This window comes from Spongiibacter sp. IMCC21906 (assembly GCF_001010805.1).
Classification (GTDB): domain Bacteria; phylum Pseudomonadota; class Gammaproteobacteria; order Pseudomonadales; family Spongiibacteraceae; genus Spongiibacter.
On sequence record NZ_CP011477.1, the window covers coordinates 2322535 to 2378306 of the forward strand.

A 55772-nucleotide genomic window follows, 5' to 3' on the forward strand; every position below is an offset into this window, starting at 1 on the left:
TTGCTAAAAAAGTCAATTCAGTACCTGAGCAACAAGCAGAACGCTCAGCCGAAACCGCTACCCCAGCTGAAGCCGAACCAAAAGCATCAGAACCGGCAAAAGAACCCGCTGCGACTGAAGAGGCGCCGGTTACCGCACCGAAAGTCACTACTGAAGAATCAGCAACGCTTACTGAAGCCGAAACGCCAACCCAAGAGGCTGAACCAGCAACAGTAGATGCCGTTGCTGAAGAGCCCTCTACGACCGAAGAAACCCCAGCTGTAGAGAAAGCACCGGAAGCGCCTGCCTTGCAAGATCGTGAAGCAGCAAATACCGAGGCGAATAAGCCAGAACCGGCCATCACGCCCGCCCCTTCAGAAAATGCCCCGCAGGTTCAGCCTGTTAGCGTTGAAGAGAGCACGACTCCCGAGGTGGCCACAACGCCAGCGGCACCGCGCGCAGAGGAAGCCGCTGCAACCACGAGCACAGAACAGCTTCGCCCTATGGGCCGCGCTGCAAATGATCCGCGGGTGAGCCCAAAACCTATGACTGAACTGCAGATCACCACTGACCGTCCACAGCCCCCGGCTCTAGACCGTAATATTGTGGCGCAGCCAGACCCCAATCGGCCTGCCTTGCCGCGTGCAGCTAACGATCCTCGCAATTAATCAATCGCGTTGAATACCCAAGCCCGGCACATGCCGGGCTTTTTTGTATCTGCTGGTTAAAAAACATACACCGAAAATAGGCATATCACTGCCATCAACCTGATTTTTAAGTTCTTTTTTCAACGATGCTTGTTTCCAAATACAAGCTCTGTATAATTCGCCCTGCTGCGGAGGGGTGGCAGAGTGGTCGAATGCACCGGTCTTGAAAACCGGCGTTGGTTTATCCCAACCCAGGGTTCAAATCCCTGCCCCTCCGCCACTTCTTATCCCTCCGGTTTTACTTTGCATTCCCCCCTTTAGCCAGTATCATTTAACTCTACTGTTTCTGTGACTGCTTTGGAGTCAACAAATGCAAGAGAAAACCCTGTATCACGCTCAGAGCCAAGCAACGTCGGCACTGGACACCAGTAAGGTACTTCGCAATACCTATTTGTTACTCGGCATGACTTTGCTGAATAGCGCGGTATTTACCGGTATTGCCATGGCTCTGAACATCGGCCACGGCACCGCATTGGTCCTGTCTTTGGTTGGTCTTGGCATGTTATTTGTGGTTCATAAAACCGCAGAGTCCAGCAAAGGCCTCATTGCTGTTTTTGCCTTTACTGGATTATTGGGCGCAGCACTAGGCCCCATGCTTCAAGCTTATTTATCACTGCCAAATGGCACCGAGCTAGTAATGCAAGCTCTTGGTGGAACCGCACTGGTGTTCTTCGGTTTGTCGGCGTATGCCTTAACCACACGTAAGGATTTTTCCTTCCTCGGCGGCTTTCTGATGGTTGGCCTGCTGGTCATTGTGGTTGCCAGCATCGCTAATATCTTCTTCCAAATGCCTGCAGCGTCTCTGGCTATATCTGCAGCAGCCGTTTTCATTATGTCTGGTTTGATTTTGTTTGATACCAGCCGAATCATCCATGGCGGCGAAACCAACTATATTCGTGCCACGGTTGCGCTATATTTAGACATCTACAATCTATTTATTCACCTCTTGCACTTGCTAGGCGTGTTTAGCGGCGACGATTAAGGCACTCAACTTTGCTCCGGCCTAGCAAGGCCGGAGCGCTCTTCTCTCTGCTCAAAGATCCCCTCGGCACCAAATGACGCTTACATACGCGATCCTGATCACCAGCGCCCCCTCAGATCCTTGCAGCATGACGGCATACCACTTTGCTCAGACCTTGCTGGATAAAGGTCATCAATTGTCGATGATATTTTTCTTCAATGATGGCGTTCATCATGCCAACGCGTTCACCACCCCCCCGCAAGATGAGCCGTCCCCAGTTCAGCAATGGCACAAGCTTCATGAAGAGCGCGGTGTCGCGCTGAAAGCCTGTATTTCAAGTGCCTTACGCCGAGGAATTTGCGACCCAGCAGAGCAAGCTCGATACGAACTACCTGGCAACAACCTCGATACAGCCTTTGAAATTGCTGGACTGGGGCAGTGGGTAGAAGCGTGCATTGAAGCTGACCGCGTTATTCGCTTTGGGGCGATATCGTGAAGTTTTTATATATTTTCAGCCAACCGCCCTATTCCAGCCCTATCGCCAAAGCAGCGTTAGATATGGCCTTAGCCAGCGCCGCATTCGACCAAGACGTTAGCTTGGCTTTTGTCGGCGAAGGCCTTCTACAATTAATCCAGCATCAACAGCCATCCGGCCCCCATAAGAAATCCCAGCTCGGTGCCATTAATGCCCTGCCTTTATACGACATCTCGCAGGTGTATTATCTGCAGAAGGACTTAGCGCAGTTAGGCCTACACGCTGATACCCTCGTTAAACATGCATCTGGCCTAGACCAGGCCGGGTTGCAACGGCTAATCGCCCAAAGTGAGCGGGTACAAAGCTTTTGAGAAAGACGAGACTGAACGGGCTGATATCAAGAGCATCACAATGACATTACATATTTTGCAAACTCGCCAAAGCTTACAACGAGCATTGCCTGCGATTGCTGCCGAAGACTGCCTTCTCCTCTTGGCGGATGCCTGTTATTTGGCATTAAGCGATACCTTACCAAAATCACACAGCGTTTATGCGCTGACTGATGACGCGATATTGCGAGGCATTACGCTCCCTGACACAATTTCGGGAATCGATATGGCTGAATTTGTCGAGCTGAGCGGCCAGCACACCCACAGCGCAAGTTGGTAACATGACCGTCCTTGTCGTAGGCCAACGTAGCGTTGCACTGGATAAAGATGGCTTTTTAAAACAGCTCTCAGACTGGGACAGAACTGTCGCCACGGTCCTGGCCGAATCAGAAGGTATTTCCTTAACACCAGCTCACTGGCAATTGATTGAGCTGGTACAGCGTTATTACCACGAGTTCGGTCTTTCTCCAGCAATGCGCCCACTGGTAAAATACGCCCGCATTAACCTTGATGAAGATAAAGGTACAAGCCTTTATTTTCTCAGCCTTTTTCCCGGCAGCCCGGCTAAAATATTAAGCAAGCTTGCCGGCCTCCCACGACCGGATAACTGCCTGTAATGTCTATGACGATTGAACACCCATTTGCCCAGTACGTTCGCATTCTTGGCAAAGGCAAAACCGGCTCCCGCTCCTTAAACCGCGACGAAGCCAAAACAGCCATGACCATGATACTGAATGGCGACGTTGAGGATGTGCAGCTCGGCGCTTTTTTGATGCTGTTACGAGTCAAAGAAGAAAGTCCTGAAGAACTCGCTGGGTTTGTTGATGCTGTAAGAGCAAACATTCAGGCTCCAACGATGACCGTCGACCTGGACTGGGCCAGCTACGCAGGCAAGCGCCGCCAACAAGCTTGGTATCTGTTGGCGGCGCTTGCACTAGCCGATAGCGGTCTGAATGTGGTTATGCATGGCGCCGCTGGCCACACCGCCGAACGCGTTTACAGCGAGCTACTGTTAAAGGAACTTGGCGAAACCATCGCTCACGATTGGTCGTCTGCACAAGCGGCACTGAACTCACGGAAATTTGTATATCTACCCTTATCCTTCCTCTGCCCCCGGCTCCATCACATGATGGAGATGCGCCAATTATTTGGCTTGCGCTCCCCGGTACACACCTTATCAAGACTGATAAACCCCTTAGCCGCCAGCTATTCAATGCAAAGCATCTTTCACCCGGCTTATGCCGATAGCCATCAGCAAGCTGCGGCACTGCTCGGTCAAAAAAATGCGGTGGTGTTTAAAGGCGAAGCCGGTGAAGTAGAGCGTAAACCAGAGGGCTTATGCAAAGTGAAAACCATCCGCAATGGCGAACTGGGTGAAGAAAGCTGGCCAAAGATGCTAGAAGGTCGGCAGGAATGGCAAAGCAACTTGAGCGCAGACACCCTCCGCCGTGCATGGTGCGGCGAATCCGTTCCCGAATACGGCCAGCTGGCAATCTGGGGCACCATGGCTATTGCACTGCAAATGCGTGCCCCCTCCCTCGATCAGTCCAGTGCGCTCAGTCTAGCCAAAGATATTTGGCAGCAACGCAATCAAAACAGACTGAGCTAGTCTCTTACCTTTCGACATAGCGAATAACAATGCATTTTACTTCTTTGCCCGTCGACCAATACGACGCAATCTTAGATAAAAAAGTCAGCGGAGTAATGTCATCTTTTGGTGGACTGGCCCTGCCTTCACCTGCTATTTACCCCTCTGCCCCTGAGCATTATCGAATGCGAGCAGAGTTCAGGCTCTGGCACGAAGACGACGATCTTTATTACGCCATGTTTGATCCGGCCGACCCCAAAATACCTATCCGCATAGACCATTTTCCGGTGGCAGGCCGTGCCATCGCCCAACTAATGCCCCGTCTTATTGAGTCCATTAAGGGCATAACGGCCCTACGCCAACGGCTGTTTCAAATTGAGTTTTTGAGCACCTTAGCTGGCGACATGCTGGTGACATTAATTTATCACCGCAAACTAGATGCACAGTGGGAAGACGCTGCAAAAACACTATCAGAAGCATTGTCCATCAGCATGATTGGCCGCAGCCGTAAGCAACGCATTGTGTTAGACAAAAACTATGTACTGGAAACATTAAATATCGACGGCCAAGATTATCAATACCGTCAGTACGAAGGGGGCTTTACCCAGCCCAATGCCGAGCTGAATCAGAAAATGATTGCGTGGGCGGGCCAGCATTTGGGCCAGCGGCCCGAAGAAGATTTGCTGGAGCTTTATTGCGGCAACGGCAACTTCACCGCGCCGCTGTCTAAACGTTTCCGTAAAGTGCTTGCCACTGAAATTTCAAAAACCTCGGTTAGAGCCGCCAAAGAGAACTTTGCACTTAATCGTATTGAAAACGTCAGCATTGCCAGAATGTCCAGCGAAGACTTTACCAGTGCCTTAAACGGTGAACGTGAATTCAGACGCCTGGCAGGCATTAATCTTAAAGAAGATTATCGTTTCAGCGCCATTTTTATCGACCCACCACGGGCAGGCCTGGACGACAACACCCGGCAGTTGGTCAGCCGTTTTGACAATATTCTTTATATTTCCTGCAATCCGGAAACGTTGCGCCGAGATTTGCAACTATTAACAAAATCCCACACCGTTGAGGCCTTCGCCCTGTTTGACCAGTTCCCGTACACTAATCACATGGAATGCGGCGCTTTTTTGCAGCGAATTTGAAGCGGAGAAACAGCATGACGGTTAAATTGACTAATCAAGAAATTGAACAAGCGGTGGCATCACTTACAGATTGGCGGCTAGTAGACGGAAAATTGTATCGTAAATTTGAATTTGACAATTTTGTCAGCGCCTTTGGATTTATGTCCAAGGTTGCCATTCGCGCAGAAAAAATTGATCACCATCCAGAGTGGTCCAATGTCTACAACACCGTGGAAATCTATCTCACCACCCACGAGGTAAGCGGTCTCTCAGCCAGGGACCTCGCTTTAGCCGATGCCATCAACAAAGAAGCGGCCTGCCAATAACAACGGCGCTAGTAAAACTCGACAGATAACTCCTGTAAACGTCGGCTGAGATACTCATCCAAATACGGCAAATCCTCGGGATGAATATCGAGCACCGGCGCCCCCAAGTTTTTATACACTTCCATCCGTCGCATACGCTTTGCGAGCTGGTCTGCATGTTCACCCGAGGCCCAATACTCCAGATATACCCCCGCATCGGCTAAATAAAAATCCGCCAGCAAGGGTTCTTCTACCGGTAAATCTCGCTGCCAGGCGTAACGAAGGCCAGCAAGGTATAACCATTGCGCTATATGCCAATGCGGCCAACTCTCAACCTGCTTGCCATCCAATGTTAGCGGTGGGGGCACATCGTTAAAAAGATCATCGCTATCGCTCCCCTTTTGCTCGACTCGGCAGCAACGTGCAAGCAGACGCTGAAAGGCAGGATGGGATGCAATATCTTCGGGCCACAACACATAGCTCAAACCGATCTGCTGATTATCAAAACTCTGGCCCCCTAATGCTCGCCCCGCTTCGGTTAACTGCCAACCTCGTTTACTGGCACTTAGCCATGCCAGCTCGGCAAATAAGCGATTAAGCTGCTGGGCACTGAGCTCTAAACTTTTACCGATGTCAGCAGCAGAAATAAGGCGACTGTCCTCCAGGTTTTTTAGCAGTGGATGCTCCAGCAGTGACACCGGCCAAACAATATAGCGGCCATAGCGCTTACTGGTTTGATAACTGCCGCCTTCAAACTCACCTTTACCGGTGAGCGCCCAGCCATCTTCCAGTTTTTTAATCCAGCCGTGGTCCTTTAGCGCCGCAAAAACTTGCTGCACTGGCAGTTCCAGCCGACGGGCCAACGCCGAACTGGATAAGGTTTCGTCACTCATGGTTTAGCGGCCATTTTGTATAGTGATTTTACAGAGCACGTGCCAGAGACTAAAAACAACGGACGAAATATCATGCCGTAGGGTATCGCTGCTGTAGCGCTTGATACACTTGTCCGGCAAAGTCCTCTGAGGCCATATCCAACTCAGACATGATTTCAGACAAATGCTCATTGTCTTCTTGCCCTGCCCACACCTTAATATAGCTACCATCTTTGTAGCCGTGATCTTGACGGAAAAAATTTAATACATTTTTACCAACATACTGTTTATATAGCTGGTTAAAATCCAACCCCGCAGACTCCAGCAAATCCCAAAACAATGCCACTGAAAAACCCTTGGTCGCTAAGCAGTTTGCCGCTAGTGCTTCGGTGGCCGTTAAGACATCGCTGGGGTTTGGCTGACGACTGGACAGCTCGGCTACAATATCGTCGGCAAGGTTTTCTATATCCGCGCCGGGAGTAAACTTGGCGCTCATGCCAAAATGCCAGATATCAATGACCTCTAGCTGTACTTGCTCGACATCGGCTTGTTGTTTTTTCCACCACTTATAACCTTGGTGATCCATCAATTCCGCGCATTCAATCCAAGCAGCGCGATACCATGCATAGCCCTGATTTATCCAGTCTGGATGGACTTTAGTATTCATTTTATTTTGCAAACCAAGCATGGTCACAATGGCTTGCCGGTGCAGGCTGTCAAACACAGATGGGCTCCTATCCTATAAGCGTGGCGCTACATCATAAACAGCCGCAACGTCGCTGGAAAGCACCGTATTACATGGATAGAAGATAAAGGATTTATAATGGAGATCGGCGCTGGGCCAAATCGATAAAATAGCGCATTTCTTTATTGCCTAAGCCACAACGCTCATCCGCATTTACCGATGGCAGCATCGATGAAGGTATCTGGGTGAGAAAATTGGCACCGTAACTCAACTGCTTGGGATGAAGCTGAATCGATACGCTGGCATTGGGGCCGCACACGGTATAATGCAGTGCTCGTTGCGTTTGATTAAATGCCATATCTTTGCCCTCCAGGCGATGACCACCGTCTTGAAAAATTAACGCTGTCTCATAAAATCGATTCTAATTTTAAGGGGCATCAGCATTGCGCTGCACCCACACACTGATTTCGTTCATAGAGGCTAATTCAAGAACAGCCAGGTTTTGGTCTTGCTCACAGAACCACACCACTTTATTAGGAAGCGCAGGCAAACAAAGAACGGCTTCTGCGGGGTTAGCTGAAGCAATAACAAGATCAAAAACCGGTGGCGACAAACTGTGGTCGTGAAGTAATAACTCCGCCGTAAGCTCAAGCCGTCCAGCAAAGGGCAACTTGTCTACCACCAGATGGCAAAACTGACCGTTTGCATCGTACCCCACCAGATAAGCGGCAATAATCACCCTAACGCCCAACTTTTTAGCCGCTATTCACCTTAGTTTGGGCAAAACACATCGCCTGTAAATATCCGGTGAATTACCTAGCTAATCCAAAAATGCGAAAAAGATCACATTAGCCTAGGGCCTATTCACACTAATCCAATTGTCACTGCCGGAAGTCATTTTTGCCCCCGGCTAGGCGCCAGACGCGCCGTTTAGTCACTCTAAACAAGTGGCTGGCAACAACGCTGGGGGCAAAAATGGCCCCAGCCCTACGGGTTGTGGCTAAAAAAGCACCACTCGTCGTTGCTTATCGCTTATTTGGAATAAGCAAACTACGCTCTTCGCGCCTAGATTGATGCTTTTTTAGCCACAACAGTAATAATCGGATTAGTGTGAACAGGCCCTTATACCATCGCGCAATAACGAGGTTTTATTGTCGCAAAAGGCGGTGATTGGGCAGTATCAATGAGGGATCACTGCTTCGCCAAGGGTTGATGTCCAGGCCTCCTCTTCGCAAATAGCGCGCCGATACGGTCAAGCTGTCGGGGCGGCAATGCTGGCTCAGATCATGGAAAATTCGCTCGACACAGTGCTCGTGGAAATCATCGTGCTCACGAAAAGAGATGAGATATAGCAGCAGCGCCTTTTCATCGATTTTCGGCCCTGAATAATCAATGATAATACTGGCCCAGTCTGGCTGACTGGTCACCGGGCAGCGTGAACGCAGCAAATGGCTGTAAAGCTGCTCTGACGCCTTCTGGGTATCATCACACCGTAGCAGCTCAGCCGAAGGATGATATTGCTGTGGCGCGACATCCAGGCCGTCCAAGCACCGGCCAAGAGGCTCGCCATTAATCGACAGCGCATGCCACTCATCGGGAGTAAAAAGCTGAACCGCTACCCTGCAGCCGGTGCAGGCACTCAGGTCACTTATCAGCAGGGCCTCCAGCTCGGCCTTACTTTCTAGGCGGTGCTGATTAAAAGAATTGAGGTACAGCTTAAACGATTTGGACTCGACGATACTGTCTGAACTGGCAGCTATCACAAATTTGCCACAGGCTACCTGGGGCTTACCTTTTAAGTCTAACCACGATATTTCGTAGGCAGTCCAGACATCGGCACCGTAAAAGGTAAATTGAGCATCAAGAGCATCCCTGCCGGATTGCCGGGCAATGGCAAACAATACATCCGGGCGATAGCTGTCAGGGTAAACAACACTCTCCCCTAACGGGCCATGACCTGTAGACACACTCACAAGACTTCTCCGGGATTATTGACGCAAACGGGTGCCACGACTCAGCAAATACATGCACAGGCCGTAGGCAACCACAGTAAAGCCTCCCACCATGACGAAGGCCGTACTCACATTAACATCGGATACACCCAGCACACCGTAGCGAAACGCATTTACGATATACAACATGGGATTTAGCCGGGAGACATTCGCCCAAAACTCGGGAAGCAGGTCGATGGAATAAAACACCCCACCTAAATACGTCAGCGGCGTTAAGATGAAAGTCGGGACAATAGAAACATCGTCAAAATTATTGGCAAAGACCGCATTAATAAATCCGGCCAGCGAAAACAAGATTGAGGTCATCACCACAATCGCCACCGTGATAAAAGGGTGGGTAATATCCAAGTCCGTGAAAAACAGTGACAACAAGGTCACAATCAATCCCACTCCCAATCCCCGAGCAACCCCACCTAACACAAAGCCCCATAAAATGGTGGCATTACTCATGGGAGAAACCAGTATTTCTTCGACAAAACGCTGAAATTTAGCGCCAAAAAATGAAGACACCACATTGGAATAAGCGTTGGTGATCACCGACATCATAATCAGCCCCGGCACCACAAACTCCATATAGGTGAAGCCACCCATTTGGCCGATACGGGAACCAATCAGCGTTCCAAAAATAACAAAATACAGCGACATAGTGATGGCTGGTGGCAATAAGGTTTGCATCCAGATCCGCAAAAACCGCCTAATTTCCTTGCGGACGATGGTGCTAAATGCAATCCACTGCTCAGAATACGTCATCTTTTACCTCAAACCCCGGCGATTATTTGTTCGCCAGAAGAGACACAAACAGCTCTTCCAAACGATTCGCTTTATTACGCATGCTCGTTACCACGATGTTCTGTGCGGCAAGGGCGTCAAATACTTCATTGAGAGAGCGGCCTTTTTCTAATACCACCTCCAGCATTTGTTCATCAGTACGTCGAACCTCAAAGCCATCCAAACTAATTTCTGCAGGCACGGGTTCTTTCACATCCAAAATAAAAACTTCTCTTTGCAGCTGCTTCAACAAGCTCTTCATATTGGTGTTTTCGACAATATTGCCATCATCAATAATGGCGATATTCCGGCAGAGACTCTCGGCCTCTTCCAGATAATGGGTGGTAAGAATAATCGTGGTGCCCTCGCGATTAATATCTGTCAGAAACTGCCACATAGACCGCCGCAGCTCGATATCCACCCCAGCCGTAGGCTCGTCCAAAATAAGTAACCGTGGTTCATGAACCAGCGCCCGTGCAATCATCAAGCGGCGTTTCATGCCGCCAGACAACATCCGTGAAGCCGAATGACGCTTATCCCACAAACCCAGCTTGCGTAGATATTTTTCAGCTCGCTCCCCCGCCATCGACCGGGGCAAGCCGTAATATCCCGCCTGATTGACGACGATATCCCACACCGATTCAAAGTTTGAGAAATTAAACTCTTGGGGAACCACACCAATCTCACGTTTGGCCGCGGCCAGATCGCTGTCAATGGAATGGCCAAATACCGCTACATCACCGCTGGTTTTTCTAACCAATGAGCAAATAATGCCGATAGTGGTCGACTTTCCGGCCCCATTGGGGCCTAGCAGGGCAAAGAAATCCCCTTCGGCCACCTTAAGGTCAATGCCTTTAAGCGCTTCAAAGCCATTGCCGTACACTTTACGTAAACCCGAAATTTCCAAGGCTGGAAGCATAATTGCCCATCCAATTAAAACAGATATAAAAACCGACTATTTTGCCACGGCAGCTACTTCGAATACACTGCAGCGGCTTTTTCACTAAAGGGGGCCACGTGCAAAGTCGTAACGAATATTTTTACCAGTTGTTTTCCGAATTGCAGAAGCAATGCAAAGACAAGGTCGCTGGCCATCTCGGCCACAGCGAAGAAAGCAACGAACAGTTGCTAAATGACCTGGACACGCTACTGAAGCAGTTTGGTCAAAAAACCGACTACGTGGATCTTGGTGGCGACATCCTACAACGAATCATAAGTCATTACCCGGATATCACCCCATTGATGCACCGCGACCTACTGTGGTTTTGCGGTGGCCAATGCCTGCATTATCTCGGCGATGAAGAGCTTGAACGTTACCAACTGATTGAAGAGCGCTATTTTCAAGCCGAGGCCGCCAACTACCGGGAGATTCGCGCCCAGGCTTTTGGCATGCACTGAAAATCGGGCAGATTCCAAAGCGGTTTAACGCCGCTTACCCCCCCATTTCATCACAATATGGGACAAAATAACGGGCATAAAAAAAGCGAACCATGAAGGTTCGCTTTTTAATTGGAGCGGGATATCGGGCTCGAACCGACGACCTGTACCTTGGCAAGGTACCGCTCTACCAACTGAGCTAATCCCGCATATTCCATAGAGCTTAAGACTAATATCTAAACGCTCTCATTCTGATAGTGCGATTAACACCAGCAGAACTTGCACTCGAAAGTGCGAATAAATGGCGTCCCCTAGGGGACTCGAACCCCTGTTACTGCCGTGAAAGGGCAGTGTCCTAGGCCACTAGACGAAGGGGACGCCGCAAGTCTTTCAGTGTGTACTAATACTGCGCACTCTAAAAGAGGCGGCAATTTTAGTGACACTCCTCCACTTCGTCAAGACCGATATCCATCTAATCTACTAGTGAAGCTGAACCTAATAAAGAAGCCAAAGCTTCTATTCACGCTCGTTGCCAAGTCGAACGTAACCAAATCGAAAACCGCTCTCGATTCAGTGAAATTTAATGGCGTCCCCTAGGGGACTCGAACCCCTGTTACTGCCGTGAAAGGGCAGTGTCCTAGGCCACTAGACGAAGGGGACGCCGCAAACCTTTCAAGCTACGAGCCGTTGATGCTTGAAAGTGGCGCGAATTTTAGGGAGCCAGCACCGCCTCGTCAAGCAGCTTTTGCAATATCGGGGTAAAAAATGCAATTTGGCAAATTTTCCTCGCAAATGAAGACCTTAGTCTTCCTGCTTATCCAAGTTAAGCGATAGAGAGTTAATACAGTAACGCAAACCGGTTGGCGCGGGACCGTCGTTAAAAACATGCCCAAGATGGGCGTCGCAACGAGCACAGACCACTTCTTCTCGAACCATGCCGTGACTGACATCCCGGTTAACTTCTACCGCCTCTGCCGTGGCCGGTGCGTAAAAGCTTGGCCAGCCAGAACCGGAATCGTATTTAGCGTCAGAGGCAAATAAAGGCTCACCACAACACCGGCAGCGATAGACTCCTACCGCTTTTTCATCATTATATTTGCCGGTAAAGGGTCGCTCAGTCCCCTGCTCTCTGCACACGGCATACACTTCGTCGGGGAGCTCACTGCGCCACTCGGCGTCGCTTTTCACGATTTTTTCCATTAAAAGTCCTCCACTTAGCCCTATTCAAGCCCGTATAATCAGCAACAGCATACGTGCTGGCCGCAGCCGGTCAAGCACGCCCAAGATTCCCAATAATCTGGCGAGCCGCCAGATAAGATGAGCAGCATGGACCGTTATTACAAATCCAAAAAATTAAGCAATGTGTGCTACGACATTCGCGGCCCCGTTCTCCAGCGCGCCAACGAGCTGGAGGAAGAAGGCTACCGCATTCTTAAGCTGAATATCGGCAACCCTGCGCCTTTTGGTTTTAATGCGCCAGATGAAATTATTCAGGACGTTATTCGGATGTTGCCAGAGAGCGAAGGCTACAGCGACTCCAAGGGCCTCTACTCAGCACGCAAAGCGGTAATGCAAGAATGCCAAAAAATCGGCATTCCCAATGTCGAAGTTGGCGATATTTACTTAGGCAATGGTGCCAGTGAGTTAATCACCATGGCGACCCAGGCACTGTTAAATATTGGCGATGAAGTACTCATCCCCGCCCCCGACTACCCGTTATGGACAGCGGTAGTGTCACTCTCTGGCGCGAAGCCGGTGCACTACCTCTGTGACGAAGACAATGGCTGGCAGCCGTCCATTGATGACATTGAGTCCAAAATTACCCAAAACACACGGGCCATTGTCATCATTAACCCCAACAACCCCACCGGCGCGGTTTATAGCCGTGAAATGCTGGAACAGTTGGTCGCCATTGCTGAGAAACACAAGCTGGTGATTTTTGCCGACGAAATTTACAGCAAAATCCTCTTTGACGAAGCGGTCCATATTCCACTGGGCAGCTTGTCAGAAAACGTATTATGCCTAACCTTTAACGGCCTCTCTAAAGCCTATCGGCTGGCAGGCTTTCGCAGCGGCTGGATGATTGTTTCCGGCGCCAAAGACGAAGCAAAAGACTATATCGAGGGCTTAAATATTCTGTCCTCCATGCGCCTGTGCGCCAACGTTCCCGCCCAGCACGCGATACAAACCGCACTGGGGGGCTACCAAAGCATCAATGAGCTAATTCTGCCCGGCGGCCGCCTTTTAGAGCAACGGGATATTGCCTATAACATGCTTAACGATATTCCGGGGGTAAGCTGCACCAAACCCGCGGGGGCGATCTACATGTTTCCGCGTCTAGACCCCGAGGTTTACCCCATCGTCGACGACGAGCAACTGGTGTTGGATTTATTGAATCAGGAAAGAATCTTACTGGTTCAAGGACGGGGTTTTAACTGGCACAAACCCGATCATTTACGCATCGTATTTTTGCCCAACAAGGTGGACTTAAGCGATGCCATCTTCCGTTTTGGGCGCTTTCTTGAAGGTTACCGCAAGCAACTACACCGTCGTATCGCAGCACAGTAGTCCGTCCAGGCCGGTTAAACACGCTCTCTCGACAAGCGATTGCGCTTTTAACCCGGCCAACAATAGTGCAAGACCTTGAGCGCCCGCTCCGGGTCTTTTTCTGGAAAATCCGTCCGCCCCGGTAACCGGGACTGAAACTCTGCCCCTGGAAAATGCTCGGCCATCAAATCCTGTAAAAAAGCATCGGGGAGATACGGCGCATTTAAACACATCAATAAATCCGCCCCCGGCGCCAACAAATCCGGTAAACGACGAATTAACTTAGCGTAGTCTTTTTCGGCATCAAAGCTACCAGCCTGACGTGACGGCGGGTCACAAATAATCACATCAAAAGGACCGGCCTTACGCAGTCGCCCCCATGACCGCATCACATCCCAGGCCCCAAAACGCAGCTTACAATCTCCACTATCCAGGCCATTTAAACCATGATTGACCTGCCCTTGGCGCAGCGCCGATTTGCTCATATCAACGTTCAGAACCTCGCTGGCACCGGCTTGCGCCGCCGCCACCGAAAAAGCACAGGTATATGCAAATAAGTTTAGCACTCGACGTCCGTCAATCCGCTCGCCAAGCCATTGTCGCTGGGGCGCCATGTCCATGAAGTAGCCGATATTTTGCCGACCTTCAAGCTGAACTTTAAATTTAGCCCCCGCTTCTACAACAATATTTTCCGGAGGAATTTCTCCCCATAAGCAATAACTTACTGCAGGTTTATCATAACGATTCTGAACAACAGCGGCACTGCAAACTCCCTCAAACCTTGCTTTTAGCAACGCCGATAAAGCCTGCCACTGTTCTGGTTCCGGCGGCCGATAACAGACAATCCACAGTAGAGGTTTAAAGTAATCAATCGTTAATCATTCCCAACCGGGGTAGCATTGTCCCCGGCCGTGAAACAGGCGCATGGGCTCGTCACTCGACTCAATTCGACTTAACCAGTGCGGCGCTTCGTTTTCTAATTCAAACGCCTCACCGGCTATTAGCGCCTCACTCATGGCTGTGCTCACTCCTTAGTTCATGGCCTAAGCCCACCGGGTAAAGAATCGTATCGCGATAGCCTGTGATTACCGGAATAAAACCCTCCCATTCTTTATCCAGTTTTGGATCGTTACTATCGACCAACAAGGGGCGAGCTGCCAGCGCGCTTATCTTGCCTTTGCTGGCAACAATCATAAAGTTATCGCGACCAATACGCCGGATCAGCGCTGGCGTTAATTGTTGGTTGCCCCGGCCTAAAATATGGCCCTGACCACCGATCAAGGTTATCACCACTTTTACCGGTCCGTGGTGTTGGTCCACTATGTTGGCAATAGCTGCCGCATCAACATCACTGTCCAGTAGCTCCCCCGCCAAAACTGCATCAAACCCCAGCAGCGTATTCCTCAGGCCCATCCTGTCCATAATAGCTTCGGTGGTACTACCGGGGCCGATAAGATAAAGGCAGTCGCCCGTCATTTCTTCCAACAGATAATCGGCGATATCCGTCAACACCAACTCTTCCGACTCCCTGCCAGCAATTTTGACGTTTTGTAGAAATCCACCCAGCGCAGGCACTAGCATCTCGGCAAAATAGCGTGACCGGACCGCGCCGCTGGTAAAGGCCGCTTCATCAATATCTCTGACTTCCCGCTGGGCAAGCTCCACCAGCTCGCCGTTAATCAGTCCCAAAATGATTTCTGTCGCAGACTCGGGGCTAATGGCGTAGACCCCCGAGTGCATTTTGACACCTGCGGGCAAGCCCAACACCGGAAAATGTTCACCAACGCCACGACATACATCTCTTGCCGTGCCATCACCGCCTATAAATAAAATTAAATCTACGGGCTCAGCCTTTAAACGTGCTGCAGCATTCTCGGTATCCTCAGGATAACTGCGAAGCGTGTTTTGTGGCCTGCCAACTGACTGAAATGGCAGCCCGGCTTCCTTTGCCAGCGCGCCCGCCATGAGACCGTCAAAGCCCAACACCTCAATCGCCAAACCACTTTCTGCCAACATTTTTAAGCAGCGCAGCCCTCGAGCGGCAGCACGATTATCGTCGCGGGCATCCGTCTTAGACGCCAATAAGTCGCTGCCTTTCTGGCCTAGAGGCCCGCCCATGCCCGCATAGGGGTTAACAATCAAACCAAGTTTAAAACTGCGCTGAATACTCATATTCCAATTCCGCCCACAAGGCTTTGACCGCTCAACGCCGCAAATAAGTGGGTATCGCTAGCATTCCTAGTCTGCTTGTCCACCAAACTGGCGGTTTTTAATTCCCGGCGTAATGGATAGTTTTTACGCAACAAATCAAACCCAGCAGCGGGATTATCACTCTTCAAGGTTTGCCGAAAGCAGCGATCATCGTCACGAATATCGTAGATGGCTCTCACCGCATGGCGAATTTGATCTTCTTGACAGCCCTGCCCCAGTGCGATTTTTGGCGTCTCAAGCATGTCTGCTGGCAGGGTAAAATCCATCACCGGTCTGCCTAAAAAATCAGCCAGCACTTTCGCGACCTGCCCCACGCCATTAATTTTACCGTCCGCGCTGTAGCCCGCTATATGGGGCGTCGCGAAAACACATTGTTCAGCCAGCTGTCGATTGACCGAGGGCTCCCCCTCCCACACATCCAGCACCAGATTAATATCGTTACGCTGCTGTTTAAGCGCCAACAACACATCGGTATCGAGTGCTGCCCCTCTTCCTGCGTTAATGAGCGTTGCGCCTTGGGGCAAGGCTTGCAACCACTGCAACGACAACATATGCCGACTAGGATAAGGACCACTGATGGTTAAAGGGGTGTGCATGCAAATCACATGGCAACGCTGCAAAGTCTCCAGGTTTTGCAGAAAATCGTATTGCTCTGGGTTTACAAAAGGATCATAACCATCACAGGCAATGCCCAGCGCGCGCAGCCGGGCGGCCACCCGGCCACCCACATTGCCCAAACCAATAATTCCCGCCCGTTCGCCATTGAGCAACCGCGTCAACAGGCCCGGTAGCGCCACCATGGCACTGAGCACATAATCAACAACAGAGTCGGCATTAGACCCCGGCGCATTGCAGTAGGCAATGCCGTGTTCCTGTAAGTAATCCAGGTCCATATGGTCTGTGCCAATAGTGCAGGAACCCACGAATTTAACCTGACTGCCCTTTAACAGATCCGCGTTCACTGGCGTCACCGAACGAACAATCAATACTTCAGCGTCTCCCAAAGTTTCAGACCTTAGCGTCCGGCCTTGGCAGAGCTGAACCTCCCCAAACTGTTGGAATGCCGCGGTTGCGCCAAGGATATTTTCGTCCACCACAATTTTCATTCGACCATTCCAAGCTGGAGTTTTAAGTCAACGCCGCAAAAGAAAAATCCCGGATTGAAATATCTCGGGGTGAAGCGTTGTTGATAGACAGTACCGGGCAGGCAGAAGTCGAAAATGCCGCTGCCAAAGCTTGCCGAAAAACCGCGGCCCTGCCCGGCAAACCGTTTTCAAGATAAACCCTAAGCTGCTGCCATACCGCACGTTTAAAGGGCAAGGTATCAAACTCTCCAGCACCATCAAGATTATCGACACTGACATTAAAGGGCAGTCCTGCAGCCTGGCTAAACAACCACTCCAGTGCTTGGGGCTTAGCCTCCACCTGCTCAAATAATTTTTGGCTGAGCTCATCACGGCCATCTGGGGAGTACCAGTAGCCATAGTCCTCCAACAACCGGCGTCTTGCACCGGCAATACACCAATGAGCTGCCTCGTGTAGAGCACTTGCCGGGTAGTCTGCTCGAAAAATAATCTGGTGCTCTTCTCCGCTTGCCGAAGCAGGCTGATACAGGGGCTCATCGCCACCCCCCACCAAACGTGTGTTATGGCTGGCCAGAAAAGTGTCATTAAACACCCTGGCAATAGCATCGGCACTGGGAGTGACGAAAGAGGATTCACCGTCAGAAGCGTCAAACATTGAATATCAACCCGTCGTCTCCTCCTGCACAGGCAGACGAAATGCAGGGGTGGGTTTGCAGCCAATAGAGATAATCTGCAGACAAGTGGTTTTTTGCTGCCAACAGGTGCGCCAAATAGTTGCTCTCAGGCAACAACTGATTATTGATAAACGCGGGATTGGCCGTATAAACCCAAGCGCCCTGCACCGACTCCCCAACTTGTAGCAACATTCGCTCGCGACTGTAGCGCACCGGCGTGCCCTCAAACACATCCATTTTAAGCAGTTCTTGCTCCGAATCGAGTTGGTAAACCACCCCCTCAACCCAGCGCTGAGACGCAGGCACGATATTAGCGTAAGCCACTGTCGGCCGACTGTGAGATTGCTTGTTAAATGCTAAGCGGTAGCCCGGCAATACGGCTGCCTGACCCGCAGAAAAGACCAAACCCCTAGCCTTCATACGGGCCGAGTTCATATTTGAACCATAAGCGAAGTAATAGACATTCATAGATAAAAACGATCTAAGTATTGGCAAACAAAGCAACAAGGAGTAATTTTAACAGAAAGGGACTGTGTTGCGGTTCCGCCGCGACGCCCAATACGTGAGGAAGTAATTATGGCTCCACGTAATACAGGCAGGCCTTCATCGGCGACCATTATCCCCTTCCCCCGGCCCAGCGAGCTGCCGGACAACCGCAAGATCTTGCGGATCGTACCCGACTTTGAAGGTAACTGCCTTCTCTACAGTCATCACGCCCTTTCCCGGGACAAACTCTTTGCCATTAAAATTCTTTGCTGGGCCCAGCTTGCCGACGGCAGTTACGTTGCTTTGGTGCCTTGGCTCAAGGGTATCTCTCGCTGCACTGACCTGATTGATGCCGACAGCGGTAAATCACAGGGCTATTACAATGCCGCAATGAAGCGAACCTTTAGCGAAATACCGCCGCAATATGAGGCAGCGCTGGAGGAATACCCTTTGCTCAACACTCAAGAAGTTACATTACTGCAGGAGGTTCCCGACCTCATCGGAAGCCATGCCGCAATGATCAGCCCCGAGCGACAGGAGTTTAACCTGGAGCCGGTAATAAGCTGGCAACTGTTTAGCGACGGCCGCATGGAAGCCATGATCGTCGACAAAGATAAGGTAACCTCGCTACCGGTACTGGCTGGCGACCCCTGCCTTTATTCGGCGGAAAGCAGCAGCCAATTCCGCTACTTTTTTCAGTATCACATTGCCAATCAAATTAAAGCGGGCGGTCAGGTTGCAACACGGGCGCTACAACAATTGTTACGTTAACCACTGGCCAAATAGGCCGCTAAGAGGTTTTGAGCCAGTAACGAAACAACTTGCCGTCAACCTCTTGGGCCAGTAACTCGTGGCCCAGGAAATGACAAAACTTGGGGATATCTCGCTGGGTGGCTGGGTCTGTCGCGATAATTTCCAGTACCGCCCCCACTGGGATATCCCGTACTTTGTTATGCAACATCATGACCGGCTCTGGGCAAAATAATCCGCAAGTATCCAGAACCTCATCGGCTTCCGGTGTATCCACTTGTTGTTTTTCCACACTCAATGTTTTTTCTACTCTGTTTGTCAGATTATTTTTTGGGTACCACTGCCCAGCTTTCTTGCTCAGGGCAAAAAGCAATGGCCGCCCGCCCTTCTTCAAGGGCGAGCCGCAGCTGCGCTAACTTTTCTTCTCGACTGCACTCCTCTTCACCGTAATCCGTTCCGTCCCGGCTTACGAGTTCTTCCAACATGCCGTCAAAGGCTTCTGTGCTTAATCTTTGCCAAGGGATTTCGACATAATCATTCATAAACGGGTTTACCAAACTTCAAGGTCATGCGATCACTCTCGCCAATTTCAAGATACTTGTCTTTATCCTTCTCACCCAAGCGCAAGCTTGGCGGCAAGGTCCACACCCCGGCGGGATAGTCATGCTTATCGGCAGGGTTGGCGTTAATGTCGCTGCGGTCCAATAGTAAAAAGCCTGCGGACTCTGCCAACGCAATAACCTGGTCCTCGGTAACATAACCGCTGCTTTTCATATCTTTTAAGGATGTACCGAGTGATGCCCTGTGCTCAACTACACCTAAAATACCACCCGGCTTTAATGCATCAAACGCCGCTTTAAATACCGCTTCTGCGCTATCTGCCTTTAACCAGTTATGGACATTTCTAAAGGTAAGCACTTTATCGGCACTTTCAGGGGGAGCAATCGCTACCGAACCCGGCGCCTGCAAGGTTGTAACCTCCACTTTGCCGTAGACTTTTGGATTGGCGCTGATCTTTTGATCAAATTTTGCTCTGGATTTAGTAAAAAAGGCGACTTTGCTATCCGTCGCAAAATGCGCGGTATACAACTTGCCGCAGTCTTTTAATACTGGTGCCAGAATCTCGGTATACCAACCGCCACCGGGCCATAGCTCGACAACGGTATCGCAGGGCTGAAGACCAAAAAACGTTAAGGTTTTTAGCGGATGCCGATAACGATCCCGGTCACTGTTTCCCGCCTGCCGATGCTCAGCATCTAACACCCCCGACCAAGAAAGCTGCTTGCCTTCTTCAGCAGCGCTAGACCAACAACTCACCACAAGTAGCGCCACCCCCATTACCAACTTACCAGAAGTACTGTTACGCAAAACTGATTTCATGTTATTCCTCTCAGCAATTGTGGTGGTCGCTAGCATTAAAGCCACGGCTTTTGTCCGCGGGGTATTATCCATAAATCAGGCTTTATTATTTCAAGTACCAAAAAGCCCTTTCAAAACCTGTTGATGTATCAAGCCCATTGTCGAAGTAGTATGCAAGCCCAGCGCATTTATGGCTATACTCTAGCACTCCTTCGAGGTGCTATTGCAGCACTTCTCGATTTTCGACAACAATGCGACCCAGCTCAAACAATAAAGTAAACGAGGTTTTTCTGTGAACAGCACACTAGTCTTTACCTTCATTGGCGCTGACCGTCCCGGCCTGGTAGAACGTCTGGCAGATATCGTTACCGCACACCGGGGCAACTGGCTGGAAAGCCGAATGGTGCAATTAGCAGGACAGTTTGCCGGCATCGCAAAAGTGGAATTGCCCACCGCCAAACTGGACGGCTTTAGCACAGCTTTACATGCCCTGACCGAAGACGGCCTCGCCGTTACCCTGCAAACCGGAAGTCAAAAACATCACAACAGCCTGGACACCCAGGCTCTGTATGTACTTGGACCTGACCGCACTGGCATTGTGTTGGAAATTGGCAGGGCTTTAAAACAGGGCCAAATCAATGTTCGAGAAATGAGTTCCAATGTGACCAGTGCACCTATGTCGGGGGACCCCTTGTTTGAAGCTCGGTTTCTGGTAGAGATTCCGCCAGAAACGGCACTGGATGAACTGTTTGATCAATTAGATGAAATTGCCGAAAAACTGGGGGTAGATATCAGTACTGATGAGCCCGAGCGCCGCTAACGCAGCGCTTTTATAATCGCCACCAATATCCCTGCCGCAACCGCGATCACGGCCACGCCCAACATACAAATAACAAAATACTCCGCTATCACCTGCCAGGGAATATCAAAACTCCAAACCGCAGACCCCACCAACATTAAAGTGGCCAGCACCGCCAATACCGGTGTGCGATAGCGTTTATACACCGCTAAATATTGTTTCATTTTACCTCTATATCAAAATAGTCGACCGGGGAGCAAGGACGCGGCCTAAGCCAAACTATCTTCTTTAATCCATTCACAACGCAGGCGTCCAGCTGCCCCGCCGGGATGATGTACCTCATCTTCTGCCTGCCAAACAAAGGTGTGGCTGCCACTGAAGGCCGTTTGCAGATGTACCGTGGCCGACGCCCAAAACATCTTGTCTAGCAAGGCTTCAAATTCTTTGAGCCACGTACTCCACTCGTGTTCCACGCCTTTGTAAGAACTGCCAAAGTGAATCACATCGGTTTGACAAGCACCCAGATCTACCGCTCGTTGAGGAGAAGAAAACATCTCTTTGCACAGCAATGGCCAATCTTCTGAACTGGGTAACGCTGCCATGGCTTCGCTGTTCAAACGGCGCCGCTCACCAATATCGACACGATCATCCAAATAAATCATATCCGTAATACAACCGTAGACTACAGACTCACCTGCCATGCCACACCACCTCGCTTATATCACTTTTGCAGTCTACAAAAGCCCGATGTTTACAACCAGCGCTTTAATTCCCTCAGTTTGCCAACAAACCACGCCCTTGGGCCTGTTCAAACCACAGGTTTTTCATCACGGCCTGCTTCCAATGCGGATGTCGACAGGCTTCGCCAGGCAATCGCCATCGCCAACGCGGCCGCAAAGGCCGCCGCCGCAAAACACAGCAAGGGACTGATATCCCACGCCCAGCCACTGAGCAATGCGCCGCTTGCGCCACCCGCACCAAAACTTAAGCCGCTGTACAATGCCATGCCTTGACCGTGATGGCCGGGAAAAAAATACCGAACCGCTTCAATACCTGCCGCGTGAAAACTCCCAAAGCTAGCAGCGTGTAGGCACTGAGCAAACACCAACACGGGGAGCACATCGACATAACAACCGATTAAAAACCAACGCAACGCGGCCAACCCTAGACTGGCGAGAATGATATGTCGCAACGAGACCTTAGCCATCAAACGGTGCATGACCAAAAACAGCAACACCTCAGCAACCACCCCCAGCGACCACAGACCACCCGTAAGCGCTTTGGAATAGCCTTTATCTTCTAGGAAAATGCTGAAAAAGGTGTAATACGGGCCGTGGGAAACCTGCAATAGAAAACACACGGCAAAAAAGCCGATCACTGCAGGTTGTCGCAAAATCTTGGCCAGTGAACCCCGCTCATGGTTTTTATCACTATTGGTCTCGGCTTTTTCCCCAACCAATAAACTCGCTACCCAGATTGCACTCAACAATAAGCTGATCATATAAAGCAGGTGCACAATCGGGTGCTTATCGAGCCACCAGCCCACCCCCATCACCGCGCCAATAAAACCGATTGAACCCCATACACGAATTTGGCTATAGCGAGCATAGCGTCCAGCGAGATGCGACAGGGTCAAAACATCGAATTGGGCAAGTACTGCGTTCCAGAAAAAACTGTAAACGACCACAACACCGCCCAGCCACCAAAAGTCCTGCCGCAGATACACACCAGAAAATGCCACCGCAGCGAGAAAGGCGCCCACCCGAATAATCCTTGTGCGACAGGAATAGCGATCAGCCAGCCAGCCCCACACATTGGGCGCAATGATTTTAGTTGCCATCACCAATCCGGACAGCAAACCAATTTCAGCAGAATTGAAGTTAAGCGATTTAAGGTACAAGGCCCAATACGGCAGCCAGGTACCTAGTAGCGCAAAATAAAAAAAGTAAAAGCCCGATAGCCGCCAATATGGGACCCCTGAGAGCATAGAGATCAAGGTTTGGCGGCAGGAATTACCGGCGTCGCCGAATGCACTTCAGCATTTTGGGCGCGATGGCGCAAATAATGATCCATCAACACAATTGCCACCATGGCCTCGGCAATCGGCACCGCTCTTATACCCACACAGGGGTCGTGCCGGCCAGTCGTCACCACATCCACAGGCTTGCCCTCGGTGTCGATGGTTTGGCCTGGCACCAAAATACTGGAGGTGGGTTTTAAGGCGATGTGGGCGAGCAAATCTTGGCCGCTGGAAATCCCCCCCAAAATGCCGCCGGCATTATTCGAGGTGAACCCATCGGGAGTGAGTTCGTCACGGTGCTCACTGCCTTTGGCGTCGACACAGTCAAAGCCCGCGCCGATCTCTACACCTTTTACTGCATTAATGCCCATCAATGCATGAGCAATATCGGCGTCAAGTCGATCAAATACCGGCTCCCCCAAGCCCACGGGCATATTATTGGCCACCACCGTCAAGCGGGCGCCAATAGAGTCACCGGACTTGCGCAGGGCTTGCATATAAGCTTCCATTTCTGGAATTTTATCCGCGTCGGCACAGAAAAACGGGTTGGTTTCAACCAAATCCCAATCCAATTTTTCAGCCTTGATGGGGCCCAATTGCGCCAAAAACCCCCGCACCGTAACACCGGCAATTTCTTGCAGGTATTTTTTAGCAATAGCACCGGCAGCAACCCGCATAGCCGTTTCTCTGGCAGATGACCGACCGCCACCACGATAATCCCGAAAGCCGTATTTTTGCTGATAGCTGTAATCGGCGTGCATGGGCCGAAAACGATCTTTTATTTTGCCGTAGTCTTTGGAGCGTTGATCTGTATTTTCAATTAATAGCCCGATGGACGTTCCGGTGGTTTTGCCTTCAAATACCCCGGACAAAATCCGCACCTGATCGGCTTCTCGGCGCTGGGTAGTGTAGCGTGACGTGCCCGGCTTGCGGCGGTCTAAATCCCGCTGCAAATCCTCTTCAGACAGGCTTAACCCCGGTGGGCAGCCATCGATAATCGCGCCCAGGGCGGGGCCATGACTTTCGCCAAAGGTGGTAACAGTGAACAGTTTGCCGACGGTGTTTCCTGACATTGAAGATTCCGGTATTTGAGTCCATTTAAGTAAGGCTGAAAATTATACGGCAAAGCAAGGGATTAGTCAGAATCCTGAATAGACTCAAAACAGGCCGCGTATTCGACCAGCTGGGACTTGCTCATCACAAATACCCCATGCCCTCCTCGTTCGAATTCCAGCCAAGTGAAGGGGACATCGGGAAAAGCTTCATCCAGGGCAACACAGCTATTACCCACTTCCACTACCAGCAAACCGTCATCGCTCAAAAAGTTAGCCGCCTCCAGCAAAATACGTCGGGTAATAGATAAGCCATCTCGTCCTGCCGTTAAACCCAGCACGGGCTCGCGACGATACTCTTCTGGCATATCTGCCAGGTCTTCTTCGTCAACATAAGGCGGGTTGCTGACAATCAGCTGGTAGCGTTCCCCAGCCAATCCCGAAAACACATCGGACTGCAACACATTTACTCGATGATTAAGTTCATGACGGGCAATATTAATGGCGGCAACATTACAGGCATCTTGGGAGATGTCAGCAAGATCGACTATCGCCTCTTCAAAAGCATAGGCGCAGGCAATACCAATACAGCCGCTGCCAGTGCAAAGATCTAAAATTCGGGGCAGTTGAATACCGCCCAGCCAAGGCTCAAAACCCTTCTCAATAAGCTCAGCAATGGGCGAGCGCGGTACCAGCACTCGCTCATCCACGTAAAAAGACAGGCCCGCAAACCAAGCTTCTTTGGTTAAATACGCTGCTGGCAGACGCTCTTCTACTCGGCGCTTAAACAAGGCGATCACCTCGTCTTTTTCTGCTCCTGTCAGTCTCGCATCCAGCATATCGACAGGACTGTCTATAGGCATACTCAAAGCATGGGAAAGTAAAACCAGCGCCTCATCGTAAGCATTGTCGCTGCCGTGGCCAAAAAACAGGCCCGCCCGACCAAACTCACTCATTCCCCAGCGCAGGTAGTCCCGCAGACTATGGAGTTCGTTTTTGATATCAGTTTGACCGCTCACACTATTTCCTCGGCAAATTTTTACAGTTTACACTGACAGCTTGTTTTACGGCAGCATTGCAAACGCGCGCCTTGCTTTAATTGCCTCCGATTCAAGCTTCTTGTTACCATGCGCGACTAATATTTTATGTGTGGATTATTAAGCCGTGGAAAAAGCATTTGCAGAAATAATTAAACAAATCGGTGAAAATCCCGACCGAGATGGCTTAATTGATACCCCAAAACGCGCCGCAAAAGCCTTTGAGTTTTTAACTGAAGGCTACCGCCGAGACGTAGACCAAGTCGTTAATGGCGCACTATTTGAATCTGACTTTAACGAAATGGTGGTGGTATCGGGCATCGAGTTATACTCGCTTTGCGAACACCATATGCTGCCGTTTATTGGTCAATGTCATGTTGCCTATATCCCCAACGGCAAAGTGCTCGGGCTGTCCAAGGTTGCCCGAATTGTCGATCTGTATGCTCGCCGTCTGCAAATTCAAGAAGGCCTCACCACTCAAATTGCCAACACAATGATGGACGTCACCAATGCCGAAGGCGTTGGGGTAATTATCGAAGCACGACATATGTGCATGATGATGCGTGGGGTAGAAAAACAGAACTCAGTTATGCGCACCAGTGCCATGCTGGGCGCGTTCAAAGAGAATCAGGCAACCCGAAATGAGTTTTTGTCGCTGATCCGCAAGCCATAAACCGCAGCAAACGACGAAGCTAACCGACATCCGCCGCGCAAGTTGCTAATAAACCAGCGCGGCGACCTTCTTGCCCGTCATTGCACACGGCTCCATTTAGGCCCACCCTAAGCCGTTAACAATAAGGTCTACCCAGCCAAGGGTTTCAGTGCACGCCGCCAGCGCTGATTATGCCCTTTGGCGTAAACAGTAGTCAGAGACAACGTGTCACAATCTTGAAACTGACAAAATCGGGTAATTGCCGTTATAAAAGCTGCTATTAGCGCATCCTCATCAAAATCATGTGATTCAAAATGCAGCGTTTTAATTTCTAGATGGCGGTTTTTTCGATGCGCTTTGCAATCCATTCGACCGATAAATTTATCCCGGTAAAGTAAGGGCAAGCAAAAATACCCATAGCGACGTTTTGCTGCTGGAACATAACATTCAATCTGATAATCATAGTTAAACAGTGCACTGAGACGGTCGCGCTGAATAACACTGTTATCGAATGGCGACAAAATCTGAAGACGATTACTTAGCCGTGGCAGCTGGCCATCGAGAGTACCGGCTTTGGCAAGAAACACATCACCACTGCCAATCTGCACTTCTTCGAATAGGCCCTGCGCCAAGCCCTCTTGGACCCGGTTTTTTACCGCGTTCCGGAGCGTCGTATCTCGGCGCAGATACGTAAATCCTTTTAGAGAAACCAGACCATGGCAGCGCAACTGCTGATCAACCAGATGCGCTGCAAATTCCTCGACACTGGGCATGCTGGAATTAACGTGGGATGGTAGTACCCGTTCGGTTAAGTCATAGACCTTTTGAAACCCTTCCCGACTGCTCACCATCAGCTCGCCCTCCATATACAACTGCTCAAGGGCTTTTTTAGCAGGCTTCCAATCCCACCAGCCTTCGCGGTTTATGGTATCGGAGGCTATATCCCGGGAACGTAATGGCCCCTCATTGCGTATTCGCAGCAACAACTCAGCCATTAGCTTTTTATCAGGGGTTTTATACCAATGTATTTGCCCGTTTTTAATGGCGTGCTTATACGGCAAGGAGAAACGAAAATCATCAATGGGCAGAAACGCAGCGGCATGGGACCAATACTCAAAAATATCCCTATTGAGCAGCAGCTGGTTGGTCATTGCAGGAGTAAATTTTGGCACCCTGGAATACAAAACATGATGATGCGCCCGCTCCACTACCGATATGGTATCAATCTGCACATAACCTAAATGTTTAATCGCGTTACGCGCACCCGCCAAACCACTACCGTAGGCTTGAGCCTGCAACAATCCTTGAGCAGCAAGGGCAAGTCGACGTAAACGGCTTTGCTGGGCTGGGCTGGTGAGGTCACTCATGCTTAAAGATGCTGTGTCGCCTTTATTATTTTGTGGGAGATCGGCCTTTTAATTAAGGCTGAGACGCCCGGATCAAAGCCGCAATATGCTCCGCCATTTGTGCATCCATATGACAATGATGGCCGCCGCTTATGTTTTCGATACGGATATTAGTATGTAAATTTAACCCGAGCGCGGCAAGTTTAGGACCTAATCCCCCAGTCGCCGCTAATATCAACACCGGCAACTTCAAGCTATCAACCACCGCCTGCCACTGACCATGGCTTAGCTTAAGCGGCGATGCCCACGCAAGCCGTCTATCACTGCGCCAGTAATACTGACCGTCATCCGCTTTACGGATATTGCGACGGATAATTTTTTCAGCCGAGGCTGCTGATATATCCAGGGTATCCCGGCGGCGGGCGGCAATTAATTTATTGATGCTGGGGCAAGGTTTGTCCTCTCGACTAACTCGAGAAAAGTCATCCACATAATGTTTTAATTGCGTCACTATCCCGGACTCATCCAAGGGTTCCGCAACAAAACCATCTACACAAATGAGACGATCAAAATAGTCTGGGGCGATACTGGCAAGCAAAGTGCCAATAATGGCTCCCCGAGAATGCCCCATTAGAGTCAGCTTGGGATATCCCAGTTGTTGGCAGAGTTGTACCAGCCCGCGTAAGTCATCCCAAATACTGTAGCTGCCGGAGCGGGGTTTATGATCGCTATGGCCATGTCCAAAAAGGTCGATTGCCAACAAGGGACGATCTACTAATGCCAATGTGAGGGCATCGAAGCTTTCGGCGTTATCCCACCAACCATGCAAAGCCAATATGGGTTGCCCCCTGCCCGGCCACCATTTACCTCGCAATGTTAAACCGTCAACGCAATAGGCAACGGCTTCCGGTTGGCGCTGGGTCATCGACCATTGTGGTCGTAGTTGGGAAAGTGCCGTAGATACTGTAAATCTGCGGTACCCGCCGCAAACACATCGCCCGTTAACAGCGCCATGCTTGCCGGTTGTAACCCCCAGTAGCTCTCCGGCTTACCCGCATGCCAATGGCCAACCAAATTACTGAAGAGCGGATTGTGGCCAACCAGAAGCAATCTTTCGCCTCGAAAGGTTTCCAACAGGGTTTCTAGTTCAGCTGGGGGCGTATCGGGGGTTAATGAGGCAATAATGCGTCGGCGGCCAGTCCAGCCTTCGCTCAAAATGGCCGCAGTTTGCTGGGCGCGTCGATAGGCACTGACCCAAATTTGATCGGGCAACCAATCCTGTTCACGAAGCCATTGCCCAGCCGCAGCGGCCTGCTCCTCTCCCCTTTGAGTTAAGCAACGCTCCATATCGGATTTGGCATCCCAAGATGCCTCGCCGTGACGAATGAGTAAGACTTCCATTAGCGTAAACCGTTATTTGGTCGCAAATTCAACATCGCGATTTTGCTCAGACCACATCATGCCGCCGATAACTTCATTGACTGAACGACCCTCGTAAACAATTTCGTACAAGCCATTGACCAAGGGCATGTAAATACCCAGCGCATCAGACTGCTCTTTCATCAATTTCAACGTATTGATGCCTTCTGCAACTTGGCCAAGGCTTGCCACTGCTTCTTCGATGGTTTTGCCTTTACCCAGTTCATAACCGACCCGATAGTTGCGACTCAGTGGCGAGGTACAGGTCACAAACAGATCACCGACACCAGCAAGACCGAGAAAAGTCATAGGGTCAGCGCCCTTTTGCACGGCATAGCGGCTCATCTCCGCCAGCGCTCGGGTAATGAGCATGCTGATGGTGTTGTGGCCACAATCCATGGCTGCAGCCAGACCAGAGGTAATGGCATAAACATTTTTTAAGGCCCCAGCCAACTCAACGCCATACATATCGCTGCCGCCATAGACCCTGAAATAACCGCACTGAAGCAAATCTTGAATGGTCTTGATGAGAGACTCGTCTTGGCTGGCAATAACCGTACCGGTGATCATTCTGGCCGCGAGCTCTTTTGCCAGGTTAGGACCACTCATCACGCCAATACGACAATTTGGCAGTTCTTCACCCAACACTTCACTCATCAGCTTATTACTGTCCAGCTCAATGCCTTTGGTGGTGCTGACGACAATGGTACCCGGCGCGATATATTCCGCTAGTTGCCGTGCGACACCACGGCAAGGTGTGCTGGGCACCGCCATAAAAATCACATCACAAGCCGACACGGCTTCACCTAGATCTGAGCTTGCCCGAAGGGATGGGCTGAGCTCAATATTGGGCAAGTAGTCACTATTGCTGTGCTGTGAATTGACTTCATCCACGGCTTCTTGGCGGCGCATCCACAAACAAATGTCGTGACCATTATCAGCGATAATATTAGAAATAGAGGTTCCGAAGCTTCCGCCACCGATAACCGCAACCCGATATTTTTTTTCAGACATAGTAGATCAACTTCCTTTTTTTATCAGTCTATCACCCGTAAAGCGTAATGGAATAAAAAAGGCGGCCTAAGCCGCCTTGAAATACGCCTTCTTGTTACTGGCTTAGCTCCAGCAACAATTTGTTCAGCTTGTGAACGTAATTAGCCGGGTCTTCCAGCTGAGCACCTTCTGCAAGGTAGGCCTGATTAAAAAGAATATCGACAAGATCAACAAAACGGTCTTCTACCTGTTCCGCATCCAGTTTTTGCACCAAGGGGTGCTCTGGGTTGAGCTCAAAAATCGGCTTGCTCTCTGGCACCGCCTGTCCAGCGGCCTCAAGCATCCGCCGCATTTGCGCCCCCATATCGTCTTCTGCCACCACCAAACACGCTGGTGAGTCGGTAAGACGTGAGGTGACTCGCACATCTTCAACCCGGTCTTTCAGGGCCTCAGTGACGCGGGCGACCAAATCTTTATGTTCTTCGGCGAGGGTTTCTTTGGCTTTCTTTTCAGCTTCGTCTTCCAGTTCGCCTAAGTCGAGCTGACCGCGACCAACATCTTGAAAAGCTTTACCGTCAAATTCAGCCAAATGGTTCATCAGCCAGTCATCTACCCGATCTGACAACAGCAATACTTCAATGCCTTTTTTACGGAACACTTCCAAGTGCGGACTATTAGCGGCCGTTTTGTGGTTTTCACCCACCACATAATAGATCTTCTGCTGGCCGTCTTTCATCCGGGCAATATAATCGTCCAGTGAGTGCGTCTGCTCAGACTTACCATCCTCGCTGGTGGCAAAACGCAGCAATTTGGCGATTTTTTCTTTGTTGCCGAAATCTTCTGCCGGGCCTTCTTTCAACACTTGGCCAAAGGCTTTCCAGAAAGTTTGATATTTCTCACCATCTTTTTTGGCGAGCTTATCCAGCATGTCCAGCACCCGTTTGGTTAAGGCACTTTTAATGGCGTCGACGGTAGGATCTTGCTGCAAGATTTCTCTGGAAACATTCAGCGACAAATCATTGGAATCAATCACGCCTTTTATAAACCGCAGGTAAAGTGGTAAGAATTGCTCGGCGTCATCCATAATAAACGTGCGGTTAACATAGAGTTTTAGGCCTCTGGCCGCATCTCGATGCCACAAATCCATTGGCGGCTGTGAGGGCAGATACAGCAAGCTGGTGTATTCCAGCTTGCCTTCTACCTTGTTATGGCTCCAGTGCAGAGGCTCACTAAAATCATGGCTGATATGTTTGTAAAAGGCTTTATATTCGTCGTCGCTAACCTCGGTGCGCGACCGTGTCCACAACGCAGTGGCGGTGTTTACCGGTTCAAACTCGGGGGCCGCATCAGCCTTGTCTTCATCATTTTCTGAGGGCGCCTGGGTTTTCTGCATCTCTACCGGGATGCTGATGTGGTCAGAATATTTTTTAATAATGGAGCGCAACCGCCAATCATCGGCAAACTCTTTGTCTTCTTCTCGCAGATGCAAAACCACGGTGGTACCGCGCTCACTGCGTGAAATATCTTCTACGCTAAAATCAGATTCTCCAGTTGACTCCCAGCGCACTGCGCTGTCTTCTGGTGAGCCGGCACGACGCGTAAACACTTCTACTTTATCGGCAACAATAAAAGCAGAGTAAAAACCAACCCCAAACTGACCAATTAGCTGGGAGTCTTTTTTGTTGTCGCCACTCAGATTCTTTAAAAATTCAGCCGTTCCAGAACGGGCGATGGTGCCCAGATTACTGATCACCTCTTCTCGAGACATACCAATGCCGTTATCAGAGATCGTCACAGTGCCAGCGTCTTTATCTGCAGAAACTCGCACCCGGACATTGGGATCATCTTCAAACAAGCTGTCGTTGCTCAGCGCTTCAAAACGCAGTTTATCTGCGGCGTCTGACGCATTGGAAACCAGCTCTCTAAGGAAGATCTCCTTATTGCTGTACATGGAATGGATCATGAGCTGAAGCATTTGTTTGGCTTCAGTTTGAAAACCTAAGGTCTCTTTTTCGGCTGTGGACATAGTTTTTTCCTGCGACTTTCTCATACACAAAACGGTGTGACCAACGCTGGCAAAACACGCGCTGGCAACACACCAAAGCTGTTGATAGAAATGGGGACGAGATGCTGCTTTTCAAGACCAAAAATGAAAGGGATTTTTACTGCTCACACCCGACTCAAAATATGCTCCACATCCAAGCCGGTGGGCAAGCTGCCATAAACGGGGGCTGGCGCGGCTAGCCGTGAACGACCAAAGGCTTCCGCCACGCAGGGATCACCCGCTTTAAGCAATACTGAAAGTTGAAAGCAAAGCGCCAGACGATTCAAAACATCTCGAGCCCGGTATTCCATATCGGCCTGATTGGAGAGTACTTTTTTCAAGGCATGTAATGACGCGTCCAATTCGGGCAGGTCACCTTGGCAGGTAGAAATTTCGGCCAGCCACGCCTCGATCGCCAACGGTGACTTCTGCATCACCCTCAGCACATCCAGCGCCTGAATATTGCCAGAACCCTCCCATATCGCATTGACTGGCGCTTCTCTATAGAGCCGTGGCATTACACTGTTTTCAATGACGCCGTTGCCACCAATGCATTCCATCGCCTCGTAGGCGTGGCCAGGGGTGCGTTTACAAATCCAATATTTGCCCACGGCGGTACCCAGCCGCAGCAATTGTCGCTCGTGTTCATCGCCTTCATTGCTTTTATCGAGAGCCGCTGCCATTCGCATGGTCATTGCCAGCGACCCCTCCACTTCCAGCTGCAGGTCGGCAAGTACGTTCTGCATCAGCGGTCGTTCAATTAAAGCAGCACCAAATGCCTGCCGGTGGCGAGCATGATGCACAGCTTGTAATACGGCCTGACGTTGGCCGGCCGTCGAGCCAATCATGCAATCAAAACGAGTCAGCGACACCATCTCAATAATCGCAGCAACGCCTCTGCTCTCCTCGCTTATCAACCAGCCGTGGGCATCGCGCATTTCCACCTCCGATGAGGCGTTGGCGACATTGCCCATTTTATGTTTGAGACGCTGAATGAGTAACGGGTTTTTACGGCCATCTTCACGCCAGCGAGGCACCAAAAAACAACTGAGTCCAGCCTCGGTTTTCGCCAGCATTAAAAAGGCATCACACATCGGCGCAGACAAAAACCACTTGTGACCGGTAATGCTGTAAAGCTGCCCAGGGCCAGGGCTGCCCAGTGGTTTAGCTATACTGGTGTTTGCCCGGACATCTGAGCCCCCCTGTTTCTCGGTCATGCCCATACCGATAGTGACGGCGGTTTTTTCAAAGTACGGGATATTGGCGGGTTGATAGTCTTGGGCTAGCACTTTTGGCAGCCAAATATCGGCGATTTCCGGCGTCATTTTTAAAGTGGGTACGGCTGCAAAGGTCATGGTCAGCGGACAAGCATGGCCAGGCTCCAACTGGTTTTGCATATAATTGTAAGCCGCCCGAACAACATGGCTAGCACCATCATCCCGCCAAGGCATGCTGGGGATACCGCGTTTTAGCGCCAGTGACATTAGCGAGTGGTAGGCCGGATGAAAATGAATGTGGTCTATGCGATGACCAAAGCGATCGTGACTCTCAAACCGAGGCCGTTGCTCATTGGCATCAAACCCCCATTGAATTCCTTCTGCGCTGCCGCAAATTTGACCATGGTCTTTCAGACCGGCCAATGGAACTCCTTGACCGTAGCGATCAAGCCAGTTTTGCAGTGGCTTATCACTATTAAAAAGGTTGTAGTTCTCAAGCGCAGGTGGCTGATTAAAAATCGCGTGGGTTGCTGCAGGTTCAATATTATTTTCTTCGCTGTGGCTCATTGCTATCACCGCTGGGGAAACGCCGTTTTGTACAATGTTAACAGCGAAAACACCAAGCCACAAAAAAGGCGGCCGAAGCCGCCTTTTCGCAAGAAGTTAAATCTGGCTTTACCAGCCAGTAACTTCCTTCAGTGCATCACCAATTTGTGCCAATGAGCGCACAGTTTTTACACCGGCATCTTCAAGAGCAGCAAATTTGTCATCAGCAGTACCTTTACCACCAGAGATAATCGCACCAGCGTGACCCATGCGCTTACCAGCAGGTGCAGTCACACCAGCAATGTAAGAAACAACAGGCTTAGTCACGTTAGCTTTGATGTAGGCAGCCGCTTCTTCTTCTGCCGTACCACCAATCTCACCGATCATCACAATGGCTTCAGTACCGGGGTCTTTTTCGAACATGGCTAGAATGTCGATAAAGTTAGAACCTGGGATGGGGTCACCACCAATACCAACACACGTAGACTGACCAAAACCGAAATCGGTAGTTTGCTTAACCGCTTCGTAAGTCAATGTGCCAGAGCGAGAAACGATACCCACTTTACCGGGCAAATGAATGTGACCAGGCATAATGCCGATCTTGCACTCGCCAGGAGTGATAACGCCTGGACAGTTAGGTCCAATCAAGCGCACGCCCAGCTCGTCACACTTCACTTTACACTCAAGCATATCCATAACGGGAATGTGCTCAGTAATGCAAACGATCAGTTTGATGCCAGAAGTCGCAGCTTCAAGGATAGAATCCTTACAGAAAGCTGCAGGTACGTAGATAACTGACGCTTCTGCACCTGTCGTATCAACCGCTTCTTTAACCGTGTTGAAAACAGGCAGACCCAAATGCTCAGTGCCGCCTTTACCCGGCGTAACACCACCAACCATTTTAGTACCATAAGCAATCGCTTGCTCAGAGTGGAAGGTGCCCTGACCACCAGTAAAACCCTGGCAGATAACCTTAGTATCTTTATTGATCAGAATAGACATTATTTACCCTCCGCTGCTTTAACAGCCTGCTGAGCGGCGTCGGTCAGACTAGTTGCCGCGATAATATCGAGGCCCGACTCTGACAACAATTTAGACCCCAGCTCGGCGTTATTACCTTCTAAACGTACAACAACTGGCACGCTTACACCCACTTCTTTCACTGCACCGATAATACCTTCGGCAATCAGGTCACAGCGAACGATACCGCCGAAGATGTTAACCAATACGGCTTTAACATTGCTGTCTTCGAGGATGATTTTAAAGGCTTCTGTAACACGCTCTTTGGTTGCACCGCCGCCAACGTCCAGGAAGTTAGCAGGGAAACCGCCATGCAGAGAGACGATATCCATGGTACCCATGGCCAGGCCTGCACCGTTTACCATGCAACCGATGTTACCGGTCAGAGCAACGTAGTTCAGATCCCAAGCAGCAGCGCGGGCTTCACGCTCATCTTCTTGTGAAGGATCGTGCATAGCTTGCAGATCTTTGTGACGGTAAACCGCGTTGCCATCAATAACGATCTTGGCATCCAGGCAGTGAAGATTGCCTTCGCTGGTAATAACCAGTGGGTTGATTTCCAGCAGCGCCAAGTCTTTCTCTTGGAACATTTTGGCCAGACCCAAAAAGATATTCACAAACTGTTTTACCTGAGTTGGGTTTAAACCCAACTGGAAAGCCAGTTCGCGACCTTGATATGGCTGAGCGCCAGTCAAAGGATCGATTTCAGCTTTGAGGATTTTCTCAGGAGTTTCTTCAGCAACCTTCTCAATTTCTACGCCGCCTTCAGTAGACGCCATAAAAACGATACGGCGCGAACCGCGGTCAACCACTGCACCCAAGTATAATTCCTGATCGATATCCGTGCAGGACTCAACGAGAATCTTGGTAACTGGCTGGCCAGCTTCGTCTGTCTGATAAGTGACAAGGTTTTTACCCAGCCATTTTTCAGCGAAAGCGGTGATTTCTTCTTTGCTGTCAACCAGCTTTACACCGCCGGCTTTACCGCGGCCACCAGCGTGGACCTGGGCCTTAACAACCCATTTGTCGCCGCCAATTTTATCCGCCGCTGCTGCGGCTTCTTCCGGGGTATCACAGGCATAGCCTTTTGAAACAGGCAGCCCGTATTCAGCAAACAGTTGTTTGCCCTGGTACTCGTGAAGGTTCATGTTGGATTTACCATCTCGGTCTGTGGAAGTGTTATGCGGGATACATCCTGTCAGTGACTTGACCCGCTCCCTCTCTGCACATTGCGTTGCTACGCAAATTTCGGGAAGACATTTTCCCGAAATTTACGCAGTACCGCAAATCTATTTCCGCTTCTTGCGGTTTGGAATATGAATCGCATGGCCGCTGACACTGAGCGCTGCTTCGTGAACAGCTTCAGACATCGTAGGATGACCAAAAACGGTCAAGCCCAGGTCTTCCGCTGACGAACCAAATTCCATAGCGATTACAACTTGCTGGATCAGATCAGCTGCGCTGGGGCCAATAATATGGCAACCCAAGATGCGGTCTGTTTCTGCATGGGCCAACATTTTCACCATGCCACCAGTGTCATTGGCAGCCATCGCCCGACCACTGGCAGAAAAAGGAAAAGTGCCGACATTGTAAGGAGTACCTTCGGATTTCAATGCCTCTTCAGTTGCACCTACCATGGCAATTTCAGGATGGGTGTAAATGATCGAGGGAATGCACTCATAGTTCATCGTGACTTTTTGGCCGGCAATACGCTCGGCGACCATAACGCCCTCTTCTGAACCTTTGTGAGCCAACATCGGCCCGCGCACAATATCGCCCACCGCGTAGACACCTGGCGCATCAGTTTCGCAATAATCATTAACAAAGATAAAACCACGCTCATCCAAGTTAACGCCACTGTCGCCAGCTAATAAATTGGTGCTAAGCGGCTTGCGGCCCACACAGACAATTAATTTATCGAAGCTTTCTGACTTTTCTTCATCGCCCTGAGTATAAGCAACTTTAACCTTGCCACGACTGCTTTTGGCCTCGGTCACTCTTGCGCCCAAGCGTATATCCAGCTTTTGCTTTTTAAATGTCTTGGCCGCTTCTTTAGCAATCTGCTGATCCATTGCCGGCAAGAACGTTTCCAGGGCTTCCAGCAGTACCACTTCACTGCCTAAACGAGACCAAACACTGCCCAATTCAAGACCAATAACGCCTGCGCCAATAACCCCTAGCTTTTTAGGAACAGCGTCGAATTCCAGTGCGCCAGTGGAGTCCACAATGGTTTTTTCATCTACTGGGGCGGGTGGGATATCGACCGGAACGGAGCCCGCAGCAATAATGACGTTGTCCGCTTCTAATGTCGTGACATTGCCATCAGCATCAGTCACTTCGACCCTTTTACCCGCCAATAACTTACCGGTACCTTCTATACCGGTGACGCCGTTAGCCTTAAACAAGCCGCCAACACCCTTGGTAAGCTGCTCCACAATACCGTCTTTACGCTTGATCATTGCGGGTACATCAATCTCTACGTCACCCGTGCTGATACCGTGAACATCAAAATCCGCTTTTGCTTCGTGATATTTGTAACTGCTGTCCAGCAACGCCTTTGACGGAATACAACCCACATTCAAGCAGGTGCCGCCAAACGCAGTTTGACCCGCTTTCGCTTTGTTCTTTTCAATACAGGCTGTTTTCAAACCCAATTGCGCTGCGCGAATAGCCGCAACATAACCTGCGGGGCCAGAACCAATTACTACTACATCATATTTAGCCATTGCATCATCCTATTAGCTGTCGCAGGCGGCCGTTTCAAACAGCCGCCGGAGATTTTGCTCTGCTTATACTTCCAGCAGAATTCTGGCGGGATCTTCCAGGAGGTCTTTAATCACCACCAAGAACTGAACCGCGTCTTTACCGTCGAGCAGTCGATGATCATAAGACAAGGCCAGATACATCATTGGCAGGATTTCTACTTGGCCGTTAACAGCCATTGGACGATCTTGGATTTTATGCATACCCAAGATTGCTGTTTGCGGTGGATTCAAGATCGGCGTTGAAATTAACGAACCAAACACACCACCGTTAGTGATAGTGAACGTGCCGCCCATCATTTCGTCAATGCCCAGTTTTCCATCACGGGCACGTAAGCCAAAGTCGCGGACCTTATCTTCAATCTGTGCCAAGCTCATACCGTCAGCGTCACGCAGTACCGGCACAACCAAACCCTTCTCGGTAGACACCGCCACACCAACATCTTGGTAACCGTGATAAACCACATCGCCATCATCAATAGAGGCATTGACAGAGGGGAAGCGCTTTAATGCTTCACAAGCCGCTTTAACAAACAGGCCCATAAAACCTAAGCGAGTGCCATTATGGGTTTTTTCAAACAAATCTTTGTATTGCTTACGAAGCTCCATGACCGGTTTCATGTTGACCTCGTTAAAGGTGGTCAACATCGCGGTATTTTGAGAAGCATCCAGCAAACGCTCCGCAATCCGTGCCCGTAACCGGGTCATTGGAACGCGTTTTTCAACACGCTCTCCAGCAGGAACGTCGACTTGAGGCGCCGCCGGAGCGGGTGCAGCTTTAGCTGCGGGTGCGGCCGCGGCAGCTGGTTTGTAGTTGGCGACATCTTCCTTGGTGATCAAACCGCCTTTACCCGTTGCCGGAATCTGGCTGGCATCAAGGCCTTGCTCATCTATCATTTTACGCGCCGCAGGGCTCGCTTTAATCTCGCCAGAAGCAGGCTCATTTGCAGATTCTGTTTCTGCCGCCTCACTTTTTTCTGCCGATGCCGGTGCCGCGGATGCCGTCCCACCTTCGTCAAAGGTAGCAACCACTTCATCGCTAAGAACCGTATCACCTTCCTGCTTGAGTATTTCTTTTAATACGCCATCGCCAGGTGCAACGACTTCTAATACGACCTTGTCGGTTTCGATATCAACCAAAGGCTCGTCTCGGCTTACTGCCTCACCAACCTGTTTGTGCCAAGTAGCAATAGAGCCATCTGCTACAGATTCTGGAAAAGTAGGCGCCTTTATCTCTGTACTCATTGTTCTTCCTGTCGTGTCTGTCGCTGCAGTTTTGTGAGTTTATAAAGCTTGTTCTCTGCAAGCATTAAAGTTTGAGAGCTTCAGTAATAAACCGTTCCTGTTGTTCTAAGTGCAAAGCCATATACCCCGCTGCCGGAGACGCCGAGGGCTCTCGACCAACATAACCCAAAAGCAGGTTTTTCTCTGGCTTAAAGCTACGGATAACCCGCGCCATACGATGCCGGCTGTTGTACCAAGCCCCTTGGTTACGTGGCTCTTCCTGACACCAAACCACTTTCTTTAAGTTCGGGTACTGGGCAATCACCTTACGTAAGTCTTCATAAGGGAAGGGGTAAATCTGCTCCAAGCGCACAATCGCAATAGAGTCTTTGCTGTGCTCACGGCGAGCATTGCGCAGGTCGTAATACACCTTACCGCAACAGAGCACTAAGCGGGTGACCTTGGTTTTATCCAAATCATCTGTTTCGTCAATAACGCTTTGGAATTGACCACTGTGCAATTCTTCCAGAGTAGAGACAGCTTCTTTGTGACGCAACAAGCTCTTAGGCGACATGACAACTAGCGGACGACGCAATGGACGAACCACCTGTCGACGCAACATGTGATAAACCTGAGCCGGTGTTGAAGGTACGCAAACCTGAATATTGTGCTCTGCACACAGCTGCAGGAAGCGCTCCAGGCGAGCCGATGAATGTTCCGGCCCCTGCCCTTCATAGCCGTGAGGCAGCAACATGGTTAAGCCACACAAACGTGCCCATTTCAGCTCACCACTGCTGATAAACTGATCGATAACAACCTGAGCACCGTTGGCAAAATCGCCAAACTGGGCCTCCCAAACAACCAAGGCATTGGGCTGGGTGGTCGAGTAACCATACTCAAACGCCAGCACTGCTTCTTCGGATAGCAGCGAGTCGTAGATATCAAACTCAGCCTGATCTTCAGACAAATTCTGTAATGGAACGTAGCGCTCGCCATCTTTTTGGTTATGGATAACCGCATGGCGATGAGAGAAGGTACCTCGACCCACATCCTGACCCGTAATACGAACCTGCATACCTTGTTTTAGCAAGGTGCCATAAGCCAGTGTTTCGGCAAAGCCCCAGTTGATTGGCATTGCACCTACCGCCATTTTGCGGCGATCTTCATAGATCTTGGCAACCTGACGTTGCACACTTACGCCTTCGGGAATATGGTTAATCCCATCGGCCACAGTTTTCAAAAATTTGGCTTCAACACTGGTATCGCCGGGTACATCCCAAGCGTGACCAATGTAGGGAGTCCAATCGACAAACAGCTCTTTGTTAGGCTCTTTAACTAAACTCTTGGCAACGTGTTCGCCATTATCCAACGCCTGTCGATAATCGGCAGCCAACGATGCTGCAGCGTCTTTGGAAATAAAGCCTTCTTCAATGAGCTTGTTAACATAGAGCGTGCGGGTAGTTTTTTGCTTGTTGATGATTGAGTACATCAACGGCTGGGTGCCCGAGGGCTCATCCGCTTCGTTGTGACCCCGACGGCGATAACACACCAGATCAACTACCACGTCTTTCTTAAACTCTTGGCGGAAATCCGCTGCCAACTGACTTACAAACCAAACGGCTTCTGGGTCGTCGCCATTAACATGGAAAATAGGCGCCTGAACCATTTTGGCAACGTCGGTACAGTATTCTGTAGAGCGAGCATCGTCTTGACGGCTGGTGGTAAAGCCCACCTGGTTGTTGATAACGATATGAATGGTGCCGCCGGTTTTATACGCCCGGGTTTGGGACATCTGGAAGGTTTCCATCACCACCCCCTGCCCCGCAAATGCGGCATCACCATGCAGCACAATCGGCACTACCTTGTCACCAACAGGATCGTTACGGCGATCTTGGCGGGCGCGAACAGAGCCTTCAACAACGGGGGACACAATTTCCAGATGCGAGGGATTAAAGGCCAACGCCAAATGCACTTCGCCACCGGGTGTCATGACATTAGATGAAAAACCCTGGTGGTATTTAACATCGGCAGAGCCTTGGTATTTAACCTTGCCTTCAAATTCATCAAACAGCTCGGCCGGGTTTTTACCCAAAATATTGACCAGCAGATTTAAGCGGCCCCGGTGAGCCATGCCGATAACCATTTCTTTGGCGCCGTAAGATCCAGCTCGCTGGATTAGCGCATCCATCATGGGAATCAGGCTCTCGGCACCTTCAAGACCAAAGCGCTTGGTGCCTGGATATTTAGAACCCAAGGATTTTTCCAAGCCTTCTGCGGCGGTTAAGCGCTCAAGTAAATGACTACGCGCTTCTTCGCTATAGACAGGCTGGGAGCGTACGCTCTCCATGCGCTGCTGTATCCAGGTGCGCTCTCGCGTATCGACAATATGCATAAATTCAGCACCCACCGACCGGCAATAGGTGTCACGAATAGCATCGTAGATTTCACGTAAGGTCGCACTGTCTTTACCGATATAGAGACTACCGGTTTGAAACACGGTATCCATATCCGCATCGCTGAGCTGATGATATTGCAGCTCTAGATCGGGAACACGACTGCGCTGCCACAACTCCAGCGGATCGAGCTTAGCTTCTTGATGGCCGCGTTGGCGATAGGCGCTAACTAACTGGATGACACGAACCTGCTTGCGCTCGTGCTCACTGATTTCCCCGCCACCGACACCATTGACGCGCACAGGCGTTCGCGCCAATTTAGCGAAATGCTCTCTTATAGGACTATGGGGAATATCATTGAGTGACTGCTCGCTGGACCGCGGCAGCTGTTGAAAATAATTGCGCCATTCTTCTGGAACGGCATTGGGATCAGTGAGGTAGGTTTCATACAGAGCTTCTACGTAGCTCGCATTGCCACCCGAAATATGGGAGCTCTTCCACAGCAACTCCATTGATGCTTTCTGCATTCTTGTCCACCTAATAGCGAGGGAAGTGGTCGCCTGAATGATGCCATGCCCGATAAGGCCTGCGTCACCCTGTTTGGACCTGCGGAGTCAGTGTACGCCGTAGGTTCCAGTCATACCACAGGGAACGCCATTCCCTTCAATACTTCATATTCTCGTTTAGTGCTGGTAAGCACCGAGTTGTATTCATTGCGGCGCCCGATGCTGCCAGGCGCCCAAGGACTCATTTGCGCAGATTATTTCCCGGTGCAACCGGAGGAATAATTAAGTTGCTCTGCTTAGCAACATATTCCGAATATGACCAATTGCCTTTGTTGGGTTCAAACCTTTAGGGCAAACATTCACACAGTTCTGAATGCCGTGGCAGCGGAAAACACTGAACGGGTCATCCAGATCAGCCAAACGCTGCTCTGTAGCCGTATCTCGGCTATCCGCCAAGAAACGGTAGGCTTGAAGCAAACCGGCCGGACCGATAAAGCGGTCAGGATTCCACCAGTAAGACGGACAAGAGGTTGAGCAGCAAGCGCAAAGAATACACTCGTACAAACCATCCAGTTTTTCACGCTCTTCTGGCGACTGTAAGCGCTCAATAGCCGGTGCCGGTGTATCGTTTAGCAAGAACGGTTTGATCTTCTCATACTGCTTGTAAAACAAGGTCATATCAATGACAAGGTCACGAATAACAGGTAGACCTGGCAGCGGACGCAACACCAACGTATTACCACCTTTGCCGTTTTTCAAGGCTTCAGAAATCGGCGTTACACAGGCTAAACCATTTTTACCATTAATATTCATGCCATCAGAGCCACAAACGCCTTCACGGCAGCTGCGACGATACGTCAAAGACGGATCTTGTGCTTTCAACAACTCAAGCACATCCAACACCATTATGTCCTTGCCACCGGTGTCGATCTCGGTGTCCTGCATATAAGGCTCTTGATCGACTTCGGGATTGTAACGATAGAGACTGACTTTCAACATGTTCTCTCTCCCCTGAATCAATAGGTGCGTATTTTCGGCGCGAAAGCTTCACGCGTCTTCGGAGTAAAATTAACAGACCGCTTAGCAACCCGTTTATCCTTTGGAAAATACACAGAATGGCACAACCAATTTTCATCGTCGCGCTCAGGGAAATCGTCCCTAGCATGGGCGCCGCGACTTTCGTTGCGGGCCTCCGCAGCGATAGCCGTAGCTTCTGCCACTTCTAGCAAATTGTGTAACTCAAGTGCTTCAATACGTGCTGTGTTGTAAACATCGCTCTTATCTTCAAGGTGGGCGTTTTCAATACGCACACGAAGATCTTCAAGCTTTTTAACACCTTCTTGCATGAAATCGCCGCGGCGGAATACGCCAAAGTGATTCTGCATTACATTTTGAAGCTCTTTGCGCAGATCAGCGATTTTTTCACCGCCAGTGCTGTTATTCACACGATCAAGACGCGCAGTAGCTTTGGCTATATCCGCCTCAGTTGCGTCACGCAGCTCAATCCCTTCACGCAAACTCTTCTCAATAAAGAGCCCAGACGCACGACCAAACACCACGAGATCCAGCAAGGAGTTGCCACCCAAACGGTTAGCGCCGTGAACAGATACACATGCGACTTCACCACAAGCGTACAAACCTGGAATAACGGTGTCATTACCTTCTTCATCGATGGTAAGGGCTTGACCGTTAACATTTGTGGGGATACCACCCATCATGTAATGACAGGTAGGCACAACAGGAATCGGTTCTTTCACTGGGTCAGCATGGGCAAAGGTACGAGACAGTTCACAAATACCTGGCAAACGGCTCTCTAGCACTTCTTCGCCGAGATGATCTAACTTCAAGTAAACATGATCGCCATCGGGACCACAGCCACGACCTTCAAGAATTTCCAGGGTCATCGAACGCGCAACAACATCACGACCCGCCAAGTCTTTGGCATTGGGTGCATAACGCTCCATAAAGCGCTCGCCGTCTTTATTTACCAGGTAGCCACCTTCACCACGGCAACCTTCGGTTACCAAGGTGCCCGCCCCGGCGATGCCGGTTGGGTGGAATTGCCACATTTCAATATCTTGTACCGGGAACCCAGCACGCAGTGCCATACCAATACCGTCACCAGTATTGATGTGCGCGTTGGTAGTGGACGCGTAAATACGACCAGCACCGCCCGTAGCAAACACGGTTGCCTTGGATTTCACATAAACAACTTCACCGGTTTCGATACAAATCGCGATAACACCAACGACAGCACCATCTTCATTTTTAACGAGGTCAGTTGCATACCACTCATTGAAAAAGACGGTGTTATTTTTGAGGTTACCTTGATACAGCGTGTGCAACAGCGCGTGACCTGTACGGTCTGCTGCAGCGCAGGTACGAGCAGCTTGACCACCCTCACCGAACGCTTTCGACTGACCGCCGAATGGGCGCTGATAAATACGGCCTTCTTCGGTACGAGAAAACGGCAAACCCATATGGTCCAGCTCGAATACTGCTTCAGGACCTACCTGACACATATACTCGATGGCCTCTTGATCACCAATGTAATCAGAACCTTTTACAGTGTCATACATATGCCACTGCCACTGATCGTTTGGATCATTACTGGCGATAGCACAGGTAATACCACCCTGAGCAGACACGGTATGAGAACGTGTTGGAAACACTTTGGATATAACCGCTGTTTTATAACCAGACTGAGCCAGTTGCAAAGCGGCACGCATACCCGCTCCACCGCCACCAACAATTACACCATCAAAGGAAATAGTACGAATAGTAGACATTAATTACCCCACAGAATCTGAATACCCCAGACGAGGTATGTAAACAGAACAACAGCTGACGCAGCCTGAAAAGCCAAACGCAACACTGTCGCGCTCCCGCCCATCAACCGCTCTGTTATATAGTCTGTGGAGACTGACCACAGCCCGATCCAAGAGTGAGAAACCACTGAAAGGATTGCCGCTGTACTAAAGACTTGCATAAAAGTGGTACTAAAAAAGCCACTCCACGTCGCGTAATCAAGATCGGAACCATTAATTAGCAAGTAAGCACCGACCACCAGAAAGTAGGCTAACAGCACCACACCGCTTACGCGCTGCACCAGCCAATCTGCCAGGCCACTTCGACCAAAGTTTGTTACTGCCTTTACCATATCCACAACCCCGTCAGAATTACCAAGACTGCTGTTGCAGCTAAAACCAGTTTAGAACCGGTTTCGCCACCCTTCATGGTTTCACCAATACCGGCGTCCATGATCAGGTGTTTAACACCAGCCGCAGAGTGATAGCTAAGGCCAATCAGCACTGACCAAACCACCAGCTTACCCCAGAAAGACGACAGACAAGCTTTCGCTTGCTCGAATCCTTCGGGACCACTAAGGCTTGTGCCCAGCAACCAAATTAACACGGCCATTCCGGCCACTAGGAAAACACCACTGACGCGGTGCAAGATGGAGGTATATGCGGTGATCGGCAGGGCGATCGTCCCGATATCCAAATTCACAGGTCGTTTATCGTTCACGGTTTGTCACACTTTTGTTTTGAAGCCCAGGGTACAGGCGGTTAAAAGGTAGTGGATCAATCAAAAACCGGGCCTCTCCGATCCCGGATTCCTTCCACGAGGCGAGAGTCTGAGACTCCAGAAGAAACGCCGCGCATTATAGGGCCATCAGTTTTCAATTACAAACGCCAAGCGTCAGTCAGAAGCCCGGGAAATCATGCTTATATCAAACGCTTAAGCCGTATCAGCGCACAGTATTGATGCACGATTATTCAATCAAAAATGTTGTCACAAAACACTTTGCTTTGTTTTGGGGCCGACAGAATCATCAAAATTTCGTTTAATAATTCCCTCATCCGCTTCAGCGCGCTAAAATGCCGCTCTCGTTGACAAAACAAATGAGCACTCTATATTTGTCACTCCTTAAATAAAGGGGGCTTCCGATGTTGGGGTTCGCGCCACCGCGCAGACTGCCAGACGGCGGAAGACAAGCCAAAAGCTAGTTTACAAGGTACAGGAGCCCGTCATAATGAGCGATAAGAAAGCCAGCCTGAGCATCGATGGTAAAACGCTGGAACTGGATGTTTTCTCTGGCACGATCGGTCCAGATGTTATTGAAGTAAGCCCGCTGACGGGCAATGGATATTTCACTTACGACCCCGGATTTGTTTCCACCGCCGCTTGCGAATCAAAAATTACCTACATCGACGGTAACCAGGGAGTACTACTCCACGGCGGTTACCCGATAGAACAACTGGCCGAACAGTCAGACTACCTAGAAACCTGTTATTTACTTCTTTACGGTGAGCTTCCCAGCCCCACTGAAAAAGAAACCTTCGTTAACAAAGTGCGCATGCACACCATGGTTAACGACCAGATGAGCACTTTCTTCAAAGGCTTCCGCCGAGATGCTCACCCCATGGCTATTATGTGTGGCGTTGTTGGCGCCCTCTCCGCCTTTTATCACGACTCATTGGATATTGCCGATGACAAACATCGGGAAATTTCAGCTATTCGTTTGATCGCGAAAATGCCAACCCTGGCAGCCATGACCTACAAATACACGATTGGCCAGCCCTTCATGTACCCGCAGAATCACCTCAGCTACTCTGAGAATTTTCTGCACATGATGTTTGGCAACCCCTGCGAGCCCAGCAACGTCAATCCAGTTCTGGCCAAAGCAATGGATAAGGTTTTCCTTCTCCACGCAGACCACGAGCAAAACGCCTCTACGTCAACCGTCCGCTTGGCTGGCTCCACTGGCGCCAACCCTTTTGCGTGTATTTCGGCAGGTATTGCCGCACTTTGGGGCCCCTCTCACGGTGGTGCCAACGAAGCCGTATTGGACATGCTGGAAGAAATCGGTGATGCCTCACGCGTCAACGAATTTGTTGCCAGAGCCAAAGACAAAAACGATTCATTCCGCTTGATGGGCTTTGGTCATCGGGTTTATAAAAACTTTGACCCCCGTGCCAAAGTAATGAAACAGGCCGCCGATGAAGTACTGGCTGAACTCGGATTAGAAAATGATCCGCTGTTAAAAATCGCCAAACACCTAGAGCAAATTGCCCTAGAAGATCCCTACTTTATCGAGAAGAAGCTGTACCCCAACGTCGACTTCTACTCAGGCATTATCCTGAAAGCGATTGGCATTCCTACCAGCATGTTTACCGTTATCTTTGCTCTGGGCCGCACTCCAGGCTGGATCGCACACTGGAACGAAATGATCAGCGGCAGCTACCGCATCGGCCGCCCACGCCAGCTTTACACTGGCCCGGCGCAGCGTGACTTTGTCCCTCTAGATAAGCGTTAAAATCACATCAACGCTAGTTAGACAAAGGCCGCTTATGCGGCCTTTTTTTTCGAGTATTATTTATAACAGTAACAATTAAGCGAACCGTAAAAACACTATCGATATTTTCATAATACAAATTTTTATTGCGCAACCAAGCCCAAAAACAAATAAGAAAGACACCTTTATTGACCACCTCAGTGCCACAAATATATTTCGCACCTCTCACATCAATAAATTCACCCATTTTTTGTCTAAGCCATGCGCCAAGCTGGTGCAAAGCTGTTCTGACGTTTTATAAAAATAATTGCCGTAACAACGACATTATTTTTATAAAGTTTTTATGCCAAACCCCTATTCAAGCAAAAAACGACAGGCACAGAAGCCAAACTTGAGCCCCAATATTATTGCGTCGCTATTCCCTGAATAAGCCCAATAGATAAATTTCCAGCTAAAAATCTGTCGAGGAATTATGCCCTTACTTGTCAAACCCCTATTTTTTCTTACATACTAAAGCTCGTTTTTTTATATAGGTTTAAAAGAGAACAATGATGGACCCAGAAATCCATACTATGAACACCCTGTTTCAACAATTGGGCCTAAATGACGGCGACGATGAAGTTGAAAAATTTATAATTCGCCACCGTCCACTGCCACGAGATATGGAATTACACGAAGCCAGTTTCTGGAACAAATCACAGGCTGAGTTTTTAAAACAAGCACTAAAAGATGACGCAGAGTGGGCTGAGTTAGTTGATGAGCTAGATGCACGCCTGAGGTATTAAGTACCGAGCTGACTCGCCGCCGGAACACCTCAAATCATCAATGCCGCACTAAGCTTGGGCAGGGACGCCGTGCTACAAAGCACGGCAATACATTGTTATCACAGTAAAAGCACTCTTGCTGTTACCCACAAGCGTGCTTTTATTTTGTGTATGCTTTTTCGGCAAAGCAACTCTAAGTCACGCTAGGCAAACAAGCGACTGGCTATCACTCACTCATCTAAACCAAGGTAGTCAATTTTGAGGTAAGACACCCATTTAAAAACATGCTCATGTCCACAGATCATGCAATTATGGGGCACTTCACCAGTTTCAGGGTCCATTTGACCAAGACTTTTCATCATCCCATGCCCGCATTTATCGCAAACATAGTTCACTTCTACCGGCCTCACAGGCCTTATCACTTCTGGCATAACACTACCTCTTAAAGTGGCCTCATCTTACTCCACGCTGCCCACTGCTGAAGGCGAGTATTATTTAGTGGGCGTCGGCTAATTGCTTGGCGTTTTATCTTTTGCCATGTTCTCTTTTGCTTGATCAAGCTGGCGTTCCACCGCATCAATCATTGCTGACCAGCCCTCAATCAACGCCTCATTAGCGTTATTAATAACGCCCCCCAACGAGGAGTTTTCCATTTTGTTCAACTCAGCTTTCACCGTTGAAAGCTGCCCTTCTAAGCCATTGATTCGTTCATTTAAATGGCTGATCTCACTGTGCAACGCCGCTCTTGACGTCTGGCTATGCTGAAACTGCAAATAGTCCACAGCCAATATCGCCACCAACAACAGCACAACTAAAAACACACCAACAAACTTCATAACAACTCCTCCAACACAGAACCTTGGCAGAAACATTACTACGCCATGGCAATTCTGCCCAGTATTGTAAAAGCTTTAGCTAGAAAATTAGCCGAGTCGCTACATACTGGCTCCGTTAAAGGCATTACAATTTGCGTTTGATTTTTTGAACGGGAATATCGCCCTCATGCGCTTGCGACTTTTACTAACTGGCAACGAACTCATGGCTGGTGACATCATCGATTCAAACTCTGCGATGATTGCCGCAAAAATAGTGCCACTGGGTTGGCAAATAGAACAAAAAGTGACGGTGGGCGATCAGCTCACCTTGTTATGTGAGCAAATAGACAGCCTTTGCGAATCAGCGGATGTGCTACTGATTAACGGCGGTTTGGGGCCGACGGTTGACGACCTCACCGCACAGGCACTGGCTCAAGTCACTGGCGTCGATATCTGTGAACATCCGCAAGCTCTACAACACCTGCAGCACTGGTGTAAAAGACTCGGCTTTTCCTTAAGTGCCGCCAACCGTAAACAAGCGATGCTGCCCCGACATTGCGATATTATCGATAATACCCGCGGCAGCGCAGTGGGCATTCGTCTGGTGCACAAGGGTTGTATGGTTTTGGCGACCCCCGGTGTACCAAGCGAACTAAAATACATGTTGGACGACTGCATCATCCCCCTGCTCCAGTCCCAATTTGAATCAGATAAAATCCGCATTCATCGCTTAGGTTCTTTCGGCCTGGGTGAGTCATCTATCCAACAACGCATCACCGAGCAACTGCCAGACTGGCCCGCAGACATCGATTTGGGGTTTCGCGCATCGATGCCAGTACTTGAGGTTAAACTCAGCGCCAGCAACGCCATCAGCGACGACACCCTAAACTACTGGCATCAACGCGTTGCCGCACTGCTGGAAGATCACCTACTGGGCGACATCCCCATTTCACTACCTGAGTCTTTGATTCAAGCACTGCGCCAAAATGGCAAAACACTCTGTACCGCCGAATCATGTACAGGTGGATTAATTGCCTCGCAAATCACCTCTGTTGCAGGCGCCTCCGATGTCTTTCCCGGCGGGGTTGTTAGTTATTCCAACACCTTGAAACAACGACTACTCGGGGTTTCCGCATCCAGCTTAGAGCTACATGGTGCAGTCAGCCAGGAAGTGGTGCTAGAAATGGCCAGAGGGGCATTAGCAAAAACTGGCGCCGACACCGTGCTTGCCGTAACCGGTATTGCCGGACCAACTGGCGGCACAAATGAAAAGCCCGTTGGTACCGTCTGGATTAGCTGGGGTGACACTCAGCAGTTGCAGAGCATGCAGTTTACGCTCGCGTTTGAACGCCATAATTTTCAAATGTGGGCCGCAGCCATCGCCATGGATTTACTGCGGAGACAATTACTCAAACTGTCTCCCATCGCCAGCTTAGCCCAGCGCTTTAAAGTCTGAAACACGGATATTGAATGAACCGCTGGGTTGGTTAGCAACTTAGCCAGCGGTTAAAACACCGCGAATTTTCTCCGCTTCTGCCGCCAAGGCTTCAGGCTCAGCCATTTTCGCCTGACTCAAATTAGCATCACTCATCGTATTGATAGGCCAAAGATGAATATGGGTGTGGGGGACTTCTAAGCCAACAATAGAAAGACAAACCCGCTTGCAGCGATAAACTGTCTTTAACGCCGTTGCCAATTTACGAGACACACTCATTAAATGGTTGCTTAACGATTCTGGCAGCTCGTCCCAATGATCGATCTCCTCAATAGGAATCACCAACAGGTGTCCCGCTTGTACCGGTTCAATGGTCATAAAAGCCACACACTGCTCATCACGCCAGACAAAGTGTCCGGGCAAATCACCATTAATAATTTTGCTAAAAATACTCGCCATTGTTATCTCTCCTCAATTTTGTTCACGACCATATCGGCCAGAATAATTTTAAAGCGTTGTTCAAGGTCGGACTTACCCGCAAAACCATACTGCACTGCAACATCACTGCGGCTATGGCCAAGCACAATACATTCAACAAGCGGCAATGCTTGGGCAGTCAATAAATTAATAAACCTTGCCGAACAAATTAGCCGCTGCAAACTCGCCACACATTGCTCAAAGACTAACTCGTTGTGCACGTATCTCATTACCCGCTGCCTATCATTTGCCAGAGATGGATTGGGCGGCAATGATGAAGCGAGTGAAGTAAGCAGCGCCAATGCATTTTGGCCATCGAGCTCAGGATGACTGATGGGCAAAGACGTGGGCAAATCCCCAGCCAATTGCCTCGCTGCTTGGGAAGCTCGCTCCCGACTTATTGCCGACAGCCCTTGCAGGACAATCAGCGAGTAACTTCCACTGCTGCTATCTCGGCGACTGCCTAAATAAACCGGCGTAAAATCGACTTGTCGCCAAAAACGTAGCACGTCTGATTCCAGCGCAAAACTGGAGCTAAGATAGCTAACACCACATTTTTTTGCCGCCGCCACAACAGAGGCAACCAGTCCTGAACCAATCGCCTTACGGCGACACTCCTGCGCCACCGCAATGCGGTGGATGCGCCAACTGGTTTCGCTCAAATAATATGAATCACCAAAATACTGTGCCAATCGCTGGGCGACAAGATTGCCCGGTGGTCGACGCTGCGCCTGCACCACCGCCGCAGCCAGCGGTGGATCAGAAAGCCCCTCGGGTAGATATTCGCATACTCCAACGATGTTCTTACCCTGAAATGCCGCCATCAGCTTAACGGGAGAGTCCAACAAAAACTGTAAGTCCGCTGGACTGGTTTGATAATGCGCTTGCACCAACAAACCAAACACCTGAGTAAGCAACGCCTCGTTGCTTAACAAGTCTTCCTGAGATAATTCGCAGTAAGTCAGCACTTGTTCGGGGTCGGCAACAGGCAGATTCTGCCGCTGCTGATCAAGTACGAAAACGCGATTCAAAAAATACTCTAGAGGATCGTCTTTCGCCCAACGAATGGGCGCATCCAAACTGGCCCTGCGAGCCTGTGGACGCAAACGCTGCAAAGTTTCACCAAAGCGGATAACAAAGCCCTGACCACTGCCCTCGTAACCTTGAACCGTAGTGGAAAACACCGCGCGCTGAAATTTCTCGGTCAACTTAAGCAATAGGCTGACCGGCAGTTTTGCCGCCTCATCAATTAACACCAGGTCCCACTCCGGGGCATGAACCTTTAACGCCATGTCCGGTGGCACAAACTGCAACTCACCTTGCGCAGCGAGCAAACCCTGCTCTCGCTTCTCTGTCAGGGTCAGTTGTTGCGCACAGTGCTGAAAGGCCGTGGCCACCGAAGCATACGACGTGGCCACCAATAAAATTCGCTTAGCTTTTCCTTCTTTCAGCAGCTGTGCCGCCGCCAAACCTAGCGCCGTGGTTTTTCCTCTACCGCGGTCAGCCGTTAACACCAGCGGTCGCTTGGCTCTGCCGGTAACCACCCGCTTAATCTCGTCAATCACTTGATTTTGCGCGGCAGAAGGTAGCTCCTGTTGCCATTGTTCTACTTTGCTTAAAGGCAAGGGGGACAAAAAGGGGTTGTTCTGCGCCATTAAAAATACAGCAGGCGACGTCTTGGCAATGCGCAGAAATCGCTGTAGAAATAATGCCTGCTTTACCTGTAAACCGCGCTTTTGTTGGGCTGCCACAAACTGTTGTGGCCACTCAGCCAACGGCGGACAAGCGATGTGTAGCAGGCCACCAGCACGAAGCGTGCCCGCCAATGCCAAGATATCGTTTACATGACTATGGGTCCAAGCATCGATACCAACGGCGGCGAATTCTTGCCCAAGAACATCCCTGGCACTTGCACCCCGACGGTCATCACCCACACCCAGCGCAACAGTGTCGCCCTCGGTATCAGCAAGAGCCTGCTGCATGTTTTGTACAGACCACGCCCGCTCACCAGCCCATAACAGCAAAAACCGATGACCATTATGGGCAGCCAGTGTTTGCAGTTGGCGGTAGCTTTTGAACAAGGAACGTTCCACATCTTGCGACATGCTTAGTACTTAATCGTCATGAGGCGTAGCAGGGCTATCCTTAGATGCTCCCGTGCTGGGATGGACCGGCGCAGCAGGCATTTGTAAGTGCAGAATAAGACGATGGTCGTCGCGATAACATTGCGCGGCCTCACTACCCAGCACCGATTCGGCCATCTCAACAAGGTTTTTTCGTAAAGACACCTCGTCAATCAAATTCATCTCTACACCAAGCTGCATCTGTCCTTCCAGGCGGTATAAAACTCCAGGGGGAATATCCAGCCCCTCTTTTTGGTCATCAAAGAATGCCTGCAATTTGGGTCTCAAAATGTCGTAAAACGCTGCAGCCGTCGTCATTTCTCAGCCCTCTCCCCTTGCACCAAGACCCAGGGCGCGACAACCACCGCCCATACTTTTGCCTCTTCTTGCAACCAAGCCTCATGTTGGGCTTGGGAGGCTTTTAAAAGCCCGCCATCTTTCAACCAACGTGCCACGCCCACCGTATCATCTTCTGCCATTGCGGCAGCGGCCAACACTAAATCCACATGAGGCGCTGCCACAATAACCGCGTCTTGTTGATAAAACTCCTGCAGTTCAGACCAAGCAATTTGCGAGGTTTCACGGTTGAGTTTAGCGACAGTTTCTTCGGGGATGGTTTTCATGACGACATTCAATTCCTGACAAATACGGTTAACGCTTAGGCCACAACATAGACCAAGGTGGGGGCAAGTTTAACAATGCCCGAACGAAGCCTCCATCGTGAAATGCCTGGCCTTGCTCGGGAGGGCAGATAAATTGGTAGCGCTCTCCCTAGTAACTAAACGCCAAAGCATAGGCATGCAAATACATGCGATCGCTATCTGTGGTACTGGGACCATAGCGGCGGTCTCCCAGGATAGGGACTCCCAAGCTTTTCATCACCACCCGTAATTGATGGGTTTTGCCGGTGTAGGGCTTGAGTAAATACAAGCGCTTACCGGGGAGCAAGGCATAACTGAAAAAATGCGTTCGGGAGGGATTGGTGCTATTTCGACTCAATCGATAATTACCGCCCCGGGTCTTCTCCAAGTCCCCGATGACAGCGCCCTGCTTTTTACTGGGTTTTCCCGATGCCAACGCCAGATAAAATTTGTCGACTTGTCGCTGCTCAAAAAGCCGCCCGAATTCAGCTGCGGCCTGGCCATGCTTAGCCAATATTAATAACCCCGAGGTATCGTCATCTAAACGATGCACCAAATGCAGAGCATCCAGATCAAGCTCAGCTTTTATACAGTCGACCAAACTGGATTCGTGGTGGTTGCGATGCACATTGCTGCCCGCCGGTTTATCAATAATTAAAAAATCTTTACCCGAAAACACCAGCCGATATTGCGAATTAATATGCTCAGCCTCGAGCTTGCCAGTCGTTGCGCTGACTAAGGATATCTTTGGCTCTAGCGATGGCATCTAACTTCTCCATGGACATGGCAGATGCGTTTAACTGAGCCGTCATGGCCTTACAACCTCCACTATCACCAAGCTCAGCATATATTTCCAACAACTGCATTTGAACGTCTTCATTCTCTGGAGCTAATTGTAGCGCCGATTCCAACAGCATTTTAGCGCCATCAAGATCGTCCAATTGGCGGCACAACTCAGCACGCTCCTTTAACGAAGGCAGCGTATTGTCGTCGTTGTGGGTATTAATGTCTTCGAAATCAAAATTTTCGCTATAAAATTCCTCATCCAAGGCTTGAGGCTCAGTTAGAACAATCTCGCCTTGATCATAAAATTCATTCTCTACGGGTTTCTTGTCCTCAACTGCAGCCACATCTATTGCCGATTTTTCTGCCAATGCCGACGTGCCAAATAGATCCGTAAACTGTGGAGCTTCAGCAACAGGTGACGACGTAGACGTCGCCATTTCCGCTTGAGCAGGGTCTTGTTTTCGACGGCGTAACAGCAATACTATTGCGACCAACAACCCGACAATGACTGCCAACAACCCGCGACTGCTAGCGTTAACCTGGCCCGGCGTCGCTGCCAACGAGGCCATCTCATTCTGGTCAGGGGATACAGCGGTACTGTTTTCAGAGTTCGGTGTTGATAACGCCTCTTGACTTGAGGCCGGCAACGGTTGCGGTACGCCCCCCTCGGTTGCTTCGGCCAGCGCTTGTTTGAGCTGAGCGATCTCTTCCGTCATGGTGGCTAAGCGCAGCGACATTTGTGAAACGGTATTTTGCAATGCGGTAATCTGCGCTACGGATACCGTATCAGCATCAGCAACGCCATGACTCCCCGCCAGCTCCTGAGGTCGACCCGGTATAACGGCAACAAGCTCTGCAGCGGGAGCAGAGGGCTGTTCACCCGGCTGGCTCGAACGGTCCGTCATCCCGGCACCATCCCCGGCACCATCAACAGCTGCGGGAGCTGACCCATTCACAACAGCGTCTGCTGCCTTATTCGCTACTTTGTTTTTTCTTGCTAAGGGCATGGTCGTTGACGCCGCCGACAACGCCGAATCGCTAATATCTAAACGCACGGACACTTTTAGTTTTTCGGGTGCGCCGCGCACAAACGCTTGGGGATTGGCATTAAATATTTTTGCCATTACAGTTTTGAGGTCTTGCCCCCGCTGCTGATTAACAATGCGGGCAATACGCCAAAGGCTGTCGCCTCGTTGACTGACGTAAAATTCTGGCTTTGACCACATCGGGCCAGAATCAGCAAAGGCAGTCGTCACTTTATTCACAGCCTCACCAGCAGTATTTGACGCCTTCGGCGCTGCAGCCGTGACAACCGGTTTAGCCGGTGTAGCCAGTCCGGGGGGAGTGCTTTGGGGGAAATCCAGTAACAACGTATACTCGCGGTTCAAACTGCCATTGGGCCAGCGTAACTGCAGAGTAAAATTAACAAAGGGTTCCGCTGCGCGTTCCTGACCTCGAATCCAGATAAAACCACTACCCTGGCTGTCGATATCACTGCTCACTTCCATCTCGTTTACGCTGACACCGCCAAGCTCGCTGTCAGTCGACTCATCCCAAGCAGCTTGTAGTGACACCAAAACTTGCTCGGCATGTAAGCCTTCTGCGCCGTATATCGGAATACGAATTGAAACCGGCTCACCTAATGAAGAATTTATTTCGGCATTGCCCACCCCCAAGGCAAGCACCAACGGGCTTGTAACCAAGCTACAGGCAAGCAGTAGACTCGACGAGCGTTTAAAACCTTGCATAAATCCCCCTAGCCGTTTTCTTGCATTCCTTGCCATAACGTCAATACTCGTTTGGCCAACTGTTAACATTAAATGCCCAGTGGTTGTTTTTATCAACAGCCGGCAGTCAGTAACAGTTTGACGGATATCATTTCAGTAAGACAGAAATACCAATACCGTATTTTGTAGACTTTTAGCGCCCTAATCACCGAAAGATGACGCAGAGCCCCTAAGCGATTGCCTGCATCGCCAAGGTCGCTGTCATGTGGATGCAAGCATGTAACAAAACTGACTTGTCCCCAGATAACTTGAATAAGCTTG

62 protein-coding genes and 4 tRNA genes (1 of these 66 running past the window's edge) are annotated in these 55772 nt (G+C 50.1%); 18 read left to right on the forward strand and 48 right to left on the reverse strand.

Features of this window, described 5'->3' with window-relative positions:
- Positions 1-647, forward strand: the final stretch of a protein-coding gene (gene rne / locus IMCC21906_RS10680; protein ID WP_047012158.1) for a ribonuclease E. It extends 2311 nt beyond the left edge of the window; only the last 647 of its 2958 coding nucleotides appear in the window; its start codon lies off the left edge, out of view; it ends in the stop codon at positions 645-647.
- On the opposite strand, the gene IMCC21906_RS17160 is transcribed toward rne, so the two are convergent.
- The gene (locus IMCC21906_RS17160; RefSeq protein WP_255353574.1) at positions 648-770 is read right to left on the reverse strand and encodes a hypothetical protein; all 123 of its coding nucleotides are present in this window, start codon (positions 768-770) and stop codon (positions 648-650) included. It abuts the gene before it with no gap.
- A 46-nt stretch (positions 771-816) separates the two neighbouring features.
- Here IMCC21906_RS17160 and IMCC21906_RS10685 point away from each other — a divergent pair.
- The 9 genes from IMCC21906_RS10685 to IMCC21906_RS10725 all read left to right on the forward strand — a co-directional run bounded on the left by IMCC21906_RS10685 (position 817) and on the right by IMCC21906_RS10725 (position 5549).
- Positions 817-906: transfer RNA gene (locus IMCC21906_RS10685), tRNA-Ser, on the forward strand.
- A 90-nt stretch (positions 907-996) separates the two neighbouring features.
- Complete coding sequence (locus IMCC21906_RS10690; protein WP_047012159.1) at positions 997-1668, forward strand: Bax inhibitor-1/YccA family protein; 672 nt, start codon at positions 997-999, stop codon at positions 1666-1668.
- 73 nt (positions 1669-1741) lie between these two features.
- Complete coding sequence (tusD, locus tag IMCC21906_RS10695; protein WP_047012160.1) at positions 1742-2143, forward strand: sulfurtransferase complex subunit TusD; 402 nt, start codon at positions 1742-1744, stop codon at positions 2141-2143.
- Positions 2140-2493: a sulfurtransferase complex subunit TusC gene (tusC, locus tag IMCC21906_RS10700; RefSeq protein ID WP_052763495.1), complete on the forward strand. Its 354-nt coding sequence runs from the start codon at positions 2140-2142 to the stop codon at positions 2491-2493. Before tusD ends, tusC begins: the two co-directional genes overlap by 4 nt.
- A gap of 40 nt (positions 2494-2533) precedes the next feature.
- On the forward strand, positions 2534-2791 hold the full coding sequence (locus tag IMCC21906_RS10705; protein ID WP_047012162.1) for a DsrH/TusB family sulfur relay protein: 258 nt from the start codon (positions 2534-2536) through the stop codon (positions 2789-2791).
- Between the two features lies 1 nt (position 2792).
- Positions 2793-3128 carry a TusE/DsrC/DsvC family sulfur relay protein gene (locus tag IMCC21906_RS10710; RefSeq protein WP_047012163.1) on the forward strand — a complete coding sequence of 112 codons (336 nt, stop codon included), beginning with the start codon at positions 2793-2795 and terminating at the stop codon, positions 3126-3128.
- Complete coding sequence (locus IMCC21906_RS10715) at positions 3128-4120, forward strand: glycosyl transferase family protein (protein ID WP_047012164.1); 993 nt, start codon at positions 3128-3130, stop codon at positions 4118-4120. Before IMCC21906_RS10710 ends, IMCC21906_RS10715 begins: the two co-directional genes overlap by 1 nt.
- 29 nt (positions 4121-4149) lie before the next feature.
- A complete protein-coding gene (gene trmA / locus IMCC21906_RS10720) occupies positions 4150-5244 on the forward strand; it encodes a tRNA (uridine(54)-C5)-methyltransferase TrmA (protein WP_047012165.1) in 1095 nt (364 codons plus the stop codon).
- Positions 5245-5258: 14 nt separating this feature from the next.
- Positions 5259-5549 carry a 4a-hydroxytetrahydrobiopterin dehydratase gene (locus IMCC21906_RS10725; RefSeq protein ID WP_047012166.1) on the forward strand — a complete coding sequence of 97 codons (291 nt, stop codon included), beginning with the start codon at positions 5259-5261 and terminating at the stop codon, positions 5547-5549.
- Positions 5550-5557: 8 nt separating this feature from the next.
- On the opposite strand, the gene IMCC21906_RS10730 is transcribed toward IMCC21906_RS10725, so the two are convergent.
- The 7 genes from IMCC21906_RS10730 to IMCC21906_RS10760 all read right to left on the reverse strand — a co-directional run bounded on the left by IMCC21906_RS10730 (position 5558) and on the right by IMCC21906_RS10760 (position 10784).
- A complete protein-coding gene (locus IMCC21906_RS10730; protein ID WP_047012167.1) occupies positions 5558-6421 on the reverse strand; it encodes a hypothetical protein in 864 nt (287 codons plus the stop codon).
- Positions 6422-6491: 70 nt separating this feature from the next.
- The gene (locus IMCC21906_RS10735) at positions 6492-7088 is read right to left on the reverse strand and encodes a dUTP diphosphatase (protein ID WP_047013348.1); all 597 of its coding nucleotides are present in this window, start codon (positions 7086-7088) and stop codon (positions 6492-6494) included.
- 130 nt (positions 7089-7218) lie between these two features.
- A complete protein-coding gene (locus IMCC21906_RS10740) occupies positions 7219-7443 on the reverse strand; it encodes a hypothetical protein (RefSeq protein ID WP_047012168.1) in 225 nt (74 codons plus the stop codon).
- 69 nt (positions 7444-7512) lie between these two features.
- Complete coding sequence (locus IMCC21906_RS10745) at positions 7513-7824, reverse strand: hypothetical protein (protein WP_047012169.1); 312 nt, start codon at positions 7822-7824, stop codon at positions 7513-7515.
- 409 nt (positions 7825-8233) lie between these two features.
- Entirely contained in the window at positions 8234-9058 is an 825-nt protein-coding gene (queF, locus tag IMCC21906_RS10750; protein WP_231580255.1) for an NADPH-dependent 7-cyano-7-deazaguanine reductase QueF, read from the reverse strand.
- Between the two features lie 15 nt (positions 9059-9073).
- Complete coding sequence (locus IMCC21906_RS10755) at positions 9074-9847, reverse strand: ABC transporter permease (RefSeq protein WP_047012170.1); 774 nt, start codon at positions 9845-9847, stop codon at positions 9074-9076.
- A 22-nt stretch (positions 9848-9869) separates the two neighbouring features.
- Positions 9870-10784 (reverse strand): ABC transporter ATP-binding protein, encoded by a 915-nt coding sequence (locus IMCC21906_RS10760; RefSeq protein ID WP_047012171.1) that lies wholly within the window; start codon positions 10782-10784, stop codon positions 9870-9872.
- Between the two features lie 98 nt (positions 10785-10882).
- Between IMCC21906_RS10760 and IMCC21906_RS10765 the strand changes: the two genes are divergently transcribed.
- Positions 10883-11263 (forward strand): PA2817 family protein, encoded by a 381-nt coding sequence (locus IMCC21906_RS10765; protein ID WP_052763496.1) that lies wholly within the window; start codon positions 10883-10885, stop codon positions 11261-11263.
- A gap of 112 nt (positions 11264-11375) precedes the next feature.
- On the opposite strand, the gene IMCC21906_RS10770 is transcribed toward IMCC21906_RS10765, so the two are convergent.
- The 4 genes from IMCC21906_RS10770 to msrB form a co-directional block, all read right to left on the reverse strand.
- Positions 11376-11451, reverse strand: a tRNA-Gly gene (locus tag IMCC21906_RS10770).
- Between the two features lie 93 nt (positions 11452-11544).
- Positions 11545-11620 (reverse strand) — tRNA-Glu (locus IMCC21906_RS10775).
- A 206-nt stretch (positions 11621-11826) separates the two neighbouring features.
- A tRNA-Glu gene (locus IMCC21906_RS10780) sits at positions 11827-11902 on the reverse strand.
- A 141-nt stretch (positions 11903-12043) separates the two neighbouring features.
- Positions 12044-12442: a peptide-methionine (R)-S-oxide reductase MsrB gene (msrB, locus tag IMCC21906_RS10785; protein WP_047012172.1), complete on the reverse strand. Its 399-nt coding sequence runs from the start codon at positions 12440-12442 to the stop codon at positions 12044-12046.
- A 126-nt stretch (positions 12443-12568) separates the two neighbouring features.
- Here msrB and IMCC21906_RS10790 point away from each other — a divergent pair, with 126 nt between their 5' ends.
- The gene (locus IMCC21906_RS10790) at positions 12569-13810 is read left to right on the forward strand and encodes a pyridoxal phosphate-dependent aminotransferase (RefSeq protein ID WP_047013351.1); all 1242 of its coding nucleotides are present in this window, start codon (positions 12569-12571) and stop codon (positions 13808-13810) included.
- 47 nt (positions 13811-13857) lie between these two features.
- Here the strand turns inward: IMCC21906_RS10790 and IMCC21906_RS10795 are convergent, their stop codons facing one another.
- Genes IMCC21906_RS10795 through IMCC21906_RS10815 form a run of 6 tightly spaced genes read right to left on the reverse strand, consistent with a single transcriptional unit; the run spans position 13858 to position 18227 of the window.
- Positions 13858-14661: a class I SAM-dependent methyltransferase gene (locus IMCC21906_RS10795; RefSeq protein ID WP_082117450.1), complete on the reverse strand. Its 804-nt coding sequence runs from the start codon at positions 14659-14661 to the stop codon at positions 13858-13860.
- Positions 14662-14667: 6 nt separating this feature from the next.
- Complete coding sequence (locus IMCC21906_RS16850; protein ID WP_156166031.1) at positions 14668-14805, reverse strand: hypothetical protein; 138 nt, start codon at positions 14803-14805, stop codon at positions 14668-14670.
- Positions 14798-15961: an ATP-NAD kinase family protein gene (locus tag IMCC21906_RS10800; protein ID WP_047012173.1), complete on the reverse strand. Its 1164-nt coding sequence runs from the start codon at positions 15959-15961 to the stop codon at positions 14798-14800. Before IMCC21906_RS10800 ends, IMCC21906_RS16850 begins: the two co-directional genes overlap by 8 nt.
- Positions 15958-17106 carry a 4-phosphoerythronate dehydrogenase gene (locus tag IMCC21906_RS10805; protein ID WP_047012174.1) on the reverse strand — a complete coding sequence of 383 codons (1149 nt, stop codon included), beginning with the start codon at positions 17104-17106 and terminating at the stop codon, positions 15958-15960. Before IMCC21906_RS10805 ends, IMCC21906_RS10800 begins: the two co-directional genes overlap by 4 nt.
- Before the next feature lie 22 nt (positions 17107-17128).
- Positions 17129-17740: an elongation factor P hydroxylase gene (locus tag IMCC21906_RS10810; RefSeq protein WP_047012175.1), complete on the reverse strand. Its 612-nt coding sequence runs from the start codon at positions 17738-17740 to the stop codon at positions 17129-17131.
- Complete coding sequence (locus tag IMCC21906_RS10815; RefSeq protein WP_047012176.1) at positions 17733-18227, reverse strand: gamma-glutamylcyclotransferase family protein; 495 nt, start codon at positions 18225-18227, stop codon at positions 17733-17735. The genes IMCC21906_RS10810 and IMCC21906_RS10815 overlap by 8 nt, the downstream gene beginning before the upstream one ends.
- Before the next feature lie 108 nt (positions 18228-18335).
- On the opposite strand from IMCC21906_RS10815, the gene IMCC21906_RS10820 reads away from it, so the two are divergent.
- Positions 18336-19016 carry a hypothetical protein gene (locus IMCC21906_RS10820; protein ID WP_052763498.1) on the forward strand — a complete coding sequence of 227 codons (681 nt, stop codon included), beginning with the start codon at positions 18336-18338 and terminating at the stop codon, positions 19014-19016.
- A 19-nt stretch (positions 19017-19035) separates the two neighbouring features.
- Here the strand turns inward: IMCC21906_RS10820 and tusA are convergent, their stop codons facing one another.
- Genes tusA through IMCC21906_RS10835 form a run of 3 tightly spaced genes read right to left on the reverse strand, consistent with a single transcriptional unit; the run spans position 19036 to position 20375 of the window.
- Complete coding sequence (tusA, locus tag IMCC21906_RS10825; protein ID WP_047013353.1) at positions 19036-19287, reverse strand: sulfurtransferase TusA; 252 nt, start codon at positions 19285-19287, stop codon at positions 19036-19038.
- Positions 19288-19318: 31 nt separating this feature from the next.
- Positions 19319-19537 (reverse strand): YheU family protein, encoded by a 219-nt coding sequence (locus tag IMCC21906_RS10830; RefSeq protein ID WP_047012177.1) that lies wholly within the window; start codon positions 19535-19537, stop codon positions 19319-19321.
- Positions 19530-20375 carry a class I SAM-dependent methyltransferase gene (locus IMCC21906_RS10835; RefSeq protein ID WP_047012178.1) on the reverse strand — a complete coding sequence of 282 codons (846 nt, stop codon included), beginning with the start codon at positions 20373-20375 and terminating at the stop codon, positions 19530-19532. Before IMCC21906_RS10835 ends, IMCC21906_RS10830 begins: the two co-directional genes overlap by 8 nt.
- A 271-nt stretch (positions 20376-20646) precedes the next feature.
- Between IMCC21906_RS10835 and IMCC21906_RS10840 the strand changes: the two genes are divergently transcribed.
- Positions 20647-21174, forward strand: a complete 528-nt coding sequence (locus IMCC21906_RS10840) for a glycine cleavage system protein R (protein WP_047012179.1) — start codon at positions 20647-20649, stop codon at positions 21172-21174.
- Here IMCC21906_RS10840 and IMCC21906_RS10845 read toward each other — a convergent pair.
- The 5 genes from IMCC21906_RS10845 to prmB all read right to left on the reverse strand — a co-directional run bounded on the left by IMCC21906_RS10845 (position 21171) and on the right by prmB (position 25244).
- Positions 21171-21377, reverse strand: a complete 207-nt coding sequence (locus IMCC21906_RS10845) for a hypothetical protein (protein ID WP_047012180.1) — start codon at positions 21375-21377, stop codon at positions 21171-21173. The two genes, IMCC21906_RS10840 and IMCC21906_RS10845, sit on opposite strands and share 4 nt — an antisense overlap.
- A gap of 45 nt (positions 21378-21422) precedes the next feature.
- On the reverse strand, positions 21423-21854 hold the full coding sequence (locus IMCC21906_RS10850; RefSeq protein WP_047012181.1) for a hypothetical protein: 432 nt from the start codon (positions 21852-21854) through the stop codon (positions 21423-21425).
- A gap of 107 nt (positions 21855-21961) precedes the next feature.
- Entirely contained in the window at positions 21962-23140 is a 1179-nt protein-coding gene (locus IMCC21906_RS10855; RefSeq protein WP_047012182.1) for an MFS transporter, read from the reverse strand.
- A gap of 5 nt (positions 23141-23145) precedes the next feature.
- Entirely contained in the window at positions 23146-24246 is a 1101-nt protein-coding gene (gene aroC / locus IMCC21906_RS10860; protein ID WP_047012183.1) for a chorismate synthase, read from the reverse strand.
- A gap of 62 nt (positions 24247-24308) precedes the next feature.
- Complete coding sequence (prmB, locus tag IMCC21906_RS10865) at positions 24309-25244, reverse strand: 50S ribosomal protein L3 N(5)-glutamine methyltransferase (protein ID WP_082117451.1); 936 nt, start codon at positions 25242-25244, stop codon at positions 24309-24311.
- A 145-nt stretch (positions 25245-25389) separates the two neighbouring features.
- On the opposite strand from prmB, the gene folE reads away from it, so the two are divergent.
- Positions 25390-25935, forward strand: coding sequence for a GTP cyclohydrolase I FolE (gene folE, locus IMCC21906_RS10870; RefSeq protein WP_047012184.1), 546 nt, complete (start codon positions 25390-25392; stop codon positions 25933-25935).
- A 128-nt stretch (positions 25936-26063) separates the two neighbouring features.
- Here folE and IMCC21906_RS10875 read toward each other — a convergent pair whose 3' ends face one another.
- From IMCC21906_RS10875 to sdhC, 15 genes are all read right to left on the reverse strand, one after another.
- Complete coding sequence (locus IMCC21906_RS10875) at positions 26064-27281, reverse strand: winged helix-turn-helix domain-containing protein (RefSeq protein WP_047012185.1); 1218 nt, start codon at positions 27279-27281, stop codon at positions 26064-26066.
- Positions 27282-27333: 52 nt separating this feature from the next.
- Positions 27334-28185, reverse strand: a complete 852-nt coding sequence (locus IMCC21906_RS10880; RefSeq protein WP_047012186.1) for an alpha/beta hydrolase — start codon at positions 28183-28185, stop codon at positions 27334-27336.
- Entirely contained in the window at positions 28182-28661 is a 480-nt protein-coding gene (sixA, locus tag IMCC21906_RS16365) for a phosphohistidine phosphatase SixA (RefSeq protein WP_052763499.1), read from the reverse strand. Before sixA ends, IMCC21906_RS10880 begins: the two co-directional genes overlap by 4 nt.
- A gap of 12 nt (positions 28662-28673) precedes the next feature.
- Positions 28674-29693: an NAD(P)H-dependent glycerol-3-phosphate dehydrogenase gene (locus IMCC21906_RS10890; RefSeq protein WP_047012187.1), complete on the reverse strand. Its 1020-nt coding sequence runs from the start codon at positions 29691-29693 to the stop codon at positions 28674-28676.
- A 94-nt stretch (positions 29694-29787) separates the two neighbouring features.
- Entirely contained in the window at positions 29788-31698 is a 1911-nt protein-coding gene (htpG, locus tag IMCC21906_RS10895; protein ID WP_047012188.1) for a molecular chaperone HtpG, read from the reverse strand.
- A gap of 143 nt (positions 31699-31841) precedes the next feature.
- Complete coding sequence (locus IMCC21906_RS10900) at positions 31842-33500, reverse strand: acyl-CoA dehydrogenase family protein (protein WP_047012189.1); 1659 nt, start codon at positions 33498-33500, stop codon at positions 31842-31844.
- A 108-nt stretch (positions 33501-33608) separates the two neighbouring features.
- Positions 33609-34481 (reverse strand): succinate--CoA ligase subunit alpha, encoded by an 873-nt coding sequence (sucD, locus tag IMCC21906_RS10905; RefSeq protein WP_047012190.1) that lies wholly within the window; start codon positions 34479-34481, stop codon positions 33609-33611.
- Positions 34481-35647, reverse strand: a complete 1167-nt coding sequence (gene sucC / locus IMCC21906_RS10910; RefSeq protein WP_047012191.1) for an ADP-forming succinate--CoA ligase subunit beta — start codon at positions 35645-35647, stop codon at positions 34481-34483. Before sucC ends, sucD begins: the two co-directional genes overlap by 1 nt.
- 141 nt (positions 35648-35788) lie before the next feature.
- Complete coding sequence (gene lpdA / locus IMCC21906_RS10915; protein WP_047012192.1) at positions 35789-37225, reverse strand: dihydrolipoyl dehydrogenase; 1437 nt, start codon at positions 37223-37225, stop codon at positions 35789-35791.
- Positions 37226-37288: 63 nt separating this feature from the next.
- Positions 37289-38506: a 2-oxoglutarate dehydrogenase complex dihydrolipoyllysine-residue succinyltransferase gene (gene odhB / locus IMCC21906_RS10920; protein ID WP_047012193.1), complete on the reverse strand. Its 1218-nt coding sequence runs from the start codon at positions 38504-38506 to the stop codon at positions 37289-37291.
- Positions 38507-38570: 64 nt separating this feature from the next.
- Positions 38571-41405: a 2-oxoglutarate dehydrogenase E1 component gene (locus IMCC21906_RS10925; protein WP_156166032.1), complete on the reverse strand. Its 2835-nt coding sequence runs from the start codon at positions 41403-41405 to the stop codon at positions 38571-38573.
- Between the two features lie 261 nt (positions 41406-41666).
- Complete coding sequence (locus tag IMCC21906_RS10930) at positions 41667-42383, reverse strand: succinate dehydrogenase iron-sulfur subunit (protein ID WP_047012194.1); 717 nt, start codon at positions 42381-42383, stop codon at positions 41667-41669.
- 17 nt (positions 42384-42400) lie between these two features.
- On the reverse strand, positions 42401-44173 hold the full coding sequence (sdhA, locus tag IMCC21906_RS10935) for a succinate dehydrogenase flavoprotein subunit (RefSeq protein WP_047012195.1): 1773 nt from the start codon (positions 44171-44173) through the stop codon (positions 42401-42403).
- Entirely contained in the window at positions 44173-44544 is a 372-nt protein-coding gene (sdhD, locus tag IMCC21906_RS10940) for a succinate dehydrogenase, hydrophobic membrane anchor protein (protein WP_047012196.1), read from the reverse strand. The genes sdhA and sdhD overlap by 1 nt, the downstream gene beginning before the upstream one ends.
- A complete protein-coding gene (sdhC, locus tag IMCC21906_RS10945) occupies positions 44538-44912 on the reverse strand; it encodes a succinate dehydrogenase, cytochrome b556 subunit (RefSeq protein WP_047012197.1) in 375 nt (124 codons plus the stop codon). The genes sdhD and sdhC overlap by 7 nt, the downstream gene beginning before the upstream one ends.
- 508 nt (positions 44913-45420) lie before the next feature.
- Between sdhC and gltA the strand changes: the two genes are divergently transcribed.
- Entirely contained in the window at positions 45421-46704 is a 1284-nt protein-coding gene (gene gltA / locus IMCC21906_RS10950) for a citrate synthase (protein ID WP_047012198.1), read from the forward strand.
- 527 nt (positions 46705-47231) lie between these two features.
- A complete protein-coding gene (locus IMCC21906_RS10960; protein ID WP_231580256.1) occupies positions 47232-47468 on the forward strand; it encodes a DUF2789 domain-containing protein in 237 nt (78 codons plus the stop codon).
- Between the two features lie 488 nt (positions 47469-47956).
- On the opposite strand, the gene IMCC21906_RS10970 is transcribed toward IMCC21906_RS10960, so the two are convergent.
- Positions 47957-48283: a hypothetical protein gene (locus IMCC21906_RS10970; protein ID WP_047012202.1), complete on the reverse strand. Its 327-nt coding sequence runs from the start codon at positions 48281-48283 to the stop codon at positions 47957-47959.
- Positions 48284-48449: 166 nt separating this feature from the next.
- Between IMCC21906_RS10970 and IMCC21906_RS10975 the strand changes: the two genes are divergently transcribed.
- Complete coding sequence (locus tag IMCC21906_RS10975) at positions 48450-49718, forward strand: CinA family nicotinamide mononucleotide deamidase-related protein (RefSeq protein WP_047012203.1); 1269 nt, start codon at positions 48450-48452, stop codon at positions 49716-49718.
- Between the two features lie 39 nt (positions 49719-49757).
- On the opposite strand, the gene IMCC21906_RS10980 is transcribed toward IMCC21906_RS10975, so the two are convergent.
- From IMCC21906_RS10980 to IMCC21906_RS11005, 6 genes are all read right to left on the reverse strand, one after another.
- On the reverse strand, positions 49758-50156 hold the full coding sequence (locus IMCC21906_RS10980) for an HIT family protein (RefSeq protein WP_047012204.1): 399 nt from the start codon (positions 50154-50156) through the stop codon (positions 49758-49760).
- A 2-nt stretch (positions 50157-50158) separates the two neighbouring features.
- Positions 50159-52279, reverse strand: coding sequence for a tRNA(Met) cytidine acetyltransferase TmcA (locus tag IMCC21906_RS10985; RefSeq protein WP_047012205.1), 2121 nt, complete (start codon positions 52277-52279; stop codon positions 50159-50161).
- A 9-nt stretch (positions 52280-52288) separates the two neighbouring features.
- Entirely contained in the window at positions 52289-52615 is a 327-nt protein-coding gene (locus IMCC21906_RS10990) for a hypothetical protein (RefSeq protein ID WP_047012206.1), read from the reverse strand.
- Positions 52612-52920 (reverse strand): DUF2288 family protein, encoded by a 309-nt coding sequence (locus IMCC21906_RS10995; RefSeq protein WP_047012207.1) that lies wholly within the window; start codon positions 52918-52920, stop codon positions 52612-52614. The genes IMCC21906_RS10990 and IMCC21906_RS10995 overlap by 4 nt, the downstream gene beginning before the upstream one ends.
- Positions 52921-53068: 148 nt before the next feature.
- Complete coding sequence (locus IMCC21906_RS11000) at positions 53069-53704, reverse strand: pseudouridine synthase (RefSeq protein WP_082117452.1); 636 nt, start codon at positions 53702-53704, stop codon at positions 53069-53071.
- A complete protein-coding gene (locus tag IMCC21906_RS11005; RefSeq protein ID WP_047012208.1) occupies positions 53643-55472 on the reverse strand; it encodes a hypothetical protein in 1830 nt (609 codons plus the stop codon). The genes IMCC21906_RS11000 and IMCC21906_RS11005 overlap by 62 nt, the downstream gene beginning before the upstream one ends.
- Positions 55473-55772: the final 300 nt, after the last annotated feature.

Excerpts from the sequence above, each read along its gene's own strand:
- IMCC21906_RS10710 (WP_047012163.1), top strand. The coding sequence starts at position 2,793 with ATGACCGTCCTTGTCGTAGGCCAACGTAGCGTTGCACTGGATAAAGAT.
- IMCC21906_RS10845 (WP_047012180.1), bottom strand. The coding sequence starts at position 21,377 with ATGAAACAATATTTAGCGGTGTATAAACGCTATCGCACACCGGTATTG.
- IMCC21906_RS11000 (WP_082117452.1), bottom strand. The coding sequence starts at position 53,704 with ATGCCATCGCTAGAGCCAAAGATATCCTTAGTCAGCGCAACGACTGGC.
- IMCC21906_RS10735 (WP_047013348.1), bottom strand. The coding sequence starts at position 7,088 with ATGCTTGGTTTGCAAAATAAAATGAATACTAAAGTCCATCCAGACTGG.
- IMCC21906_RS10890 (WP_047012187.1), bottom strand. The coding sequence starts at position 29,693 with ATGTCTGAAAAAAAATATCGGGTTGCGGTTATCGGTGGCGGAAGCTTC.
- IMCC21906_RS10755 (WP_047012170.1), bottom strand. The coding sequence starts at position 9,847 with ATGACGTATTCTGAGCAGTGGATTGCATTTAGCACCATCGTCCGCAAG.
- IMCC21906_RS10995 (WP_047012207.1), bottom strand. The coding sequence starts at position 52,920 with ATGAAAACCATCCCCGAAGAAACTGTCGCTAAACTCAACCGTGAAACC.
- IMCC21906_RS10985 (WP_047012205.1), bottom strand. The coding sequence starts at position 52,279 with ATGTCGCAAGATGTGGAACGTTCCTTGTTCAAAAGCTACCGCCAACTG.
- sdhD (WP_047012196.1), bottom strand. The coding sequence starts at position 44,544 with ATGGTAAAGGCAGTAACAAACTTTGGTCGAAGTGGCCTGGCAGATTGG.
- IMCC21906_RS10900 (WP_047012189.1), bottom strand. The coding sequence starts at position 33,500 with ATGAGCCACAGCGAAGAAAATAATATTGAACCTGCAGCAACCCACGCG.
- IMCC21906_RS10760 (WP_047012171.1), bottom strand. The coding sequence starts at position 10,784 with ATGCTTCCAGCCTTGGAAATTTCGGGTTTACGTAAAGTGTACGGCAAT.
- IMCC21906_RS10850 (WP_047012181.1), bottom strand. The coding sequence starts at position 21,854 with ATGGCAGGTGAGTCTGTAGTCTACGGTTGTATTACGGATATGATTTAT.
- IMCC21906_RS10970 (WP_047012202.1), bottom strand. The coding sequence starts at position 48,283 with ATGAAGTTTGTTGGTGTGTTTTTAGTTGTGCTGTTGTTGGTGGCGATA.
- IMCC21906_RS10800 (WP_047012173.1), bottom strand. The coding sequence starts at position 15,961 with ATGAGTATTCAGCGCAGTTTTAAACTTGGTTTGATTGTTAACCCCTAT.
- aroC (WP_047012183.1), bottom strand. The coding sequence starts at position 24,246 with ATGTCAGGAAACACCGTCGGCAAACTGTTCACTGTTACCACCTTTGGC.
- sucC (WP_047012191.1), bottom strand. The coding sequence starts at position 35,647 with ATGAACCTTCACGAGTACCAGGGCAAACAACTGTTTGCTGAATACGGG.
- IMCC21906_RS11005 (WP_047012208.1), bottom strand. The coding sequence starts at position 55,472 with ATGCAAGGTTTTAAACGCTCGTCGAGTCTACTGCTTGCCTGTAGCTTG.
- IMCC21906_RS10690 (WP_047012159.1), top strand. The coding sequence starts at position 997 with ATGCAAGAGAAAACCCTGTATCACGCTCAGAGCCAAGCAACGTCGGCA.
- IMCC21906_RS10740 (WP_047012168.1), bottom strand. The coding sequence starts at position 7,443 with ATGGCATTTAATCAAACGCAACGAGCACTGCATTATACCGTGTGCGGC.
- IMCC21906_RS10815 (WP_047012176.1), bottom strand. The coding sequence starts at position 18,227 with ATGAATGTCTATTACTTCGCTTATGGTTCAAATATGAACTCGGCCCGT.
- IMCC21906_RS10990 (WP_047012206.1), bottom strand. The coding sequence starts at position 52,615 with ATGACGACGGCTGCAGCGTTTTACGACATTTTGAGACCCAAATTGCAG.
- htpG (WP_047012188.1), bottom strand. The coding sequence starts at position 31,698 with ATGTCCACAGCCGAAAAAGAGACCTTAGGTTTTCAAACTGAAGCCAAA.
- IMCC21906_RS10715 (WP_047012164.1), top strand. The coding sequence starts at position 3,128 with ATGTCTATGACGATTGAACACCCATTTGCCCAGTACGTTCGCATTCTT.
- IMCC21906_RS10805 (WP_047012174.1), bottom strand. The coding sequence starts at position 17,106 with ATGAAAATTGTGGTGGACGAAAATATCCTTGGCGCAACCGCGGCATTC.
- sucD (WP_047012190.1), bottom strand. The coding sequence starts at position 34,481 with ATGTCTATTCTGATCAATAAAGATACTAAGGTTATCTGCCAGGGTTTT.
- IMCC21906_RS10705 (WP_047012162.1), top strand. The coding sequence starts at position 2,534 with ATGACATTACATATTTTGCAAACTCGCCAAAGCTTACAACGAGCATTG.
- sdhA (WP_047012195.1), bottom strand. The coding sequence starts at position 44,173 with ATGTCTACTATTCGTACTATTTCCTTTGATGGTGTAATTGTTGGTGGC.
- IMCC21906_RS10820 (WP_052763498.1), top strand. The coding sequence starts at position 18,336 with ATGGCTCCACGTAATACAGGCAGGCCTTCATCGGCGACCATTATCCCC.
- IMCC21906_RS10730 (WP_047012167.1), bottom strand. The coding sequence starts at position 6,421 with ATGAGTGACGAAACCTTATCCAGTTCGGCGTTGGCCCGTCGGCTGGAA.
- IMCC21906_RS10725 (WP_047012166.1), top strand. The coding sequence starts at position 5,259 with ATGACGGTTAAATTGACTAATCAAGAAATTGAACAAGCGGTGGCATCA.
- IMCC21906_RS10790 (WP_047013351.1), top strand. The coding sequence starts at position 12,569 with ATGGACCGTTATTACAAATCCAAAAAATTAAGCAATGTGTGCTACGAC.
- IMCC21906_RS10830 (WP_047012177.1), bottom strand. The coding sequence starts at position 19,537 with ATGAATGATTATGTCGAAATCCCTTGGCAAAGATTAAGCACAGAAGCC.
- odhB (WP_047012193.1), bottom strand. The coding sequence starts at position 38,506 with ATGAGTACAGAGATAAAGGCGCCTACTTTTCCAGAATCTGTAGCAGAT.
- IMCC21906_RS10835 (WP_047012178.1), bottom strand. The coding sequence starts at position 20,375 with ATGAAATCAGTTTTGCGTAACAGTACTTCTGGTAAGTTGGTAATGGGG.
- IMCC21906_RS10960 (WP_231580256.1), top strand. The coding sequence starts at position 47,232 with ATGATGGACCCAGAAATCCATACTATGAACACCCTGTTTCAACAATTG.
- tusD (WP_047012160.1), top strand. The coding sequence starts at position 1,742 with ATGACGCTTACATACGCGATCCTGATCACCAGCGCCCCCTCAGATCCT.
- IMCC21906_RS10855 (WP_047012182.1), bottom strand. The coding sequence starts at position 23,140 with ATGCTCTCAGGGGTCCCATATTGGCGGCTATCGGGCTTTTACTTTTTT.
- IMCC21906_RS10975 (WP_047012203.1), top strand. The coding sequence starts at position 48,450 with ATGCGCTTGCGACTTTTACTAACTGGCAACGAACTCATGGCTGGTGAC.
- msrB (WP_047012172.1), bottom strand. The coding sequence starts at position 12,442 with ATGGAAAAAATCGTGAAAAGCGACGCCGAGTGGCGCAGTGAGCTCCCC.
- sixA (WP_052763499.1), bottom strand. The coding sequence starts at position 28,661 with ATGGAAGTCTTACTCATTCGTCACGGCGAGGCATCTTGGGATGCCAAA.
- IMCC21906_RS10880 (WP_047012186.1), bottom strand. The coding sequence starts at position 28,185 with ATGACCCAGCGCCAACCGGAAGCCGTTGCCTATTGCGTTGACGGTTTA.
- IMCC21906_RS10980 (WP_047012204.1), bottom strand. The coding sequence starts at position 50,156 with ATGGCGAGTATTTTTAGCAAAATTATTAATGGTGATTTGCCCGGACAC.
- IMCC21906_RS16850 (WP_156166031.1), bottom strand. The coding sequence starts at position 14,805 with ATGAGTGAGGCGCTAATAGCCGGTGAGGCGTTTGAATTAGAAAACGAA.
- lpdA (WP_047012192.1), bottom strand. The coding sequence starts at position 37,225 with ATGGCTAAATATGATGTAGTAGTAATTGGTTCTGGCCCCGCAGGTTAT.
- trmA (WP_047012165.1), top strand. The coding sequence starts at position 4,150 with ATGCATTTTACTTCTTTGCCCGTCGACCAATACGACGCAATCTTAGAT.
- IMCC21906_RS10810 (WP_047012175.1), bottom strand. The coding sequence starts at position 17,740 with ATGTTTGACGCTTCTGACGGTGAATCCTCTTTCGTCACTCCCAGTGCC.
- gltA (WP_047012198.1), top strand. The coding sequence starts at position 45,421 with ATGAGCGATAAGAAAGCCAGCCTGAGCATCGATGGTAAAACGCTGGAA.
- IMCC21906_RS10875 (WP_047012185.1), bottom strand. The coding sequence starts at position 27,281 with ATGAGTGACCTCACCAGCCCAGCCCAGCAAAGCCGTTTACGTCGACTT.
- IMCC21906_RS10925 (WP_156166032.1), bottom strand. The coding sequence starts at position 41,405 with ATGCAGAAAGCATCAATGGAGTTGCTGTGGAAGAGCTCCCATATTTCG.
- IMCC21906_RS10930 (WP_047012194.1), bottom strand. The coding sequence starts at position 42,383 with ATGTTGAAAGTCAGTCTCTATCGTTACAATCCCGAAGTCGATCAAGAG.